The 55,517-nt window shown below is 37.4% G+C and carries 45 protein-coding genes; 32 read left to right on the top strand and 13 right to left on the bottom strand.

Annotation, left to right across the window (positions count from 1 at the left end; translation table 11 throughout):
- Positions 1–1,213 precede the first annotated feature (1,213 nt).
- The 11 genes from CBE70_RS01170 to agaR form a co-directional block, all read right to left on the bottom strand.
- Entirely contained in the window at positions 1,214–2,284 is a 1,071-nt protein-coding gene (locus CBE70_RS01170; RefSeq protein WP_100157871.1) for a glycoside hydrolase family 88/105 protein, read from the bottom strand.
- A 17-nt stretch (positions 2,285–2,301) separates the two neighbouring features.
- Entirely contained in the window at positions 2,302–3,063 is a 762-nt protein-coding gene (gene kduD, locus CBE70_RS01175) for a 2-dehydro-3-deoxy-D-gluconate 5-dehydrogenase KduD (RefSeq protein WP_269800191.1), read from the bottom strand.
- Positions 3,064–3,135: 72 nt separating this feature from the next.
- Positions 3,136–3,966: a 5-dehydro-4-deoxy-D-glucuronate isomerase gene (gene kduI, locus CBE70_RS01180; RefSeq protein ID WP_023581445.1), complete on the bottom strand. Its 831-nt coding sequence runs from the start codon at positions 3,964–3,966 to the stop codon at positions 3,136–3,138.
- 42 nt (positions 3,967–4,008) lie between these two features.
- Positions 4,009–5,178, bottom strand: a complete 1,170-nt coding sequence (nagA, locus tag CBE70_RS01185; RefSeq protein WP_100157873.1) for an N-acetylglucosamine-6-phosphate deacetylase — start codon at positions 5,176–5,178, stop codon at positions 4,009–4,011.
- Positions 5,175–5,609 (bottom strand): PTS galactosamine/N-acetylgalactosamine transporter subunit IIA, encoded by a 435-nt coding sequence (gene agaF / locus CBE70_RS01190; protein ID WP_100157874.1) that lies wholly within the window; start codon positions 5,607–5,609, stop codon positions 5,175–5,177. The genes nagA and agaF overlap by 4 nt, the downstream gene beginning before the upstream one ends.
- A 99-nt stretch (positions 5,610–5,708) precedes the next feature.
- Entirely contained in the window at positions 5,709–6,599 is an 891-nt protein-coding gene (locus tag CBE70_RS01195) for a PTS system mannose/fructose/sorbose family transporter subunit IID (RefSeq protein ID WP_023581442.1), read from the bottom strand.
- Positions 6,589–7,356, bottom strand: coding sequence for a PTS N-acetylgalactosamine transporter subunit IIC (gene agaW, locus CBE70_RS01200; RefSeq protein WP_023581441.1), 768 nt, complete (start codon positions 7,354–7,356; stop codon positions 6,589–6,591). Before agaW ends, CBE70_RS01195 begins: the two co-directional genes overlap by 11 nt.
- A gap of 47 nt (positions 7,357–7,403) precedes the next feature.
- Positions 7,404–7,898, bottom strand: coding sequence for a PTS N-acetylgalactosamine transporter subunit IIB (agaV, locus tag CBE70_RS01205; protein WP_100157875.1), 495 nt, complete (start codon positions 7,896–7,898; stop codon positions 7,404–7,406).
- 24 nt (positions 7,899–7,922) lie between these two features.
- The gene (locus CBE70_RS01210; protein ID WP_100157876.1) at positions 7,923–9,113 is read right to left on the bottom strand and encodes an SIS domain-containing protein; all 1,191 of its coding nucleotides are present in this window, start codon (positions 9,111–9,113) and stop codon (positions 7,923–7,925) included.
- A gap of 12 nt (positions 9,114–9,125) precedes the next feature.
- Entirely contained in the window at positions 9,126–10,406 is a 1,281-nt protein-coding gene (gene kbaZ / locus CBE70_RS01215; RefSeq protein ID WP_100157877.1) for a tagatose-bisphosphate aldolase subunit KbaZ, read from the bottom strand.
- Positions 10,407–10,459: 53 nt separating this feature from the next.
- Complete coding sequence (agaR, locus tag CBE70_RS01220; RefSeq protein WP_036912386.1) at positions 10,460–11,239, bottom strand: transcriptional repressor AgaR; 780 nt, start codon at positions 11,237–11,239, stop codon at positions 10,460–10,462.
- Positions 11,240–11,774: 535 nt separating this feature from the next.
- Here agaR and CBE70_RS01225 point away from each other — a divergent pair.
- The 7 genes from CBE70_RS01225 to CBE70_RS01255 all read left to right on the top strand — a co-directional run bounded on the left by CBE70_RS01225 (position 11,775) and on the right by CBE70_RS01255 (position 19,333).
- Positions 11,775–13,010, top strand: a complete 1,236-nt coding sequence (locus CBE70_RS01225) for an anaerobic sulfatase maturase (RefSeq protein ID WP_100157878.1) — start codon at positions 11,775–11,777, stop codon at positions 13,008–13,010.
- 35 nt (positions 13,011–13,045) lie between these two features.
- Positions 13,046–14,656, top strand: coding sequence for a sulfatase family protein (locus CBE70_RS01230; RefSeq protein ID WP_100157879.1), 1,611 nt, complete (start codon positions 13,046–13,048; stop codon positions 14,654–14,656).
- 55 nt (positions 14,657–14,711) lie between these two features.
- Complete coding sequence (locus tag CBE70_RS01235) at positions 14,712–16,187, top strand: DUF2264 domain-containing protein (protein WP_100157880.1); 1,476 nt, start codon at positions 14,712–14,714, stop codon at positions 16,185–16,187.
- A gap of 114 nt (positions 16,188–16,301) precedes the next feature.
- Positions 16,302–17,156, top strand: coding sequence for a tagatose bisphosphate family class II aldolase (locus CBE70_RS01240; RefSeq protein WP_100157881.1), 855 nt, complete (start codon positions 16,302–16,304; stop codon positions 17,154–17,156).
- Positions 17,153–18,124, top strand: coding sequence for a sugar kinase (locus CBE70_RS01245; RefSeq protein WP_100157882.1), 972 nt, complete (start codon positions 17,153–17,155; stop codon positions 18,122–18,124). Before CBE70_RS01240 ends, CBE70_RS01245 begins: the two co-directional genes overlap by 4 nt.
- Positions 18,105–18,746: a bifunctional 4-hydroxy-2-oxoglutarate aldolase/2-dehydro-3-deoxy-phosphogluconate aldolase gene (locus CBE70_RS01250; RefSeq protein ID WP_100157883.1), complete on the top strand. Its 642-nt coding sequence runs from the start codon at positions 18,105–18,107 to the stop codon at positions 18,744–18,746. The genes CBE70_RS01245 and CBE70_RS01250 overlap by 20 nt, the downstream gene beginning before the upstream one ends.
- 5 nt (positions 18,747–18,751) lie before the next feature.
- Positions 18,752–19,333: a DJ-1/PfpI family protein gene (locus CBE70_RS01255; protein WP_100157884.1), complete on the top strand. Its 582-nt coding sequence runs from the start codon at positions 18,752–18,754 to the stop codon at positions 19,331–19,333.
- A gap of 86 nt (positions 19,334–19,419) precedes the next feature.
- Here the strand turns inward: CBE70_RS01255 and CBE70_RS01260 are convergent, their stop codons facing one another.
- On the bottom strand, positions 19,420–21,126 hold the full coding sequence (locus CBE70_RS01260) for a phospholipase D-like domain-containing protein (RefSeq protein ID WP_100157885.1): 1,707 nt from the start codon (positions 21,124–21,126) through the stop codon (positions 19,420–19,422).
- A gap of 432 nt (positions 21,127–21,558) precedes the next feature.
- On the opposite strand from CBE70_RS01260, the gene CBE70_RS01265 reads away from it, so the two are divergent.
- The 25 genes from CBE70_RS01265 (at position 21,559) to CBE70_RS01385 (ending at position 54,474) form a co-directional block, all read left to right on the top strand.
- A complete protein-coding gene (locus CBE70_RS01265) occupies positions 21,559–22,191 on the top strand; it encodes a LexA family protein (protein WP_023583763.1) in 633 nt (210 codons plus the stop codon).
- A 624-nt stretch (positions 22,192–22,815) separates the two neighbouring features.
- On the top strand, positions 22,816–23,313 hold the full coding sequence (gene tssB / locus CBE70_RS01270) for a type VI secretion system contractile sheath small subunit (protein ID WP_100157886.1): 498 nt from the start codon (positions 22,816–22,818) through the stop codon (positions 23,311–23,313).
- A 23-nt stretch (positions 23,314–23,336) separates the two neighbouring features.
- Positions 23,337–24,884, top strand: a complete 1,548-nt coding sequence (tssC, locus tag CBE70_RS01275) for a type VI secretion system contractile sheath large subunit (protein WP_100157887.1) — start codon at positions 23,337–23,339, stop codon at positions 24,882–24,884.
- A gap of 12 nt (positions 24,885–24,896) precedes the next feature.
- The gene (gene tssK / locus CBE70_RS01280; RefSeq protein ID WP_100157888.1) at positions 24,897–26,234 is read left to right on the top strand and encodes a type VI secretion system baseplate subunit TssK; all 1,338 of its coding nucleotides are present in this window, start codon (positions 24,897–24,899) and stop codon (positions 26,232–26,234) included.
- Positions 26,231–26,899, top strand: a complete 669-nt coding sequence (gene tssL, locus CBE70_RS01285; RefSeq protein WP_100157889.1) for a type VI secretion system protein TssL, short form — start codon at positions 26,231–26,233, stop codon at positions 26,897–26,899. The genes tssK and tssL overlap by 4 nt, the downstream gene beginning before the upstream one ends.
- Positions 26,899–28,617 carry an OmpA family protein gene (locus tag CBE70_RS01290; RefSeq protein WP_232797322.1) on the top strand — a complete coding sequence of 573 codons (1,719 nt, stop codon included), beginning with the start codon at positions 26,899–26,901 and terminating at the stop codon, positions 28,615–28,617. The genes tssL and CBE70_RS01290 overlap by 1 nt, the downstream gene beginning before the upstream one ends.
- Positions 28,618–28,639: 22 nt before the next feature.
- A complete protein-coding gene (locus CBE70_RS01295; protein WP_023583757.1) occupies positions 28,640–29,131 on the top strand; it encodes an Hcp family type VI secretion system effector in 492 nt (163 codons plus the stop codon).
- 307 nt (positions 29,132–29,438) lie between these two features.
- Complete coding sequence (tssH, locus tag CBE70_RS01300; protein ID WP_100157891.1) at positions 29,439–32,114, top strand: type VI secretion system ATPase TssH; 2,676 nt, start codon at positions 29,439–29,441, stop codon at positions 32,112–32,114.
- A 36-nt stretch (positions 32,115–32,150) separates the two neighbouring features.
- Positions 32,151–32,672: a DUF3304 domain-containing protein gene (locus tag CBE70_RS01305; protein WP_023583755.1), complete on the top strand. Its 522-nt coding sequence runs from the start codon at positions 32,151–32,153 to the stop codon at positions 32,670–32,672.
- Positions 32,660–35,191 (top strand): T6SS phospholipase effector Tle1-like catalytic domain-containing protein, encoded by a 2,532-nt coding sequence (locus tag CBE70_RS01310; RefSeq protein ID WP_100157892.1) that lies wholly within the window; start codon positions 32,660–32,662, stop codon positions 35,189–35,191. The genes CBE70_RS01305 and CBE70_RS01310 overlap by 13 nt, the downstream gene beginning before the upstream one ends.
- 74 nt (positions 35,192–35,265) lie before the next feature.
- Positions 35,266–37,665, top strand: coding sequence for a type VI secretion system Vgr family protein (locus CBE70_RS01315; protein ID WP_100157893.1), 2,400 nt, complete (start codon positions 35,266–35,268; stop codon positions 37,663–37,665).
- Complete coding sequence (locus CBE70_RS01320; protein WP_157925985.1) at positions 37,658–38,440, top strand: DUF4123 domain-containing protein; 783 nt, start codon at positions 37,658–37,660, stop codon at positions 38,438–38,440. Before CBE70_RS01315 ends, CBE70_RS01320 begins: the two co-directional genes overlap by 8 nt.
- Positions 38,441–38,488: 48 nt before the next feature.
- The gene (locus CBE70_RS01325) at positions 38,489–38,746 is read left to right on the top strand and encodes a PAAR domain-containing protein (RefSeq protein WP_100157895.1); all 258 of its coding nucleotides are present in this window, start codon (positions 38,489–38,491) and stop codon (positions 38,744–38,746) included.
- A gap of 50 nt (positions 38,747–38,796) precedes the next feature.
- Entirely contained in the window at positions 38,797–39,324 is a 528-nt protein-coding gene (locus CBE70_RS01330) for a DUF3304 domain-containing protein (RefSeq protein WP_100157896.1), read from the top strand.
- Positions 39,309–41,663: a T6SS phospholipase effector Tle1-like catalytic domain-containing protein gene (locus CBE70_RS01335; RefSeq protein ID WP_100157897.1), complete on the top strand. Its 2,355-nt coding sequence runs from the start codon at positions 39,309–39,311 to the stop codon at positions 41,661–41,663. The genes CBE70_RS01330 and CBE70_RS01335 overlap by 16 nt, the downstream gene beginning before the upstream one ends.
- 59 nt (positions 41,664–41,722) lie before the next feature.
- Positions 41,723–42,856 (top strand): hypothetical protein, encoded by a 1,134-nt coding sequence (locus CBE70_RS01340; RefSeq protein WP_100157898.1) that lies wholly within the window; start codon positions 41,723–41,725, stop codon positions 42,854–42,856.
- Entirely contained in the window at positions 42,843–46,199 is a 3,357-nt protein-coding gene (locus CBE70_RS01345) for an ImcF-related family protein (RefSeq protein ID WP_100157899.1), read from the top strand. Before CBE70_RS01340 ends, CBE70_RS01345 begins: the two co-directional genes overlap by 14 nt.
- Before the next feature lie 30 nt (positions 46,200–46,229).
- On the top strand, positions 46,230–47,852 hold the full coding sequence (tssA, locus tag CBE70_RS01350) for a type VI secretion system protein TssA (RefSeq protein WP_100157900.1): 1,623 nt from the start codon (positions 46,230–46,232) through the stop codon (positions 47,850–47,852).
- 32 nt (positions 47,853–47,884) lie between these two features.
- Entirely contained in the window at positions 47,885–49,648 is a 1,764-nt protein-coding gene (tssF, locus tag CBE70_RS01355; RefSeq protein WP_100157901.1) for a type VI secretion system baseplate subunit TssF, read from the top strand.
- The gene (tssG, locus tag CBE70_RS01360; RefSeq protein ID WP_100157902.1) at positions 49,612–50,709 is read left to right on the top strand and encodes a type VI secretion system baseplate subunit TssG; all 1,098 of its coding nucleotides are present in this window, start codon (positions 49,612–49,614) and stop codon (positions 50,707–50,709) included. Before tssF ends, tssG begins: the two co-directional genes overlap by 37 nt.
- Entirely contained in the window at positions 50,684–51,247 is a 564-nt protein-coding gene (gene tssJ, locus CBE70_RS01365) for a type VI secretion system lipoprotein TssJ (RefSeq protein WP_198585674.1), read from the top strand. The genes tssG and tssJ overlap by 26 nt, the downstream gene beginning before the upstream one ends.
- 2 nt (positions 51,248–51,249) lie before the next feature.
- Complete coding sequence (gene tssE / locus CBE70_RS01370; protein ID WP_100157904.1) at positions 51,250–51,678, top strand: type VI secretion system baseplate subunit TssE; 429 nt, start codon at positions 51,250–51,252, stop codon at positions 51,676–51,678.
- Between the two features lie 83 nt (positions 51,679–51,761).
- Positions 51,762–53,147 (top strand): VasL domain-containing protein, encoded by a 1,386-nt coding sequence (locus tag CBE70_RS01375; protein ID WP_100157905.1) that lies wholly within the window; start codon positions 51,762–51,764, stop codon positions 53,145–53,147.
- A 68-nt stretch (positions 53,148–53,215) separates the two neighbouring features.
- Positions 53,216–53,395 (top strand): hypothetical protein, encoded by a 180-nt coding sequence (locus CBE70_RS01380; RefSeq protein ID WP_157925986.1) that lies wholly within the window; start codon positions 53,216–53,218, stop codon positions 53,393–53,395.
- 341 nt (positions 53,396–53,736) lie between these two features.
- On the top strand, positions 53,737–54,474 hold the full coding sequence (locus tag CBE70_RS01385; protein ID WP_198585675.1) for an ankyrin repeat domain-containing protein: 738 nt from the start codon (positions 53,737–53,739) through the stop codon (positions 54,472–54,474).
- A 141-nt stretch (positions 54,475–54,615) separates the two neighbouring features.
- Here the strand turns inward: CBE70_RS01385 and CBE70_RS01390 are convergent, their stop codons facing one another.
- Positions 54,616–54,915 (bottom strand): helix-turn-helix domain-containing protein, encoded by a 300-nt coding sequence (locus CBE70_RS01390; RefSeq protein WP_100157907.1) that lies wholly within the window; start codon positions 54,913–54,915, stop codon positions 54,616–54,618.
- Positions 54,916–55,517 lie beyond the last annotated feature (602 nt).

Genomic DNA, 55,517 nt, shown 5'->3' on the forward strand with positions numbered 1-55,517 from the left:
ATGTTCAGGTTAAGTTTATTAATAATAAACACTAACCTTGTGGGGGAGAGATCCCCCGCAGTTTTCTAATTAAGTAATTACGGTTTAATCTAAGCACCCTAATTTACAATAAGAGGTAACAAATTACTGTTACCTCTTATTTTATTAAAAAACCAACTTAACGAATCAATTATTTAATTTAAATAATCAAGAGTAATCGCTTTATTTATTATTGATAATAAATGTGTTGTACCCAATTAATATTTTGCTATTCTCTGCGCGGGTGCTTGGATCAATCTGGTTCAAGCATTTTGCTAAAGCCAGAAAGAGAAAAGCCCCGATTATGTTATTTAACATTAACCGAGGCCGAATCTTACCCAACAATTTGATTCTGCCTCCATTTTTATCGGAGCGCAATAGGAAATGAAAAAATATTCTTTAATCGGGCTAATAATCGTGACAATGATAATACCGAGTGACGTATTATTAGAGAATAAATTAACCATTTATTCAACCCTAATAAGGAGTATTTAATCTTGTGGGGGAGTTATCCCCACACTTTCCTTATTAAATTTCTGTGTTTTAATCTAAGCACCCTAATTTATAATAAGAGGTAACAGATTACTGTTACCTCTTATTTTATTAAAAAACCAACTTAACGAATCAATTATTTTATTTAAATAACCAAGAGCAATCGCTTTATTTATTATTGATAATAAATGTGTTGTACCCAATTAATATTTTGCTATTCTCTGCGCGGGTGCTTGGATCAATCTGGTTCAAGCATTTTGCTAAAGCCAGAAAGAGAAAAGCCCCGGAAAATATATTGTATATTAACCGAGGCGGACTCAAACCAAACAATTTGATTCTGCCTCCATTTTTATCGGAGCGCAATAGGAAATGAGAAAATATTCTTTTATCGGGCTAATAATCGTAACAATGATAATACCGAGTAACGTATTATTAGAGAATAAACTGATTATTTATCCAATCCTAATAAGGAGTATTTAATCTTGTGGGGGAGTTATCCCCCACAACTTCCTCATTAAGTTATCATGGTTTCATCTAAGCACCCTAATTTATAATAAGAGGTAACAACTTACTGTTACCTCTTATTTTATTAAATAAGCATAAAAAAGCCGACCCCTATTTTGGTCGGCATCCTAGTTAGGAAAATATTGCGCGGAAGGCATGTAAAGCGCAATAAAAACAACAAAGCGTCAATATCAAGGGTCTAGCTATTTAACGAGAGTTTTAACACTTCACTACCTGCTAATAAATAGGCACCGGCACCATAATCCATATTATGTTCAAACTTCACTTCACGAGGGTTAAATGCAGGAAGTTGAACCCAACCTATCATGCCATTGTCATGAATACAGGTTTGTAATGCTGACCATGCTCTATTTAATGCAGGGAAATACACTTCTTTCTCTAATACTCCCTGATTAATTCCCCATGCAAGTCCATAACAGAAAAGTGCTGTTGCTGAACTTTCAGGTGCAGGAAAATTATCAGGATCTAGCAAACTGGTTCGCCAAAAACCATCTTCATGTTGATAATCTAGGATAGATGTCGCTAATTCTTTAAACAGTGCAATATAACGTTCACGTCCATGATAATCATCAGGCATATATTGAAGGATGCGAGGAATAGAAGCTAAAACCCAACCAATACCACGGCTCCAAAATACTTTTTCACCGTTAGCCTCACGCATCTCATTCCCTTGACCATCAGGAATATAGCGATGATCGCGGTAAATTAATCCAGTTTCAGGATCACGTAAATGCTCAATTGCATCCCAATAAGCCGTATGCATGTAATCCAAATAACGTCGTTCACTGGTAATTTCAGCCAAAGCAGCAAAACCAGGAGGCGCCATAAAGAGTGCATCACACCACCACCAGTCTTCACGACCTGGCTTAGGATCATTAAGCATAATTTCAAATGCTTTAATAGTCGGCTCAAGAATTTCAGATTGTTCAAAAAGCGGGCTTACTGCAAGGTAAGCTTGTACACAAACATGATCATCTGCAAAACGACCATTAGGTCCAGTTCTAAATCCTGTATGCAATGTGTAATTTAATACACCATTAAGATACTCTTCGTCTTGCGTTGATTGCCATGCTGTACTTACGCAACTCCATAAAACACCGCGTTCCCAATCTGTATCTTTAATAAAACGTGTTTTACCACTACGGCGACGAACACTACGAACTTGGTTAGCCGATTGATAGCGATAAACTCGTTTCATATTTTGCAGTACAGTATCTCTTTGCAAGGCCTCTGTATTAGCGTATTTCATCCTATTTCTCCATGAAATTAACGAGCTAACCAACCACCATCTACTGCTATTGTGTATCCATTAACATAATCACTGGCTTTAGAGGCTAAGAAAATCGCAGGGCCAGCAACATCTTCTGGTGTTCCCCAACGACCTGCTGGAATTCGCTCTAAGATAGCGGCATTACGCACATCATCAGCACGTAGCGCGGCCGTGTTATCTGTCGCCATATAACCCGGTGCAATCGCATTTACGTTGATGTTGTATTGAGATAGTTCGGTCGCTAATGCGCGTGTTAATCCCATTACGGCAGATTTACTGGCTGTGTAAGAAGGTACGCGAATACCGCCTTGATAAGAGAGCATGGAAGCGATATTAATTATCTTGCCACCTTCACCTTGTTTCACAAATTGGCGTGCTACTTTTTGTGATAAGAAGAATAGGGTTTTTTGGTTAATATCAATCACATCATCCCAATCTTTTTCACTAAATTCCAAAAGATCTTCACGACGAATAATACCCGCATTATTCACCAGAATATCAATGCGCCCCATGACTGAAACAGCTTCATCAACTAAAGCTTCTAGCCCATCTTGTTTCATTAAATTTTGAGTAATGTAATGAAAACGGCGACCTAGTGCTTCAACTTGCTGACGAGTTTCAGGTGCATCTTGAATGCCCACGCCTACAATATCAGCACCTGCTTTGGCTAAACCAATAGCCATGCCTTGACCTAGCCCAGTATTACAACCCGTGACAATAGCAACCTTGCCATTTAAATCGAATAAATTCATAACAATAACCTCTAAGGTGTGGCTTTATAGCCACACCTTTTTATATGTAGGGTAAGAAGAAAATATGACTATTTTGGGTTATTTCAGATCTTTCATTGCCACATGATCCATATCGTGGAAGACTTGATTTTCACCGACCATTCCCCAAATAAAGGTATAAGATGCAGAACCCACACCAGAATGAATTGACCAGCTAGGGCTTATCACGGCTTGCTCATTACGAACAACCAAATGACGAGTTTCCGTTGGTTCTCCCATATAATGGAAAACCACATTGTCATCTTTCATATCAAAATAGAGATACACTTCCATACGACGTTCATGAGTATGGCAAGGCATGGTATTCCATAAGCTACCCGGTTCAAGAACCGTCATTCCCATAGATAATTGGCAGGTTGGCAAAACTGAAGGATGTAAGAATTTATAAATAGTACGAACGTTACAGTTTTCTGCATTACCAATTTTTTCTGGTGATGCTTGCTGTTGCGTTATTTTGCGCGTTGGATAAGTATGATGAGCTGGTGCACAATTCATATAAAAACGCGCAGGTGTTTCTACACAATCACTGGTAAATTCAACACTTTTAGCGCCCATTCCGATATAAATCGCTTCACGAGCACCAATATCAAACACTTCACCATCAACAATCACTTTGCCAGCACCACCAATATTAATGGCACCTAATTCACGGCGTTCTAAAAAGAAATCAACGCCTAATGCTTTACCAGCCATTAACGCTAAAGGCTGTGTTGTAGGAACAATACCGCCAACAATAATGCGATCTATATGGCTATAAGTGAGATTCATTTCCCCTTCACAGAATAGGTTTTCAATCAGGAACTCCTTGCGAAGTCCTTCTGTATCAAGCCTTTTAGCATGTTCACTATGAATTGGCTGACGAATTTCCATTATAAATACCTCATTTTTACTAATGGGTGCATAACTGAAAAGCTATGCATTTTCCCTGGATACAGAGTAAATATGATTTCCTCTGATGAATGTATCGGTGAGATGAAAACACTCATCCACCACAGCAAAGCTAGCTTGTCGTCCCGCTTTGATATAACCCAATTTATCGCCGATACCGAGATACTCTGCGGGGATCGCACTCGCCATTTGTACCGCTTCCCACTCAGGGACATGTGCTAGTTGCACCATATTTCTTAATGCACTATCTAAGCTACAAGTACTCCCAGCCAAAGAGCCATCGACTGTTTTTGCTTGACCTTGGGTGACACTAACTGTTTGAGCGCCCAGCGTGTAATCACCATCAGGTAATCCCCCCGCACGCATGCAATCTGTAATTAAAGCGAGTTGTTGATAACCTTTCATCCGATACGCTAATTGCATCATAACGGGATGAACATGAATGCCATCTGCAATCAACTCAGCCAATACATTGTGATACAACACAGCACCACAACATCCCGGCTCGCGATGATGAAGTCCCGTCATACCGTTATACAAGTGCACGCCACAATCTGCGCCATGTGAAAATGCATCGGAAGTTTGTTCATAAGTTGCCGCTGTATGCGCTACACTAGGTTTAATGCCTCGATTGACCAACCAATCAATCGCCTCTATCGAACCTTGTGCTTCTGGCGCAACAGCGACGCGCAATAATGTGTTACCCGCACTTTCAAGCAGTGTTTCTAGCTCTGATATTGTCGGTGCTTTTAGATATTTCACCGGATGCGAACCTCTATGGCGCTCAGTAAAATAAGGTCCTTCTAAAAAGCTTCCGAGTAATAGCGCGCCAGACGATTGTGGCTTAGATAAAAACTCACGTACTTGCGATAATGCTTGGCGAATATCATCCATAGGCGCGGTTACTGTTGTACCAACCCATGCAACCACACCTGTTTTCACTAAAGCATCAGCAATGGTTTGTAACCCTTGCTGAGTTGCATCCATTACATCAGCGCCTTCACGACCATGAATATGAATATCCACAAAACCAGGTAATAACGATTTCCCTTTTAAGCGAATGATGGGGCAATCTGTTGGTGCTTGCGTGGTGATAGACTCAATATTTTCGCCTTTAACACAGACATAGCTAAGATAGCGAATACCTTCTGGTGTAAAGGTTCTATCTGCCAAGATGGCATATCGCTGACTCATAAGCCGTCTTCTTCTTCGATATCATTGCTATCTATTTGTGCCAATTGCTCACGAATATCTTGAATACTTTCTTGACCAATTTCGCGTAACGTTTGCACTAACTCTGACGCCGAACACCCTTCTCGTTCAAAAGCCGCATTAACAATCATCGGTAGATTTACACCCGCTAACACCTCAACAGCAGGATTTTGCATCATGATTGCCATTGCACGATTACACGGGGTTCCACCGGGTAAATCCGTTAAAAAGAGATATTGCTGACATGACATTGAGTCAATCGCTTCACGCATTTTTTCTTCTAATTCATCAGGGGAAATTGACTCAATAAAATCAATAAACGCGATATCTTCCTGTTCTCCAGCAATCGCTTTTACGGCTGATGCCATACCAGAGGCAAAATTAAGATGTCCTGAAACAATAAGACCTATCATGAGTGACTCCTTGCGGGCAGCAGAAGGCTCTCCTGCCCGTTTATAGCAAGTTAATAATGTATTTCGACTAACAGTAACGACGATTAGGGCATCTTTTTCTTATAAGAATCCTAATACGTGACCGACAACGCCAAAGGCTAAGGTGGAGAAAATCAATACCGGCGGTTTACCCCAAAAACCGGTGCTTTTCACCATTTTGTACATTAAGAAAACTAAGCACAGAGGCAGTAAATTCGGCATGATTTTGTCAAAGAGCGCGGTTTGCAATTCAACCACCTTCCCTCCCAGCTCCAGCGAGGCGGTGGTTTGCACCTTGATAAAGGTCGCACTGAGTGCACCGATAACAAAAATACCCATGATATTGGCAGCTTTAGCCAGTTTTTCAGTGGCATCACTCATATTGACCATTGCCGCCGTACCTGCGCGATAGCCCATGAACATCAGCCCGAAATACACTAAAAAGTGCACAATTTGGTATAAAAAGAAGAAAACAAAAGGTCCAGCAATTGACCCTTCCATTGCAATGGAAGCACCTAATGCTAATGTCAGTGGCATTAAGGTCATATGATCGATAGCATCACCAATGCCCCCAGTCGGTCCCATGCCTGCTACTTTCATCACGTTAACAGTGGAAGGCTTTTCTTTGTTTTCTTCCATTGCAACAGCTGTTCCTAATAGGAAGGTAAACAACTTTGGACTTGCATTAAAAAATTGCAGATGGTTCTTTAATGATGTTGCATAGTCACGTTTATTATTTCCGTGGATTTTTTTCAATGCTGGAATAATTGAGAACGCAAACCCGCCACCTTGCATACGTTCAAAGTTGAAGTTACCTTCCATAAACAAGCCACGGAATGCACACTTCCAGAGATCGCCCTTAGTGATAACTTTTCTGACAGTGGTATCTTGGTATTCATCAATTCCATCAATCAAAGAACCCGTTTCTGGTTTATCCTGCGTTTTCAATGCGGTGCTGTTATCAGATACCATCTTCGAAATCCTCATTCTGCTGACTTGAATTTTTGTTATTACCACTAAAGAAGAAGTAAAGTGCTGCGGCTGACGCGCCTAAAATAGCGACCGCCATAATTGGAAGTTTTAAATAAGTCGTCATCACGAAGCCAATAAAGAACACACCTGCCACTTCTTTTGACCACATGATTTTTAGCAACATGGCAAAACCGATTGCAGGAACCATTTTCGCGCCAATACCTAAGCCTTCTAGCAAGACTTTTGGTGTATTTTCATCAATCCATTGAGCAGCATGTTCACCGAAATAAACTGTAACAAAAGCAACCAAAGCATAGAGTAATGAACGCACCGTAATCGTGATGATCAGCAGCCGTGAAACACCTGCTGCATCGGCTCTTTCCGCGTATCTATCTGCTTTTCCCATGGTGAAAGCGGTCACAGCAAAGAAACCAATCACGAGCATTTGCATTAACACAGCAATAGGCATCCCAATTCCCATAGCAACTTCTGGTGATTGGTTTGTCATTACCGCAAAAGCAACCGCGGCTATTGTTCCTAATGTCACATCAGGTGGTTGAGCGCCAGCATTAGGAACAAGCCCTAACCATGCAAGTTCTAATGTTGCACCTGCAATCAACCCAACTTGCATATCTCCCATAATCAGACCTACAACAGGTCCTGTGATTAATGGTCTGTGAATATTTAATGCAACGTCATACTTATCTATACCGCAAAAGAAGGCCCATAAAGCCACTAAAGAAGCTTCAAAAATCATAAATAATCCTCAAACCTGCTAATGCAGGTTTTTTGTTCAGGAAATTATCAGGCTGATGCGAGCGCTAACACATCAACAGGTGTCTGATCGGGGGTGTTTTGCACTGTGCAAGTCACACCGTTTGCGACAAGGCTTTTAAACGCATCAATATCGGCATCATTGACTGATACGGTTTTCGCAATTTGGCGTTTCCCTTCATGAAAATGCATATTGCCAACATTACAATGAGTAATAGGCACGCCACCTTCCACTAAACGGGCAACATCTTTCGGGTTATTACACAAAACAAAAATTTTCTGACGAGGAGATGCTTTACTAATAACATCAATAGTTTTTTGAATAGAGAAGAAGCGAACAGCATATTCACCACCAGCTGACGCTTTCATTCCTGCTTGCATAAATGCGGCATTAGGGCCTTCTGCTGCATCATCATTAGCCACTAAAATCAGGTTTGCTTCAGTATGTTTACCCCATGTAATGCGGATTTGACCATGGAGTAAACGTTCATCAATGCGGGTCCAGACAATATTCGGTGTGTTCATAATTAGCTCTCTTATTATATTTTATTAATTTAAAGCAGACTGTGTGTCTTCTGTTTTAAGTGAGAACGGATAAATTGTGACGCCTTGTACAACACGGTTGATTTCTCCTGACGGAGACGGGTTATCAGGCGTATTCCCTAGTGCAATGGAACTGTGAAATGCGAATGATTGCGCCAACATCAAGTAAGGGAACAATAGCGCCACATCTGAACAGTTCTCTAACGCAGGAATATAAACAAAACTCTCAGGTGAGAAAGCTTTATCATTTCGTGCGGTGATCGCGATCACTTTGCCTGATGCATTATCGTGAATAACCTCTCGTAATAAGTCAGTCTCATATTGACGTGTATAAGGATCATTAGAGAAAAACATCACCACTAAAGTTTCTTTATTTACGATAGACTTAGGTCCATGTCGAAAGCCTAATGGAGTATCAAAACTAGCAACCACTTTGCCCGCAGTAAGCTCTAACATTTTCAACGCGGCTTCTTGTGCTAAACCTTGTAATCCACCACTTCCTAGATAAATAACCCGTTTAAACTTACCCGCATATTTATCCCTAATAATTTGATTCGCTTTATTAAATTGCGCCTTATATTGACTAAAAAAAGGAGCAATAGAGTCACTAAAGACGTTATCACCTAAAAAGATAGTCACAGCAGCCATCATCATGGATGAAAAGCTAGAGGTCATCGCTAAAGAACGGTCATTTGATTCTTCAGGCATCAACAACGCCAATGCACTGCTGTTATTTTGGCAATACTCATAAAGCTTGCCATTTGCATTACATGTCAGCACTAAGTGATAACACTGGGATAGACACTCAGTTGCAACATCTAACGCCGCCACACTTTCAGGGCTATTACCTGAGCGAGCAAAAGAAATTAATAACGTAGGAATGTCTTCCGCTAAATATTCTTGTGGATCAGCTACTAAATCAGTTGTTGCAATCGCATCTACTCTACGTTTTGTATGGCCACTTAAAATAGGAGCCAATGCTTTTCCAGCAAATGCAGATGTGCCAGCGCCCGTTAAAATAATTCGCGCATGAGGTACTGCGAGCGCTTTATTTAAAAAAGATCCAATATCAGCACGTTTCTCTTTCACTGACAGCCATGTTTTCTTCCAACATTCGGGTTGTTGCTCAATTTCTTTCGCAGTCCAAAATGCATTCAGTTGCTCTAATTGAGCGGTCTGATAACTTAAATATTCCATGGTTTCCCTCAATTAATGGACATAGCAAGCATCGGCATAAACCGATAACACATCACGAATTTTCGCAATAACAAAAGACTCAGGCGATCCGTCAATCATGCCTTCTCTAAATTGGGTAAATTGATAAGGCAGATATTGGCTCAGTAACGGTAATGGAATAGGTTTAACGGATAAGTTATCCATTAGTGTGTCGATAGCGGCATTAATTTCAGCATCAGGCCAGTAATAACGAATGCGATCACTAAAACTATAAACTCGAGCAAAGGCTTGTTGGCGCTCATCACCATGATAGTATTTTTGCCAAAAACCTGGTTCACGACACATCAGTTGCTCCATTTTTTCACGTAATTTAGAGCACTGTTCTTGAGGGAATAATGTTTCTTCAATGGAGCAAAGTGCGTATAAACCTTCACGCATTGCAAAGGTTAATGCAGGCCCTACTTTTAAAATGGCAAAGTGATCATGAACTAGCTGTTTATAAGCGTTTTTAGTTTGATAATCCGTAGAGTGGGCTTCGAAAACAAGATGAGAATAATCATTTACCACTTGGCTTAATGCTTGTGCTTTTTCTTGTTGATAATCAATGATACCCGTATGATCAAATTCAACACCGGGTTGAACAACCAAACCAATAACGCGTTCCCAACAATCACCCACGCCCACATGTTGAAAAGCTTGGCGATGACACTCTAATGTTTTACGTGCAGCATCAGGTGAAGTCACTTCAACAGTATCAAGTTCTTCAGCCGCACCACCTGGAACGGGCACTTCTGTACCAACAACATAAACAATATCACTTATACCAAAGGTCTCTTTTGCGGTATTTTCTGCAATCACAGCGAGGCGAGCTGCACGAGATGCCACAATTTCATCTGTTAAAGGAATTGGATCATCAGCACAAGACATACTGCAATCAAGATGGATTTTCTTAAAACCTGCGGCAACATAATGTGCAATCAACACATCTGCATTTGCCATCGCTTCTTCAGCGTTAAGATGTTGCCAGCGATTAGGCCCTAAATGGTCGCCACCAAGAATAAGTTTCTCGATAGGAAAACCTACATTTTCCGCCTGTTCAATAACATATTGGTAGAAGTCAGCGGGAGTCATTCCCGTATAACCACCAAACTGATCAACCTGATTAGAGGTGGCTTCAATTAGCAGAAAGGAATCATTATCCAGCGCTTGTAATAGAGCTGCTTCTATTACTAAAGGATGGGCAGAACAAACAGAATAAATACCATTCTGTTTGCCTGATTTGTGTTGCTGAACAATCTTTTCTAAAGGATGCATTAAATACTAACTCCATAATCAACACCGGCGGTGTTGCTAATGGAGTTAGCAAATTACGATGCCTTATCGTCGACGATAATCACTTCGATTTTGTGATCTTTCAGTTCCTGAATATATTCTTCAGGAATACCTGAATCGGTCACGAGTATATCAATATCACCAAATTCTCTGATCATATGACAGCTGCGTTTACTGAATTTCGTAGAATCTGCAACCGCAATAATTGTTTCTGAGATATCACACATTAAACGGTTAAGACTAGCTTCCTGTTCATTGTGTGTAGTGATACCAACACGTAAATCGAATCCGTCAACGCCTAAAAAAACCTTATCAAAACGGTAATTTCTAAGACTATTTTCAGCTTGTGAGCCTGAAAAAGACAACGCACTTTTTCGCAATACACCACCGGTCATTAATACTTCCACACCTGAGGTATTTGCTAACTCCATTGCGACATCCAGACCGTTAGTCATGACCACTACATTTTCGCGCGACTTTAAATGTGTCGCGATTTCGCGAGTAGTTGTCCCCGAGTCAAGAATGACGGTGTCTCCATCCTTTATCAGCGTTGCGGCAGCTTTCCCGATTAATGTTTTTATGCCCGCGTTTTGCCCACGTTTTTCGTGGATACTCAGTTCGGCAATAAATCCTGTATTAGGAATTGCTGCCCCATGAGAGCGGACGATATAACCATTTTTCTCAAGAAAACTTAGATCGCTGCGGATAGTGACACTTGAGACTTTAAATAATTCAGCGAGATCTTCGACTCTGGCTTTACCTTGTTGGTTTACCATATCGAGGATTTCCATACGCCTCTCAACTGCCGCTTTCACTTTCGTCTCCTTACGAAACCAAAAGACTTTCTTTCGATTGGTTTCGAATGTAGTTTACTACGCCAATTTTTACCGACAATGCAAAAAAACAAAACTTTTGATCTCTTTCACAAAGTTTCGAATCATCGTCGATTACTTACGATTATTTTCGTGTAGCTTCAATAATAGCCTTGAGGCCGTCAGTTTCCAATAAATAAAATGATATAACGCAACGCTATACTTATGATTACACCATATATAGCTAGATGAAACACAACAATATAGATTTAATTTCGCTGTATTTCACAAAATGCAGATTAAAATTTCACTACATTCATTTATTTTCGAAAAACAAATCAAAATAAATAGCTCAAATAGTCAATAGAATATGAAATAGTATCGAATCGAAAGTATTTTTATCGAAAAAAACTCTATTTACCTTTCGCAAAAATCTTTCATTTACTTTCGATATTTCGTATTTGTGATTTTAATCTCTTTTGTTTTGATAAATTTTACGTAATGTAACAGGATAAAAAAGAAACTCAGGAAATGACTAATGATATTAAATCAACCTGTTTATTTTCATATGATGGCAAAACCCACAAGCTACCACTGTAATATTAAATGTGAATACTGCTTTTATCTGGAAAAAGAAAATATTTTTCAAGATGAGACAAAAGAAACAGGCCATACAGTGATGCCCGATGGTGTACTTCGTCGTTATATTAAAGACTATATTCAGTCACACGGTGGAGATCAGGTTGATTTTTCTTGGCAAGGTGGCGAGCCTACGCTTGCAGGATTAGCCTTCTTTGAGCAAGTCGTTAAATACCAAAAGCAATTTGCTAACGGCAAGACAATTACAAATAGTGTACAAACCAATGCGATTGCCATTAATCGCCAATGGGCGCAATTTTTCGCTGATAATCATTTTCTATTAGGCGTTTCAATTGATGGTATTGAAGCAGTCCACGATAAATATCGTATTTCAGTCAATGGCAGCCCTACTTTTGAACGAGTAAAGCGTGCAATTAATCTACTCAATGAATATGGCGTTGAATTTAACACACTCACTGTCGTTAATGACCAAAACTGGAATAAAGGAAAAGAGACTTATCAAGCCTTAAAAGCGTTAGGTTCAACCTTCTTTCAATTTATCCCTATTGTCGAAGTCGATAGACGCTTTCCTCATACTCACGGGGGACATTATGCTCCGGGTCCCAATGCACAATTAGCTCCATTTTCTGTCCCAGCTGAAGGCTACGGACAATTTATGGCTGAAGTATTTGATGAATGGATACGACAAGGCGATATCGGGAAAATATATATTCGTTTATTTGATAGTTTATTAGGTACGTGGATGGGATATCCTGCATCAACGTGTATTCAATCTAAAACCTGTGGTCAGGCATTGATCATTGAAGCCAACGGTGATGTTTATTCTTGCGATCATTATGTCTATCCCGCCAATAATTTAGGCAATATTCATCAAAATAGTCTTGCTCATTTAGCCACTTCAAAGCAGCAACAGCGTTTTGGTCAAAATAAATACGATAAACAAACTAGCCTTTGCAAACAGTGTGAAGTGCAAAGCTTATGTTATGGCGGTTGCCCTAAACATCGCATTATTGCTATTGAAGGCGAAAAACATCGTCATAACTACCTGTGTCGCTCTTATAAAAAAATATTTCATCATACCGCGATAGGTATGCAACTAATGCAACAAGCCATTTCACGGGGAGGCCTTGCTAGTGATGCGCTTCCTGCGATGAAAAAAAACTACCTAAAATAACCCTTTTTTTATCTTGTTTATTCTGGAGACAATCCGTGATCTTACCTTCTGTTAAAAAAAGCTTACTCGCTGGGCTGATTGCTACGTCGTGTTTAAACATCCCAATATCTGCCAATGCAGGTGGGACTCCTGAAAAACCGAATATTTTACTGATAGTGATGGATGATTTAGGCACAGGACAACTCGATTTTGTACTGGATACCTTAGATGTTGATGCGTTAGCGCAAAGACCTACACCGCCACGTTATGAAGGCGATATCAATAAAATGGTAGAAGCGGCGCGAATTGCCATGCCTAATGTCAGTGAAATGGCAACAAATGGTGCCAAAATGACCAATGCATTTGTTGCTCATCCTGTTTGTGGCCCATCTCGAGCAGGTATCTTTACCGGACGCTCTCCAGCAAGCTTTGGTACTTACAGTAATGATGATGCTATTTTAGGCATTCCACAAGATATCAAACTATTGCCTTCACTTTTCCAAGAAAATGGCTATGCCACCGCCAGTATTGGTAAATGGCATAATGCAAAAGTGATCCGCAAACCGAAAATTAATGAAAGTAAGCAAACGCGTGATTACCACGACAATATGATCTCAACGCCGGAAGCGGGTTATGCTCCTCATGAGCGAGGTTTCGATTATGACTTTAGCTATTACGCATCGGGTGTGGCTTTATGGAACTCACCTGCATTTTGGCGTAATGGTGTCAATGTTCCTGCACCGGGCTATACCACGCATCTTTTAACGGATGAAACATTAAAATTTATTGATGAGCATAAAGATAAACCTTTCTTTATTAATCTTTCTTACAGCGTTCCTCATATTCCGTTAGAACAAGCGTCACCCGCTAAATATATGGAAAAATTTGATACGGGTAATGTCGAAGCAAATAAATATTTTGCGGCATTAAATGCTGCCGATGAAGGTATTGGTCAAATTATTACGAAGTTAAAAGAAAACGGCGAGTTAGAAAATACACTGATCTTTTTCTTATCAGATAATGGTGCTGTTAATGAATCACCAATGCCAATGAATGCGATGGATAGAGGCTTTAAAGGGCAAATGTTTAATGGTGGCGTTAGAGTACCTTTTATTGCTTATCAACCCGGCACTATTCCAGCCGGAACCAAAAGTGATGAGATGATCTCTGCACTTGATATTTTACCGACTGCACTACAAACAGCAGGTATTGCTATCCCTGATAATCTAAACGTTGAAGGGAAAAACATCATGCCTTTACTTAAAGGTGAAACAACAAAATCTCCTCACAACTATCTTTATTGGGCAGGTCCCGGCACTAAACATTACAGTGAAGAAAATCAAGAGTTTTGGCATGGATATCACCAATGGATAACCTATCAACGTAAAACACCGCCTACAAATCCTAATTTAGAAAAACTCTCTAAAGGTGCTTGGGCTGTGCGTGACGGTGAATGGGCACTCTATTTTTATGATGATGGAAAAAATCAGCCTCAACTTTTTAATGATAAAAAAGATCCTGCTGAATCAATCGATCTTGCTAAACAAAATCCACAAAAAGTGGCAGAGCTAAAAAATGCGTATTACCAGTGGATCAAAGATAAGCCTAAGCCTGTTCTTTGGGGACAAGATCACTATCAAATACTGGTGGATTCTGCAAAACCTTAATATTCAACTTCCGTTTTGTTTCGCAAGGATGCGTCTTTTTTTCTGAGATACGAAAATGGCTATTGAAATTGCATCTTCAGCACGTCCAAAACTCCCTTATGAGCACCCAAACGTAGAAATCTACCAACGCTTATTTAAGGAAAATATCATTCGACGATTAGTCAGAAAATCAGCTTATCGTCGCTATGATAAAACGATCACTGACTTTTTTAATGATGAAAACCAGTCGCTTTTCTCTTTATGTGAAATGCTGACACAATATGTCACACAGGCTTTTCATCATTACCAAGTCTGGGGTTACTCTCATGCTTATTATCCCGGAAGCCCAGGGCAACAAACTGCAAGAACGGATGCTCTTGAAGGTGTTAGCAGGGTACTTCCTCTACTTGCAACATGGATAGTTAGCAGCAAAAAAAGTACGTTGATGGGATTAAATCATCAAGCTTTCAACTTACCTTTAATGATCAAACAAAGCTTTATTCATGGCACTGATCCACTTCATAAAGGATATTGGGGAAAACTTGAAGATTACGATCAACGAATTTGTGAAGCCTCTGATTTAGCGCTCACTCTTTGGATAAGCCGTGAATGGGTGTGGGATACATTAACACCCGCCACACAACAACAAATTATTACTTGGTTTGAGCAAGTTAATCACTGTGAAGTTGTTGATAATAACTGGCATTTCTTCCCTCTTACTGTTCAATTTGTTATTAAAGCACTCACAGGAAAAGACACTGTTGCCCATTGGCGCTATGAACGATTAAAAGAGTTTTATGTTGGTGATGGATGGTTTCGTGATGGGGCAAAAGGTAACTATGATTACTATAATGCGTGGGGATTTTACTATTCATTATATTGGCTAACGCAAATTGATCCTCAATTTGATACGACATTTATTACTCAATCACTTAACACCTTTAATCAACATTACCTTTATTTTATGACTCCAAAAGGTATTCCTTTCTTTGGGCGAAGTGCCTGCTACCGCCTTGCGGTTTCTGCTCCATTATTAGCGGGTGTCGATTTACATTGCCCTTCAGTAAAAGTAGGCGAGGCAAAACGCGCCTTTGAAAGCAGCTTACGTTATTTTATTTCTCAAGGTGCATTAAAAAATGGCGCTCCCACTCAAGGCTTATTTACTCACGATCCTCGTTTGGTTGATAACTACAGTGGACCCGCCAGCAGCTTTTGGTCATTACGTGCCGTGATTATCGCGCTTTATTGTGCTGATCGTATCAATTTATGGCAAACACCTTCACTTCCATTACCTATCGAAAAAGATGACTTTCGTTTCGAAATTCCTGCTATTCAAGCGTTTGTGACTGGAGTGAAAGCAACACAAGAGGTAAACGTCATTTTTTGCGAAGATTATACAACTCAGCAAACACCATTAACCCGCCGTTTAGAAAAACAAACCTTAGCACAAAAAGTCGCTGAAACCGTGATAGGACAGTCAAGACGACCGAAAAATAATTTATTACGCAAAGGGATCACCAGTTATAGCTCTAAAATGGCACATTTTTTCTAATTTCCTTTCATTTGCTTTCAGTGCGAAGGCAATAAAAATGTGATTTAGATCTTTTACCTTTCTATTTCTTTCGTTTATTATAATTCGTAATTAAACGAAAGATGAGAGGCAAACATGTATCTGGTTTCTACTCGTAATATGCTCAATAAAGCACAGCGTGAAAATTATGCTGTGCCTGCTTTTAATATTCATAACTTGGAAACCATTCAAGTTGTGATGGAAACAGCCGCTGAGATGGCATCACCTGTGATCTTAGCGGGTACCCCAAGCACGTTTGCTTATGCAGGTAGTGATTATTTGATCTCTATTTGCCAGCAGGCCGCAGAGCAATATCGTATCCCTGTTGCTCTACATTTAGATCACCATGAAGATATTCCTGATATTTGTCATAAAGTCATTTCTGGTGTGCGATCTGCCATGATTGATGCCTCTCATTTTCCTTTTGAAGAAAACATTCGCATCGTGAAAGAGGTTGTTAACTTTTGTCACCATTGGGATTGTACCGTTGAAGCTGAATTAGGTCGTTTAGGTGGTCAAGAAGACGACTTAGTCGTTGATGCTAAAGATGCGCTTTTCACCGATCCTGATTCAGCAGTACAATTTATCAAAGCAACGGGAATTGACTCATTAGCGGTTGCAATCGGTACCGCGCATGGCATGTACAAGCATGAGCCTCATCTCGATTTTGATCGTTTAGCTATTATTCGCCAAAAGACTGACATCCCTTTAGTTCTTCATGGTGCATCGGGTATTCCTGATGCAGATGTACGCCGTTGCATTGATTTAGGTATTTGCAAAGTTAACGTTGCAACCGAACTAAAAATTGCTTTCTCTAACGCTATCAAGCAATACTTTTTAGATAACCCTGATGCAAGCGATCCTCGTCATTACCTTGTGCCAGGCAAAGCCGCAATGAAAGCTGTGGTTGCAGATAAAATTCGTGTCTGTAAAAGTGATGGAAAACTGTGAAAACCAATAAAACTGTCGCCATTATTGGCGAATGTATGATAGAGCTGAGTGGTCAACCTTTCTTACCACAACAACAACGTTTTGGTGGCGATACACTGAATACCGCACTCTATTTATCGCGACTCTCGCCTTCATTACATCCGCTTTATATGACAGGACTCGGCACTGATACTTACAGTGCCTTAATGCAGAAAGCATGGGAAAACGAGGGGATCGACTGCCAATTTGTTATTACTATTCCTGAAAAACTTCCCGGTCTATATGCTATTGAAATTGATGCTCATGGTGAGCGCAGTTTCCACTATTGGCGAAATGATGCTGCCGCACGTTATATTGCGACCGATAAGCGTTTTTCAGACAGTTTCGATGCGCTTCCTGATGATAGCGTCATTTATCTTAGCGGCATCTCTCTTGCTATTTTAACGCATGAAGGAAAAATCGCTTTACTCAACTTATTAGCACAGCTTAAACAACGTGGAATGACACTCATTGTCGATTCTAATTATCGACCACGTTTATGGGATTCAATACCTCATGCACAAGAGTGGTTTGAGAAGCTATATAGCATTAGCGATATTGCTTTAGTCACTGGTGATGATGAGCAAATACTTTGGCAAAAACCAGCATTGACAGAACAAGACATTGTACAACGTCTTCATCAATGGGGTAATCAGAACGTCATTGTCAAATTGGGTGCTAATGGCGCTTACTGGTCTGATGGCAAAAAGACAGGTTATGTTTCTCCCAAACCCATTGATTCTGTTATTGATACTACCGCCGCAGGTGACTCTTTTAATGCTGCTTTTATTGCTGCTTGGCTACAAAATCACAGCTTACCTACGTGCTGTTTATGGGGAAACACCTTAGCTGGACTCGTCATTCAACACCATGGCGCCATTATTCCTCATGAAATTACTGATTCATTCTACACACTAATCAAGGATAACCATGACACAGTCAATTGTTGATACTCTTTCATCACTGAAAGTGATCCCCGTGATCCAAATTAATCGCGCTGAAGATGCAATCTGGCTGGGTGAAATTCTAACCCAAAATCAATTACCTGTTGCTGAAATTACCTTTCGTACACCAGCTGCTGCCAAAGCCATAAAATTAATGCATGAACACTTTCCTGAGCTTATTTTATGTGCAGGAACAGTATTAACTGCACAACAAGCTGATATGGCAAAAGAAGCGGGAGCAAGCTTTGTTATTTCTCCGGGTTATAACCCAAGTACAGTTGATTACTGCCTTAATAACGGCATTGATATTGTACCGGGTATTAACAACCCAAGCCAAATTGAGGTTGCTCTTGAAAAAGGCTTAACCTTACTTAAATTCTTCCCAGCAGAAGCCTCTGGCGGTGTAAAAATGCTAAAAGCATTAGCATCGCCTTATGCTCAAGCCCAATTTATGCCAACTGGCGGCATTAGTTTAAATAACGTGAGTGATTATCTTGCTATTCCACAAGTTGTTGCTTGTGGAGGAAGCTGGATTGCCACAGCAGATACAATTGATAAGCAAGATAAAGGAACCATTGTTAATCATATTCAAAGTATCCACTCATTACTAAAAACACATAAGGGATAAATAAAATGAAACAGGTTGCCGTTTTATTAGCTGATGGATTTGAAGAAGGTGAAGCCGTTATTTTTATTGATATCATGCGCCGTCTTGATATTCATGTTGATGTACTTTCTTGCATGGATAGCTTGGTATTAAATACTTATTTTGAAACTAAAATCAGTGCTGATTTTCTATTAGCTGAAAAGCTGACACACAGCTATGACGCAATAATGATGCCGGGTGGTCCTAAAGGCACAGATCGTTTATGCGCTAACGAACAAGTTATTCAATTTATTAAACGCCATATTACTGAAGATAAATATATTTGTGCACTGTGCTCTTCAGGAGCAAAAGTATTGGCCGCACATCATCTTCTTGAAGGTCGTAATTACAGTACTGGCGATAAATTAGCAGATAAATACGATGACGGTCATTATCTTGATCAAGATGTTGTTGTTGATGGAAAGTTTATCAGTGCAAAAGGATTGGGTGTGAGTTTTGAATTTGCCTTTACGGTGGCTCGCCATTTATTAAGCGACAATACAGAAAAAGTAGACTGGCAAGCTAATCATATTTATTTCAAACACTGGCCATTAGATTACCTAAAATAGCTAAATTAATTATTATTAACGATATAAAGGGGATTAACTCCCCTTTATATTTTCATTTTAATTAACGATAAATCAATATATAGCCGTTATTTTTGTTTAAATGCATGAGGCTCAGAGTAACGCCACAATTTATCCCAATATTCTTTAATAAAGGTGCTAACGGCTTCTTTACCTTCAACAAGATAGTTAAATTCTGACAAATATCCTGGGTACATATTATCTGAACCCACAATATACAATTCATCATCAATAATAGTCACTTTAGCGTGGTTTCCTGGAGCTGGAGCGACTTTAGGATAAATACCACTCGCATTAACCAATGACCAGAATGGATGCCCAATATCACCTTTTTTCGGTGGATCTTCACTCAGCGGTGCTTCTTTTAGTGTGGCGGTATAAGATGATTCATCAGCATCTGGCCATTTATACGTTTTACCTTCCGTTTGTCGTGCTTTTGGTACTTTATCGGTAAAAAAGAATGGCGCTATTTTAATACGACGCAGTGCTGACTGACGGATTTTATCAGGATCAGGAATAACAGCATCTGTCTCAACATCATGTGTCATATAATATTTAAATAATTCAAATGTTCTTTGAGCACCAGAGCCAAATGAATATTGGTCACCATTTGCACCAGCAGCGGCATCTAATGGTGAAACAACAATTTCAACTTCGAGTTCTGGGTTTTTTAATAACGCTTCAATAATCCAATGACAAACAGGGTGATCTTTCCATTTTTTCTTCCATGCACTCACGACATCTTGTTGAGACATACGAATTTTTTTCTTAGCATTTTTTATAAGGTATTCCTTCATTTTCTCGGAACCTTTCTTATAATCAACTCGCATATCAGGTCCTTCCCAATATTTTCCTACTGAGAAAATACGGTCAGTTTTGAAAAAGCCTTCATCTGGTGATTGAGCTAAATTTTGTTCATTTTTCTTTTTTATTTCTCTTAATACACTGCTCTTTGTTAATGGATCGATAATTTTATAACTTGCTTTTTTAGCGACCCATTCATTTTTTTTACTATCAAAATATTCTTTCGTAATTAAATCTTTACCCACATCCCACATTTTATTTAAAAATAATTGGGAGTGAAGTGCTGATTCGCCAATAACCTTAACGGAAACATCATGAACTGGCGGATAACTTTTAAAAAGATCCATATTTAAATTATGCCCACCCACGAAAGCTTCACAACCATCAACAGCAATAATTTTTGTATGGTTCCATGTCATTCGGGTATCTAACTCAGAAATAAAATCTTCTGGTAGCACTTTTTTTTCTAAAGAGACTTTTAAGCCATCAATAATACGGTAAAAGCGACCAATCCAAATATCTGGAATACATTCCCAATATTTCCCACGTTCTTTAATCAATTCAATAAGATCTTTTTTCAATGCCAGATATTCAGGTGTTCCACTAAAATAGTATTTAACGCCGTTTAATAAAACAGTTGGTGTCTGTGCAAATAAAAACCGAATTTGTGTACGTTCTTTACGCCCTTTCTTTTCAGAAAAAGATTTATCAATTGCAGCAAGAATAATTTTTCGCCACTCTTCATCAGGGGCATTAAGAGAAGAAATATCGCAGCGATACAGCATGTTATCTAAGATAGATGTAATGGCTTGTTCAAATTCAGCCTCACGCTCTATCGCTTTTGGCATAATTTCTTTACCAAATGGCATTCCCCATACATGGGGCGTATCAAAAATCTTCACATAGTTATTTTCAGATGTTTCATTGAAGAAACCTTTTAATTCTGTTTTTAATCCATCAATAAGTTTCATAATATTCCTTTATTTTACAAACAGGGTGTCAATATTATTTAAATAAATATTTAAATAATTATCGATTCAATTAATATAGATAGAATGTTTTCATTCCTATAAAAACATCACTTAACAGACACATGATAACTTGACATCACTCTAATTATTTTTATTTAACATTTACAACCTCCTTTTTCTTAAAAAGAATAAACTATAATTTTATATTTTAGGTATCATCAATAATAAAACCATTCTTATTTATAATAGTAACCTAACACTAAATAGCCGTTATTATTAAACTACAAAACTAGTTATATCGACATTTATTAGTCTATAAATGAATCCTTATAAATTATCATTTATTAATTTAGTCTTTTTTGGATAGAATATTTAACAGGTATAACTGTATTAAATAACAGGTTTATCTGTATTCTTTTAATAGGAGGAAACATGAGTCTTGCAAATAGAGTTAAATCCAGAAGAGATGCCTTGAGGCTTACTCAGACTGAAGCTGCAGAAAAAGCAGGCATCAGACAACAATCATGGGCTTCAATAGAAGATGGCTCAACCAAAAAGCCTCGTAATATTATTAGTATTGCAAGAGCTTTAGAGTGTGATGCTGGTTGGTTAATGATGGGTGATAACATTCAACCTATTCATGATATCAACACGAAAAAATTACCACTAATAAGCTACGTTCAAGCAGGAAACTTAGTGCATAGTGTTCCTATTACGGATTGTGATGGTGAATTTGAGTATATTCTGACAGATCAAGCACTCTCACAAAGTGCTTTTGCATTAAAAATAGAAGGAGACTCAATGGAGCCTGATTTTAAATCAGGAGATGTAATCATTGTTGATCCTGAAATAAAACCACATCCTGGTGAATTTATTGTTGCAGCTAATAATGAAAGAGAAGCAACATTTAAGAAATACAGACCAACTCACATTGATGCCAATGGCAATGAGCATTTTGAACTTATACCATTGAATAGTGACTACCCAACACTCAGTAGTGAAAACACACCATTAATGATCATTGGCACAATGATTGAGCATCGTATTTATCGTCGCAAACGATAACTATTATTCCCAAAAAAGAACCCCAATAATTGCTAGCTCTATTATTGGGGTCTATCTCAAAAATAGTTTTATCTGCTTTCCCTCTGATTTAACCCAACTATTTATAAAATGACTCATTAATTAATCAAATAAGAGAATGAAAGGAAGTCAAATAGCTCTTTTTCTACTTAATAATTAATACTTAGAAATACAAGCATTAAAGTTTAAGGTTTAAAAAAGCATTATTGCTTTATTTCTATTCTCCTATCATCTGGCACATCATTTAACAACCACAGAAACGATAACAAGTCGTTATCAATAAGAATAATTACTATGTATATATACTCATCAAATCAACATAATCCACTTAATATAGAAACAATACATTATAAATTTAAATAAGATATAAAATAAATATCATATTATGATACTTATTTGGAATAAATCTCTAATTTACCTCAATGCATTTTCTTTCTATTTCATTCTACTTTTAGAGATATCTCCTAAAAACATTAAGACAAATTGATTTATTTGATTTTGTTTAATATAAAGAGGGCACTTTAAGATAAATTTCTTGGTAGTGAAATTACTTACTATTCCCCACTCTCAAGAGATCCTTTATTCGTTAAATATAAGGATTTTATTATGTCAGATAGTTTTCAAAATGAAGTTCCTAAAGCGCGGGTAAATATAAAACTCGACTTACATACAGGCGGTGCACAAAAAAAAGTTGAGTTGCCTTTAAAACTATTGGCTATTGGTGACTACAGCAACGGAAAAGATAAACGTATTCTTTCAGAAAGAGAAAAGGTCAATATCAATAAAAATAACTTCAATAGTGTTCTCACTGAATTTTCTCCGTCAGTCAATCTTACCGTAAAAAATACATTAGCAAACGATGGTAGCGAGGAGAGCATCAATCTGTCATTTAAAGAGATGGCAGACTTTGAACCGGAACAAGTTGCTCGCCAGATACCTCAACTCCGCGCCATGCTAGCAATGCGTAATCTCTTACGTGACTTGAAATCTAACCTCCTTGATAACATCACTTTTCGTCGTGAACTCGAAAATATCCTGAAAGATCCTGCACTAAGTGATGAGCTACGCGAGGAATTATCTCAACTTGCACCGAAAAAAGACTAATTGGGTTTTATCATTACAGGATTATGCTTATGTCAGTTAATAGCGAAAGTATTTCAAAAAGTACAACAACTGTACTTGATGAGCCCGCGAATAGCGGTGTTTACGCCTCACTCTTTGAAAAAATTAACCTCACACCTGTTTCTCAGGTAAGTGATATTAATATCTTCCAAGACAATAGTGCTCTGGCAGATACCACAGCAAATGAGCGCGTTACTGTTGCCGTTCAAGTCTTTCTTGAGCGCCTAAAATCTTCAGGTCAAAAAGTTGAGCGTTTAGATCGAAATTTACTTGATCACCATATTGCTGATCTAGATAGACAAATTAGCGAACAACTTGATGAAGTCATGCATCACGCTGACTTTCAAAAAATTGAATCCGCATGGCGTGGGTTAAAATTCTTAGTGGATCGCACTGATTTTCGTCAAAACGTAAAAATAGAGTTACTTGATATTGCTAAGGACGATTTACGCCAAGACTTTGAAGATTGTCCAGAAACTATCCAAAGTGGCCTTTATCACCACACCTATATCGAAGAGTATGATACCCCAGGTGGAGAACCTATTGCGGCTATTATCTCTAACTATGAGTTTGATCGTAGCCCTCAAGATATTGCGCTATTACGAAATATCGCAAAGATATCGGCATCAGCCCACATGCCATTTGTTGGCTCGGTTGGCCCTGCATTTTTTGGTAAAGACTCTATGGAAGAAGTGGCTGCTATTAAAGACATCAGCAACTACTTTGACCGTGCTGAATACATCAAATGGAAATCTTTCCGCGATTCTGACGATGCCCGCTATATTGGCTTAACAATGCCTCGCGTTTTAGGTCGCCTTCCTTATGGCCCAGACACTATTCCTGTACGTAGTTTTAATTATATTGAAGAAGTAAAAGGTCCAGACCATGAGAAATATTTGTGGACAAATGCAACCTTTGCTTTTGCTGCCAATATGGTTAAAAGCTTTATTAACAATGGCTGGTGTGTACAAATTCGCGGCCCCCAAGCAGGCGGTGCTGTAAAAGATTTACCTATTCATCTTTATGATTTAGGAACAGGAAGTCAGGTCAAAATTCCATCTGAAGTGATGATCCCTGAAACACGAGAGTTTGAATTTGCCAATCTTGGTTTTATTCCGCTGTCTTACTATAAAAACCGAGATTACTCTTGTTTCTTCTCTGCAAATTCGGCGCAAAAACCCGCTATTTATGAAACGACTGATGCAACAGCTAATAGCCGCATCAATGCGCGCTTACCTTATATTTTCCTCCTTTCGCGAATTGCTCATTATCTGAAATTAATTCAGCGTGAAAATATTGGTACCACAAAAGATCGTCGTTTATTAGAGCTTGAGTTAAATAATTGGGTTCGTAGTTTAGTGACCGAAATGACTGATCCAAGTGATGATTTACAAGCTTCTCACCCGCTTCGTGATGCAAAAGTGGTAGTGGAAGATATTGAAGATAATCCAGGCTTTTTCAGAGTGAAACTGTATGCCGTTCCACACTTCCAAGTGGAAGGAATGGATGTTGATCTCTCGTTAGTATCTCAAATGCCAAAAGCGAAAGCATAAGGTGAAGCACGGATGAAAATATACCGCCCCCTCTGGAGTGATGGGGCCTTTTTGGCTCCTCAGCAATTTCAACAACAAGCAAGATGGGATAGCTATCTCATTAGCACCATCGCCAATATAACGATTGCATCAGCATGGGGCGTCATTTGTGCCGAATTTGATGAAAGCGCCTTAACTATCTCGCGCCTTAGTGCACAAAAACTTATCGTTCGTTTTCCTGACGGCACGCTGATTGATACAACGCTGGCAGACAACTTACCGCCAGTCAATGAGCTGAGCCATTACTCGCAATATCAAACACTTGATATCGTTCTCGCATTACCTCTCTTGCAAGCTAATGGTGGCAACCTTATGCAAGAAGGACGCTCTGATAGACCACAAGCGTTCTATCAAGAGTGGATGAAAGTACAAGATTTAATTGGCCAAGAACAAACGGACATCGCTGTGTTAAGACACAGTATTACTTTGCGTTACGCCCATGAAGAGAATAGTGCATACATGACTTGTCCGGTTGCTCGGTTAATTCGCAATGCCCAAGGTGCATGGGAAATAGATAAACATTTTATTCCCCCGTTATTAAGTTGTAGTGCTAGCTCTGAATTAACAACATTATTCTCAGAATTTATGCATCGCTTAGTGGCAAAACGTCGTCGCCTAATGACTATGCGCCGCGAAAATAATGAGCAAATGGCTGATTTTGCTGTCGCTGATGTCTCACTCTTTTGGCTACTCAATGCGATTAACAGTGCTGAGCCTGTATTAAGTGAATTACTATCATCAATGGGGCGTCACCCTGAGCTTCTTTATCGTGAATTAGTGCGTTTAGCAGGTGCGCTACTGACATTTTCACTCGATCATGAAAATGGCGATATTCCACTTTATCAACACTCATTCCCAGAGCAGGTTTTTCCACCTTTATTTAGCTTACTTAATACTCTGTTAGAAGCGAGTTTACCTTCACGCGTGATTAATATTGCTCTTGATAAAGAAGGGCCGTTCTGGCGTGGTGAATTACATGATCCTCGCCTACGCGAAGATGCTGATTTCTATCTTTCAGTGCGTTCTGCATTACCGGCCCATTTGTTGATCACTCAATTTCCACTACTTTGTAAAGCCGGTAGTAATGACGATGTTGCGAGTGTGGTTAACATCGCACTTAACGGTATTCCATTACAACCTTTAACACATGTTCCTGCTGCTATCCCTCTGCGTTTAGAAAATCACTATTTTGCTCTTGAACTCAATAATCCTGCGGGTCAAGCCATGCTCTCTTCCGGTCACTGTGCTTTTTATGTACCCGGAACATTAGGTGAAATTCAACTCGAACTTTTTGCGGTACTTCGCTCATGATTACGAATACAAGAACAGCTAAAAATAACATGATTGATATGCTTTTTGCTGACACTTGGCTAATGGTATGTCAGCTACGTCAAGGTGCCGAAATTACTGATGGGAAAGCATTCTATCGGCGCGTCTGTGAACATATAGATAAAACGCGCCAACAACTCACAGAAAAAGGCTACTCCCAATCTGCCATCGAAAACATGCTTTATGCACAATGCGCTTTAATTGATGAAAGCGTAATGAATCGCACCGAGCGTGATGACGGTTACTTACAGTGGATACAATCCCCATTACAAGCTAAATATTTCAATACATTAGAAGCGGGTGACAAACTATGGGATAGGTTGCGTAATCTATTAAATGAACCAACCCCCAACCATGATGTACTTATCTGTTTTCACCGAGTGATCACTCTGGGTTTTGTTGGTAAATATCGCCAAACCAATGCGCCTGAACGAGAACAAATTATTGAGTTACTTAATACTCAACTTCCCGCCTATGCACTATCAAGTGATTTACCTTTAGTGATGAAACCCAAGCATCGTATGAATCGTCGTCATATTTATTGGCTAGGTTGGTTCGGGGGAATTGCGGTGCTAGCAATGCTGTGGTGGGGCTTTTCTGTGTCATTAGAAAATTTACTTCAACAATGGGTTATTCAAGGAAAGTAATGCAAAAAAACAGGATAAAACAGTGTATTACATTGTTTTCAGCATGCTTATTATTGTGGTTGCTTTGGGGATTTTGGTCTTTTGGTAAAGAGATCTCCTTTTTTCTGACGGCATTTATTTGTATCGTTACACTGACTTTATGTGTCTGGTTTTTCCGTCAACAGAAAATTACTCCCTACCTTAAAAATGCACTTACAAACCAGTTCCCTCCTGATAACTATCAAGGCGCTGTTATTATTGTTTGTGGTCAATCACAAGCGCTTTTTCATGGAAATCAGACCTATCGAGAAACCGCTAAAGGTTGGTATATTTGCGCCTCTTCTCCTATTGATTTGATCAACATCACTCAACATATCGTTGATATTGCCCCCTTGCAATTACGTCGATTATCACTGTTATATGCCTTATTACCCGAACAACTATTACAACAAGAAGAAGTTACTCAAGAAACGCTTAATTGGCGTCGTGCTATCCATGAAAGTAATAAAAAAACAGGTAAAATTTTACCTTTTTGGGTGACGCTTTATCTTAATTCCCCAGTTAATTATCTCAATTCACATTTTGATGACACAACTCCGTGGATAACCTATTTAAATGATCAGCCAGAGTTGCTTGTTATCTCTGATAATTTGGCTACTCAACCTATTTCAACATGGTTATCACAAAATAGAGAGCAAACCGAAAACCAACTCACTATGGCACTCTGGCTTGATCAATTACTTGCTTGGTTGAAAAGTGAATTTATTCCTCTGCTTACTGTTGCTCAATCAGGTGCTCCAAGTCTTATTCCTGTTGCTTGGGCAATGCAACTTACAACCGTTCCTACCATTTCAGATAACAGCTGGGCTCAATTTATTCACCATAAAACCACGTTATCTCCAGCTATTATCAAAACATCAAATAATAACGACGAATTACCATTACCAGATATTGTGATTGATAAACTCACTCACGATGTCAATTTATTAAAAATAGAAACTACCTTTGGTGTTATTGGCATGATTTGCGGGTTGTTTCTTATTGGTGCTCTCTCAGGTAGCTATCACCATAACAAGCAATTAATCTACGATAATAGTAATGATATCAATCACTTTAAAAATATTACCGATGAGAATTTAGAACCTAAAAAAGTGGCTTATCAACAGTTACTTTCTGATGCAACGTTTCTCTCTCATTGGCAACGAGAAGGTATTCCTGCTCGCTATTCTTTAGCGTTATATCAAGGAAATAACATCTTACCTTATTTGCATGCCTTGCTCAGTTCATGGGCTCCCCCACTACCACCAGCGCCTATCATCGTACAAGAAGTTCCTGAAATGGTGACGTTAGACAGCCTTGCCCTCTTCGCTTCTGGTCAATACGAATTAAAAAATGAGGCCACTAAAGTACTTGTTGATGCGCTTATCAATATAAAAGCTAAGCCGGGTTGGTTAATTGTTATTTCTGGGTACACCGACAACACAGGTAATCCCGATTTAAACCAAAAACTTTCTCTTAAACGAGCTGAAGCCGTGCGTGATTGGATGATCAAAACCAGTGATATCGCACCATCTTGCTTTGCGGTGCAAGGATATGGTCAGCATCAACCTGTTGCAGATAACTCAACACTCGATGGTCGAGCTCGTAATCGTCGAGTTGAAATTCGCCTGATACCTCAAGCCGATGCTTGTCAGGTATTAGCTGATGACCTTACGCCACTGAAGGATGGTGGCAACTAAACTTTAGAAAGGAGATGTAATTATGGCTATTCCTGTATACCTCTGGTTGAAAGATGACGGCAATGCGGATATCAAAGGTTCTGTTAATGTTCAAGATCGTGAGGGCAGTATTGAAGTCGTCGCTCAAGATCACAACTTATACATTCCAACAGATAACAATACTGGCAAATTAACCGGTACACGTATCCATACTCCATTTATTTTCGTAAAAGAAATTGATGCTTCTAGCCCGTATTTATACAAGGCAGTTACTACTGGGCAAACGTTGAAAAAAGCAGAGTTTAAGTGGTATCGCATCGATGATGCAGGCCAAGAAGTTGAATATTTCAACACTACGCTTGAAAACGTCAAGGTAGTCAAAGTGGCTCCTAAGATGCACAACATCAAAGATCCGACTAAAGAAAAACACAATCACCTTGAAGAAGTTGAATTGCGTTACGAAAAAATCACTTGGACTTACAAAGACGGAAATATCATACATTCAGATTCATGGAATGAACGCGCCACTGCGTAACATTGAAATAAACAGGCGGTTAACCGCCTGTTTTTAAAAAATGTCAATCAAAACACCATCGCCTATTTACACCATGAAGAATTCAAAGCACGACAAATAGGTACTCTAGATAGTTCAAGGTGTAGCTAGGCGACAAATGAGTGAGTCGCTAGGAACATACATAAGTATGTGACTAGTGCGAGTGAATGTAGTCAACAACGCTACAGCTTGAAATATGACAAGTATGACCTTATGAGCCTCGGTCTATGGCTAGGGGCGGTAGCATACCTAAATTCCCTCAATAGGGACTTCATTACTGGGAGAAAACATGGAAAATCAATCTGTCATGCTATTGCGTCGATTAAATCCTTATTGTGCAAAAGCACTAGAAGCTGCGGCATCATTATGCCAAACCCGTGCCCATGCAGAAGTGACTATTGAACACTGGTTATTGAAAATTCTAGAGCTTGGAGAAAGTGATATCACTGTATTGGCACGCCGCTATGAATGGGATTTAACTGCACTTTGGCAAGGCTTACTTGATGCAATTGATAAATTACCTCGCTCTGTACGTAGCCGACCTCAATTATCCAAACCATTATTAGAACTAATTAAAAATGCATGGGTAATTGCTTCTCTTGATGAAGATATAGAACAAATCCGCAGTGTGCATTTATTGCAGACTATGACCAAACAGCCAGCATTAGTTCCACTCGATGCACTCTGGCCTTTAATGACATTGGGTGAGACACAACTACAACGATTAAGACCTCTACTTGATGCTCAATCCGATGAAAGACCTGAAATTCAGCAACTTGCTTCTTATAACCATTTACCTGAAGAAGCAGCGTTTACTCAAAATAATGAAGCCAGCACTGCATCTTCAGCAACAGACAGCACCATTATTGGTAATACGCTAAGTGATGCCCTTCTTGCTGTATTAAATAAATTCACGCTTGATATAACAGAAAAAGCGCGCCTTGGTGAAATTGATCCTGTATTTGGTCGAGATGACGAAATTCGTCAAATGGTCGATATACTCTCTCGTCGTCGTAAAAATAATCCTATTCTTGTTGGTGAGCCTGGTGTAGGTAAAACCGCACTTGTTGAGGGACTTGCACTACGTATTGCTGAAAAAAATGTCCCTATCAGTTTACAAACCACCTCATTACGCACTCTCGATTTAGGTCTATTACAAGCAGGTGCTGGTGTTAAAGGGGAATTTGAACAGCGCTTAAAAAATGTTATTGATGCTGTTCAACAATCACCTACACCAATTCTACTTTTTATCGATGAAGCACATACAATTATAGGTGCAGGCAATCAAACTGGTGGGGCTGATGCGGCTAACTTATTAAAACCCGCTTTGGCTCGTGGTGAATTACGTACCATCGCAGCAACCACTTGGTCGGAATACAAACAATATTTTGAACGTGATGCAGCATTAGAGCGCCGTTTTCAAATCGTTAAAGTTGATGAACCGGATGATGAAAAAGCCTTTTTAATGCTTCGAGGATTGAAATCTCGTTATGCCAAATATCATAGCGTACACATTACTGATGATGCCGTAAAAGCGGCTGTCATTTTATCTCGTCGTTATTTAACAGGTCGCCAACTCCCTGATAAAGCTGTCGATTTACTTGATACCGCCAGTGCAAGGATCCGCATGAGTTTAGACACGTTGCCTGAAGAGCTTACCCGCATTAAAGCCAAACGTTATGCACTTGAACTAGAACAAAAAGCGATACTTGATGACATCACTATTGGTAATTTAACTAATCAAACAAAATTATCTGACTTATCCTCTCAAGATGCACAATTATCCCTTCAACTTGAAACCTTAGAACAGCGTTTTGAGCAAGAAAAAGAGATTATCTGTCAGCTAATTGAAAGCAGACAAGATCCTGAAAACACAGCAACATCGGCACAGTTACAGCAACAACTCTCACAGTTACAACAAGAAGCGCCACTTTTAAACTCTGATGTAGATGTTCGCACGGTAGCAACGGTTATCGCTGATTGGACAGGAGTTCCACTTTCAAGTCTTCTTAAAGATGAACAAATTGGCCTGCTAGAGCTAGAAAATAACTTATCAAAATATGTTGTTGGACAAGAGTGCGCTTTACTTGCGTTGGCACAACGTCTACGTGCATCCAGAACAGGATTAGTGTCTGAAAACGGCCCTCAAGGCGTATTTTTATTAGTTGGCCCAAGTGGTGTAGGTAAAACAGAAACCGCACTTGCACTGGCAGAATGTCTGTTTGGCGGTCAAAAATCGTTAATCACGATTAATATGTCTGAATATCAAGAAGCCCATACCGTCAGTCAATTAAAAGGCTCTCCTCCAGGTTATGTCGGATACGGTCAAGGCGGGGTATTAACAGAAGCGGTACGCAAACGCCCATATAGTATTGTGCTACTGGATGAAGTTGAAAAGGCACACCGAGACGTTTTAAACCTATTTTATCAAGTGTTTGATAGAGGTTTTATGCGTGATGGTGAAGGTCGTGAAATTGATTTTCGTAATACGGTTATTTTAATGACTGCGAATTTAGGCAGTGATTACTTAATGCAACAACTGGAAGAGTTACCATTAAGCACAGATAGCGACTTACAAGAAACGCTTCGTCCTATTTTACGTGATCATTTTCAACCGGCATTACTGGCACGTTTCCAAACATTAATTTACCGTCCTCTTGATGCAACAGCATTGCGCATTATTGTTGAGATGAAATTAAAAAATGTCATTAAGCGACTTTATACCCACTATCGATTAACTGGTATTGTTGAAGAAACGCTCTACGATACCATTGTTGATGCTTGTTTATTACCAGACACTGGCGCTCGAAATATCGATAGTCTGCTTAATCAACAAATTCTGCCAATTCTTAGTCAACAGCTTCTTTTACGCCAAGCCAATGCTGAAAAATCACAGTATGTTATTTTGGGCTATAACGAAGAAGATGGAATAACGCTGAGCTTTAGTGATGAATTGTCGCATTGATTAATGCATATTATTAAGGAATAGAGAAATCTAAGTATGCCTATAAAGTTAACCCGTAAAAAACTTGCATGTATTGGGATAGTCATTGCTCTTATTGCGATTTATTTACTCTTTATCCATAAACCCAAAGTGGAATATCTGGCAGGAAATTTACACGGATTTAACCACGTGAAAGGCACCTCCGTAAATTGGTTTAAAGTTAATGGTTATTATGGGCAAGGTGCGGCAGGAACTTGTTGCATTATGGTGCCGAGAAAATGGACGCCTAATCAAACCGTTTTAGTGGAATGGGAAGTCGATCCCGATGCATACCCTACAGATATACCCGGTGTAGCCGATCCTAACTTTAGGGCTTATATGGACAAACACAAAGCCAATTATCGCCATTACAGTAAAGTCGTTGACATTCCCGAGTATGACGAACCTTGCAGTATGGATGTCCATTTTCTCCCTTGTCAGGAAGTAAAAATTACTCTTTCTTGTCATGCGACTAATCACCCTGACTATCCCATTAAAGAGCCTAGCTTTATGGAGGAGCCAGCAGTATGTCAGAAATAAATAAAGTCGATTCGACACTTATTAATATCATAAAATTTTATCAAGATAGCAAACAAGTTATGGGTGGAGAACCCTGTTGGGCTCCACCTATGTTTCCTGATCAAGGTCGATTAACATTGACTGACCAACAAGTGAAACAAAATATAAAAAAAATTGAATACGAAGAAAATCAAAATAAATCGCACCTGGCTCAAAAAGACTCAACGCAATGTTGTAAAACCTTACATGCTAGTTTTTTCTTTGATGGTACAAATAACAATAATAAGAATGATACAGATGATGCAAATCCACCACATCCAACAAATGTGGCAAAGCTTTATCATGCCAGTTCTCCAGATATAAAAGAGGCAATGGATAAAGGATTTTATGCTTACTATTTACCTGGTGTAGGCACTCCTTTCCCTGAAATAAAAACCTATGAGTATTACAGTTCAGGATTAACTTTTGCAACAGGTGGTCTAGCTCGTATAAACTGGGCACTGATTCAAATATACAATACGTTATATCATGCAGTGACAGGTGATAAATTAACCTTATCGAAAATGCGCACATTGCAGTTAAATATGAATTCTTCGGAAAGTTATAACCCAACACGTATTTTATTTGAGCAATTTAGAACGATAAGAAATAAGATTATAAAAAATAAACCCAAGTTCGTGGCTTTAAAGTTATATATCTATGGGTTTTCTCGTGGTTCAGCGGAAGCGAGAACATTTATATATTGGGTAGATAAATTTCTCACTTATATTTATACACAAGCACCACCATTACGACCATTAATGTTTCCCAAAGGAACTATCTATGGTATCCCTGTTTCAGTTGAGTTTTTAGGGCTTTTTGATACTGTTGCAGCCGTTGGGTTAGCTAATGTTATGCCTATGTTTACCGGTCATAATGGCTGGGCTGATGGCACTCAGCAACTCCCAAAATCAGATTTAATTAAAAACTGTTATCATTTTGTGGCTGCTCATGAACAACGCCAATCCTTTGCTGTCGATTCGATACGTACACCTGAAGGAAACTATCTCCCTAATACTATAGAAGTCATTTACCCCGGAATGCACTCTGATATAGGGGGTGGCTACCCGCCTGGAGATCAAGGTAAAGCTCTGGCTGGTCATGAAGAACTTATCTCTCAAATTACTTTACATGATATGTACGCAGCCGCAATAGATGCTGGCGCACCTTTAGCATTAAGCGAAGAGTCTTTTTTATTATTACCCCCTAAACAACAAGACTATTATTTATTTAGAAAAATCAAACCAGCAACAATAGATGAATTTGAAATATCAAATTCTATAATTAATAAATTCAATATCTGGCGAGAACAAACCCTTCCCGAAATAACAATAAATCAAAAAAATAATAATATAAAATCATATATACCTAACCGTTTTATTACGGACGATATTGAAAGCGTTATTGAATGCCAACTTATTTTAATCACCGCTTGGCGTATTGGACGTTATGCATCCCCCCAAGATTCAGCAATGAATCTTACACAACAAGATTTTTTTAAAAATGCACCACAACATGCAGATATAGCAGTACAACCTTATGACTCAGAATTCAGTAAACAAGCAAGTAATGCAATAGCAAAAGAATATTGGGATGTGAATAAAAAAACAGCAGAGATTCGTGAAAAAAGAGAGAAAGAGCAAAAAAAACAAAGTGATATTAATAATTGGCAACCTTCACCTAAGCATATAGGTCCACCTTTATTTGATGCAACCAATTCAAGGGGACAATTTTGGGAAGCATCCTTAGAATTTAAAGCTGATTATGAAGATATATCTCGGCCACCTCCTTTAATTGATACAAAACACCAAAAAGTAAAAAAAGTTTGTGAATCAATGAATTATTATCATTCAGATAATCCTTATTATATACCAGATAAAAAATGCGATTCACTTCCTGAATATAGTTTTCCAGTTAGTGTGGATATTCAAGCAACTATACTACAAGAATTAGGTGGAGAAATTCAAGATTATGCATATTTAATTACATACCAAGATGAACGCAATGAATATTTGAGTCTAAAAGAAAAAAGTAAAAAATTATATTCTACTTTAAAAAGTACTTTAGTTAAAAATGATAAAGACTCTTATATAGGAAAAATAGTTGATCTGTTAGATAACCATATACATGATTCGAGAGCTTGGTTTATGCATTCTGAAAGTGGTATCAGAGAGCCTTTTAGTAGTTATTTCTTATCTCGTATGATTTATTTTGGAGAACATTGGAATAAATCTATGCAATTGATTTCCAATAATGGATTAATTTATGGTATTAAAAATATAGAAAAAATTTATTATTTTTATTATTTACCAACTTATGGATTAAAGATTTTAATAAAAGAAACAGGGAAAGATGCTGAAATAAATGATAACGAACGACCAACTCCTACAAACAATATATTATATCAAATAAAAAAAATTGATAACTTAATTCAGCAAAATAAGATACAAGAAACAAAAAATGCATTAAAAAAACAATTCACTGAAATAAATATCAATTAATACTTTTAACTCAAGGGTAAATACAGAAAGTTTGTTAATAATAAACAAACGGGATGTGTTTATATCATTCCACTATGAATTTAAAAAAAACAACTCAAGCTCTACTTAACGGACAAAATCGCTATCACCTTAATGTACAGAGTTGTGATGTTTTACTTGATGTAGAATATTTCACAGGACGCGAAGCAATAAGTGATACCTACCATTATCAAATTACTTTTACCAGCCAAGCTCAGGATTTACAACCGCAACAACTGTTGCGTCGTAGTGCGACACTTTCTTTTACTCCCACACTCAATAGCATTACAGAATTAGCAACTCAAGAGCCCATCACCAAGCAAGTTCACGGCGTTGTCACACAATTTCGGCGCCTATCTGGATCAAAAGATGAAGCCCGTTATCAATTAGTCATTGAGCCCGTATTTGCCTTATTACGCCATCAGATACGTTCTCATCGCTTTTTCCTCAATCAGTCTGTTCCTGATGTCGTTAGTCAAATTTTACGTGAGCATAATTTTAAAGATTGGGAGTTTGAATTTACACTGAAAAATGAATATCCCAAACGTGAACAAATCAACCAATATAATGAAAGTGACCGCCAATTTATTGAACGACTATTAAGCGAAGTCGGTATTTTTTATTCGTTCTATTTGCAAGATCAAACACAAACCGAAGTTATTCGTTTTGCCGATCGCCAAAGTGCTTATACCTTTGATAAAACACTGCCTTTAAATAGTCCATCAGGCATGAATGATAATCACCAAGAAAGTGTGTGGGGATTATCATTGCATCATCAAGTGGTTGAACAGAATGTCTTAACCAAGGACTACAATCATCGACAAGCACAAGATACCTTGATTTCAGCAGTAACGGATATGACACGTGGTGAAGGGGATGAAATCCATTATGGTGAAGTTTATCATTATCAGGCTCGACATCTTTCTCGCGGTGATAAACTCACCCCTGAAGCAGAAAGCGCCAACTTTTGGGCACGGCTTGATCATGAGCGCTTTTTAACTCGTCAAACGCGCTTAAAAGGCGAAAGTAATGCAGCTTTTCTCTCTCCATTACAAGTGATAACCATCACTGATAACGCAATACCTTCATCATTACCGTCTGTGTTTCAATCACCGATTTTAATCACTCGTCTACGTTTTAGTGGTGGTCGAGAAAAAGCGCTTCAAGTACGATTTAATGCGATTCCTTACAGTGAAACCCTTTGCTGGCGACCTACTGTTAAACCGCGTCCTATTATCACAGGTACACTTACCGCACGTATCACCAGTGCTAAAGATAACGATATTTATGCGCATCAAAATGAAGACGGTTTTTATTGGGTAAAATTTGATGCCGACCGTGACGAAAAACTGATGGGTTATGAGAGCATGCCAGTGCGCTTAGCAAAACCTTATGCGGGTGACACTTATGGAATGCACTTTCCATTAATTCAAGGTACTGAGGTCGCCATTGCTTTTCATGAAGGCGATCCGGACAGACCTTATATCGCCCATGCGCTTCATGATTCGCGTCATCCCGATCATATCACTGACAGAAATAACACACGTAACGTTATTCGTACTCCGGCAAATAATAAACTGCGAATGGAAGATAAGCGTGGGGAAGAACATATCAAAATCAGCACTGAGTATGGCGGTAAATCACAATTAAATTTAGGGCATATTGTTGATGCCAATCGAGATAAACGTGGCGAAGGTTTTGAATTACGCACTGACAGTTGGGGGGCAATAAGAGCAGGTAAAGGATTATTTATTAGTGCAGATAATCAAGCCAAATCAGGTGGTGAAGTGCTGGCAATGGAACCTGCAATATCGTTAGTAAAAGGGGCAATAAGTCAACTCGATGATTGTAGAGAAATTACCCAAGCACACCACAATCTCCAACCAGAAAAAGCAGGGTTAGATAATCTTTTAAAAAATACGGATAAACTAGCATCCCCTTCTATTCTAATGCATGCTCCAGAAGGAATTGGCATTATTACCAATGAAACACTTCTTATGCAAAGTATAGGAACACTCTATGCGCAATCTAAAGGTGAAATGCATTTATCTAGTACAGAGAATATAGCCACCAACGCTTACAAAAAAATCTCTATGCTATCTCAAAAAGAAGGAATACGAATTGTCTCAGGGAAAGGACCTTTTGAATTAGAATCGCATGGCGATATCTTCGAAGCGACAGCGCTTAAAGATATTACCGTACAATCAACTCAAGGCCATCTTCAATTAACCGCTAAAAAGGGTATCACACTCGGTTGTGGTGGTGGGTACATCAAAATAATGCCTGATGGACAAATTGAAATTCATACACCAAGTCGATTAAGTCTAAAAGGGCAACATATTTGGAGTGAGCCGGCAAGTGAAGATTTTCCATTACCAGATCTTCCTCAATCTGTTTGTAAAGAGTGTTTAAAGAAAGCACAAGAAAATGCTATGGGAGTCGCCATTCGTGAATAATACATTGCAAGTCCCCTCAAAAGAAATAACGACACAGTGGATAAATCAATTAAAATTAATCTCAGAAAAAACGCATCTAGATTACATTGATATTATTATTGATCAAGCAGGACTAGAGAACCCTATTGTTCCAGCGTTAATCAAAATGGATAATGAGATTAGATGGTTTTCTCTTTTCACTAATATGCCAGAAGAAGGTTTTTTGGAACAAGCCCCTCTACTTATTCGTATTGAGTGGAATAAAAGCACACACTTAATTTTAATAGAAGAGTTGTTTGAGTTACTTTATTCAGAACCTAGATTATTAATAACATCATCCCCACTTTCATTTAATATGTTATCTACTTTTTTACTTTCTCTTGCAGAAGTAGAATGGGGATTTAAATCTTGTTTACTTCGTTTTTATGATACACGCGTATTTCCAACATTAGTAAATAATATTCTAACCTCAGAACAACAAAAAAGATTTACTGATATTACTTTTATTTGGGGCTGGCTAGATAGAGATAATGATATGAGTTGGTTACTAGGAAGTTATCACCCAGAGATTGAAGATAAAAATTTTCCAATAATGCAATTTAATGATACTCAAATAAATAAAATTGGCTGTATTAGTGATGCTGAAGAACTAAGGTCATATTCTGAATTTAATAACACATCCATAACTCAAGAAGAAAATTTCAATCACTTATATAACCTTGCTATTCAAGCTAATAATAGTGACCACTTAGGCACTGTAGAGGAATATATTCGCAAACACTCTTTTAATAATTAAATTATTCATATTACTATTTTTCAAATTCACACTTAAAAAGAAAATAAAATGAAAAAGATAATTAGAGTTGGAGATACCTTAAATCCTTATGGTGGAAAAGTTATGACCGGAAGCTACTTAGCGTATGGAAAACCTATCGCTTGTATTGGTGATTCTGTTATTTGTAATAAACATGGTGAAAATCAAATTATCGAAGGAGCAAAAAACTCAATCATAAATAAAAAGGCAATTGCATTAGATGGACATCATTGCGCTTGTGGTTGTACTTTAGTAAGTTCCCTTTCTAACATCAATGTTAAATCATAAACTAATTATTTATATTCCATTATTATTTTATAATAAATAAAGTAGGTAATATGATTAAATTAAAAATAATATTATTAATTCTAGCCTATTCCTTTTTCCTTTCCGGTTGTGCCAATGCCGGTTCTTGGGGGACAAAACCGGAAAACTCCATATTGGGAGCTGGGCTTCAAGGCTATAACCACACACAATTTGAAATTTCAGGATTTTCAATTAATGAAGGTTACGGCAGTATTGGCGGCACTGTATGTTGTGTGATGATCCCCGAAAAATGGCGCCCTAATTTAATCGCACATATTCAATGGAAAAAGGTCGATACCACAAAATTCCCACCACCTCCTGATTTTGATCAAGTTGAAGCCTATAAACGCTGGAAACAACAACTCCGCGATAATACCTCGACCCACGAAGCTTGGGTACCTATTCCGCAATATGATAAAGAAGTGTGTGGGGTCGATGTCCATTTTTTACCTTGTGACGAAGTGAAAATCACCACGTCTTGCTATAGCTATGGTGATCCTAAATACCCAATTAATGAGCCTCATAATTTGAAGGAGCCCGCCGTATGTTCGAAGAAATAAAAGCAGAGCCAGTTTGGGTACCTAATCATTTCCCCGATAAAGGTCGGTTAAAATTAACTCAACAACAAATAGAACATAACTATAAAACACGAGAACAAGAGAAACGAAATCATAATTCCAGCCTTGCTAGTGTAAAAAATAACTGCTGTCGTAATTTACATATTAGTTTCTTTTTTGATGGCACCAACAATAACCGCAAAGCGGATATGAAGGCTGAGCCTAAAACCGCCACCAATATTACTCGATTATTTGAAGCCACCAATGAAGATGAAAATAATCCTAATAAAAAAGGAAGAGAGTATTTTAAATACTATATGCCTGGAGTTGGTACCGCCTTTCCTGAAATAGCAGAATATAACTTCACTAATATGGGCTTAATATTTGCAACTGGCGGAGAAAATCGTATTAATTGGGCACTATTAATGTTAGCAAACACATTAAGTGTAGCTTCTGGTAATAAGAGGTTAGAAATATCTGAATTACGTACTCACTTAAAAGATATGGCAACCCCAACATATATTCCTATTAGTGGTAAAGGGCGTCGCCGTGCCGTTATCTACTCTTTAGTTAATAAAAAAGAGATTATTGAAGGATTACAACTTAAACCTAACACATTAACGATTAAACTTTATGTTTATGGTTTCTCTCGTGGTGCGGCGGAAGCAAGAACCTTTGTTAATTGGGTGACGCAATTATTTGATACCCCAGAAGGAGCCGATAAACCTGTTCAAAAATTATGTGGTATTGATGTAAAAGTCGAATTTATCGGTATTTTAGATACCGTCCCCTCTGTGGGTATAGTGCATTTGGCTCCTTTCTTTTCGGGTCATATGGATTGGGCAAATGGCACTCAACAACTCCCTAATGAAAGGCAATTTCCTCGTTTTATTAAATGTTGTCGTCATTTTGTTTCTGCCCATGAACAACGTTTTTGTTTTCCATTAGACACAATAAGACGTCCTTATGTTTGGGATAATAAAGATAATAAACATGGTTATTATCCTAAAATACCTGATATTGAAGAAGTGGTTTACCCCGGTGTTCACTCTGATATTGGCGGGGGGTATTTGGTCGGTGATCAGGGCAAGGCATTTGAAGACCCTTCCATGTTAGTTTCACAAATCGTCTTACATGATCTTTATCTTTCAGCATTTCTTACAGGAGCACCATTAAATATTACTGGTACTTCACCTAAAAATAGTAGTGGGAAAGTAATGTGTAATAACATTACGAGAGAGATCTATGAACTTTTTGAAATCAACCCAATTCTAATTCAACGTTTTAATGCTTGGCGAAAAATTACATTAGGGTTACCACCAGTGGCTACTACTCATTTCTCAGGAAGCTTCAATGCTTGCCGTGCAAATATGTCATTAGAAAAAATCGTCGAAAAGCAGATGGCATGGATGACGGCTTGGCGTATTGATAGATATGCCGATATGAATCTTTTTAATCAAGATTTTTATAAAAATGCAGTCCAGCATGGCACTGAAAAGATAAAGACAGATAGAGAACAATGGAATAAACAAAAAGATGAGAAAGAAGAACAACAAAAAGAAAAAATAAAAAATGGTACAGACACCATATCACCAGGAAATCTTGTAGGACCTCGTATTTATGAACCCATGCTGGGGAAAACACAATTAAGAGAAGGCGCTGAAGAATTTAAAGCGGACTATTATGATGAACGAAGAGAAGTCCGAAATTGGAAACAATTTTCTGTCGATAACTTACTAACGAATATAATGTGCTTATTAAATACTGATGATGAAAAAGCCGAATATTTTTATATGAAAAAAAGTGGTGATGATATTTATAAAAAAGGTGATGGATTTCCTCTATTTAAAAAAAACAATACGCCAGATCCCGAGGAATTATTAACAAGAGATTTATTTGATAACCAATTTCATGATTCTCGTGCTTGGTTTATGCATGATGCATTACAATCTAGAGAACCTTGGGCAAGCTATTTTAGCTATCGAATGATTTATGCGGGCAGTGAAACTAATAAATTTTTATCACCTGTTGCAATTGCCGGAAAAATCATTGGTGTTGCCACATTTATTGGCGGTATGGCGTATGTAGTTAAACAAAAGAATATTAAAAATGTATTAGGTGCTTTTGCCGGCACATTAGGCGTTATGTCAATGGAATATGAAGTGGTAAATGCGGTAACTGGATTAGCATTACCTATTAATCCAGAGGATGTTAAACCGACTAAAAATGCAGGGCCTGTACAATCAATTGCTGTAGCCCAATCAGTTATTGAGCAAACACAAGGTGTTATTAATAGTTTGACTCAAGTTATTGATACAAAAAAAATCTTACAGATTGCTTAAATTATTATTAACAACCCTATTTATTTAAATTCTATCTTTAAAAAATCAGGAGATTTTTCGTGAGATACCCTCCGCGTTACCCTGAGTTTTCACAAGATAAACCAATAAATTGGAAAAAGTTATTAAAATGGATGCTTATCCTTATTGGTTTATCTTTATTTGTTACCAATGTTATTTCATCAAACAGTAAAGTAGAAAATAAATATTTTATTTTAATATCCAGCATTTTCATTCCCATTTTTATTTCATCATTTTTATTTTTAATTTATCTTTTTTTAAAAACATTAAATAATCACAACAATAACTTATTTAAAAAACAATTCGATGATGATAATAAAAAATGGTGGTTATACCATAGTGCTTCAATCCCCATAAAAGACGCAATTATTATCGGCTCTCTTGGTGAGAATCAACATAAATGGCATCAAGTTTTAAAAATTAGACCTGTTTCACCACTTCCTATAATAGAAGATGGTCAAGAGCGCATTCCTTGCTCTGCACTTATCGGAAATAAAAAAAATAGAGAAGAAATGATGGCTAAATTACTGGCAGATCATTTTATAAATGGAGAAGAAAACAACATAGACAATATTAAAATCGATAATATTTATTGGAAAGGGAGTCAATCCAGCCTAAATAAATTTATTGAGCATCTAAAAAGTCACCATATTTTACCACCACTAAAAACTATATTTATTGACTCAGTAAACACATTAGATACCATTATTGATAATTATTATCTTCACTATAAAGCTAAGTATTATAACCTTGTTGGTGGTTCTAATATTTTTGATGACATCAATACAGGTAGATTGGCTGAAACCGGTTTTTTATGGACAATATTTCCAAATAAAGATGCTTACTATTTACATCGTTGTGAAGTATCAAATAATGAAAACACTAATGAGTTAGCATCTCAAATAATGAAATATTCAGGGATAGAAAACTCACCAGAAGTAAATATATCGATTGATACTCAAGCATCTTATTCTTTTTTATCAACACAACTCTATTCAGCCGATAATATCGTACAAGATTACTTTGGTAACAGTAGTTGCTCATCACCATTTTTAGCTATTTCATTTTCTGTTCTACATTGTATGAATAACGACATTAGTAGCTGTGGATGGATTTCAGGATATTATAACAATCAATATATAGCAGGGGTTATTCATAAAGATGAAAATCAATGATAAGCTTTCTTCAACTCGGGATTTATTTATTATTTATACTGTTATTCTTACAATATCCCTTTTTACATTAAGTATACTTTATTATCTTTTTGGTAATGAGATCTTAGAAACAGATTACTCCCCTAAAGAAATTATATTTTTTACTTTTTCCAGTTGGATAGCTTTATTATTAGCTTTTCCATTTTTTATTTATGGATGGAAGAAAGTTATTCCATTACTCAGTAAACCTTTCTTATATAATACAAAAACATTACCAGAAATAAACAAACAAAATAATTCATTTATTGATGATATATTTAAACAATATGGTCATCGTAATTCAAAAAATTTAATACGCATACTCCTTATCGGCACGCCCCTTTCTGTCGAAAAACACACCCCTAACCTAACAACAGATATCTGGCAAGAAAACAATGGCACGTTGCTTATTTATGGTGGCGATATCAATCAAAGTATTGATGAAAGTTTAATTCAAGATTTAAAACAACTGCGCCACCGTCGTCCACTTGATGGGGTTATTTGGGTGTCAGAAAATAGCTTATCGCAACAACCACTGGGTTATTCCTTATTTAACCACTTGAATCCAATCAATACAGACACAGCAAGCCGTTATTTCCACCAGCTATTTCGCCAATTACGCTGGCAAGCCCCCATTTGGCTTTGGAATATCAGTAATAACGGTGAAATAACGACAAATGAAACGCCCACAGTGCTTTATTCAGTGCCTTTAAAAGCCACTTCTGAAATACTTTCTAATAACTTAAAAACGCTTTTGCCTGCATTAGTGGAACAAGGCACACAGGCGGTCTTACACAATCACACACACACCTATTTACTGGCTTTAGCCCGTTTTTTACAGCATGAAGGCAGTGAAAAACTCGCGAATAACTTGGCTCCGCTTTTATCGGGTTATCGCTCATTACCTTTTGCGGGAGTGCTCTTTAGTACACCTATTTACGATAATACGTCTGCAACTTTATCACTAAATAATCAATGGACTTCAGATCCCCATTGGAAAGCACTGCTTACAGCAAATTCACAATTACCCTCTGAATTAAAAGCATCCCCTTTAGGTCTAAATTCAAAACGGATTTTGCAATATACCGTTGCCACTGCCATGACACTGTGGGGAGTTGGCATGGTGGTTTCTTATTTTATGAATCGCCAATTAATTACCCAAAGCCAACAACAAGCACAGCTGGCAACAGACAATCATCAATCTGAATTTGCCCGCTTACAGGCTCAATATGGCTTACAACAAACATTGGGTTTATTGAGTTATCGCGAAAAAACGTCTGTTCCATTTTGGCTACGCTTTGGTCTAAGCTGTAATAACCAATTACTCAGCCACTTATGGCCTGTTTATAGTCAATCCATGTTGCCGTTATTACGTGATTCAACCCAACAGCATCTTGAAAATTATCTTCACGCGTTTATGCAGTTTCCGCCTGAAAGCGCAGAACGCATTGAAGGTGCTCAATCCGCTTATCAAGCATTAAAAGCGTATTTAATGATGAGTGATCCAACGCGCATCGAACCCACTTTTTTTACCGAAAGTGCATTAAGTATTTGGCCTGAATATAACGGATTAAAAGAAGGGGAATGGCAGACATTAGGCACAGAACTATTAACCTTCTATGCTGCTCAATTACCTTATCACAATGAATGGACAATCAAGCCTAATCGTAATTTAGTCGCTGGAAGCCGAACTATTCTTATACGCCAAATTGGTCAACGCAATGGCGAGTCCGCACTTTACCAAAAAATATTACAACAAGCTCAGCATAACTTTGCGGATATAACATTAAATGATATGACGGGGGATACCGATGTCAGTTTCTTACTCAGCACCTCTGAAACCATACCCGGTATTTTTACACGTAAAGCTTGGGAAGAATCGATTGAACCTGCGATCAAAAAAGCCGTTCATGAAAGGCGAGAAGAAATAGATTGGGTATTAAGTGACACACAAAAAGAAACTGATATTGATATCTCACCTGAAAAATTGCAACAAAATCTCACTGAGCGTTATTTTAATGATTTTTCAGGAAGTTGGTTAAGCTTCCTTAATGGTTTGCAGTGGCGAGAAACGCAAAGTCTCTCAGATACCATTGATCAACTCACATTAATGAGCGATGTCAGACAATCTCCCATTATTGCGCTGATGAATACGCTTTCTTATCAAGGTAAAACAGGCCGCCAACAAGAAAAATTAGCAGACTCTTTTGTTAACTCAGCTAAGGATTTATTAAGCAAAGAGCAACAACCTGTAATTAGCCAAAAAGCAGAATTTACCGGCCCTCTAGAGCCTGTTTTTGCCCCGATACTGGCCTTTACTGATCCACAATCTTCAGCACAAAATAGTGATGCATTAAGCTTACAAGCTTATCTCACACGCGTGACAAGAGTTCGCTTAAAACTCCAACAAGTTGTTAATGCCCCTGATCCACAAGCGATGTCTCAAGCCTTAGCTCGAAGTGTTTTTGAAGGAAAAACAGTCGATTTATCAGAAACGCAAGATTACGGTAGCTTAATCGCCGCAAGCTTTGGTCAAGAATGGAACAGCTTTGGAAAAACACTGCTTGTACAACCCCTATCTCAGGCATGGCAACAGTTATTAGCGCCAACTTCACAGGGTATCAACACCCAATGGCGAAATGCGATTGTTAATGATTGGAATAGCGCGTTTGGTGGTCGCTATCCACTCAAAAATACGCAAAGTGACATCTCACTTCCTTTAATGGCGCAATATTTACGCCCTGATAATGGTCGTATCCAACGTTTTCTTGAGACTCACCTTAACGGTGTTTTACATAAAGAAGGGACACACTGGGTACCCGATACCACCAATGCTCAAGGCTTAACCTTTAATCCTGAGTTCTTAAAAGCATTAGATAAACTAAGCTACTTAGGGGATGTGGTTTTTGCGAATGGTGAAGCACGACTTTATTTTGAATTACGTCCAGGTACATCACCCGATATTATGCAAACCCATCTAATGATAGATAAACAGTCGCTTATCTATGATAACCAACAACCGCAATGGCAACGTTTTGTTTGGCCGGCGGATACCGTTACCTCTGGCGCATCACTCAGTTGGATCACAACCAATACAGGCACACGTATTTATGGTGATTATCGCGGTGTTTGGGGCATTATTCGTTTATTGGAGGATGCCAATATTACCCCTTATGCCGGTAGCACCAGCAGTTATTCTGTCCGTTGGAAAACCTTAAATGGTCAGTCACTCAATTACACCTTAAGAACAGAAATGGGTGATGGCCCCATCGCACTTTTGCAACTGCGCAATTTCGTTTTACCGGAAAAGATCTTTTTGGATTAACCTACTATCTCAAAAGGAAATATGCTCACTATGTCCTTATTGGATACCTTAATCTCATCATGCTTTGCTGATGATACAAACAAAGCACAACAACTTGCTCAGCAACAAATCACTTTATGGGATCGTTGGCTATTACCGATTACTCCTAATCAACCTGTGGGTGATGATCCCAGTTATGAAGATGACTTTGAGCGAATGAAAGAAGAAGTTAATAAGCTCTCTGGTGCCGATACAGAGCTAATTTGCTTACTTGCTGAAAAGTTACTGCTCAATTCCTGCAAAGATGTACGCGTTGTCACTTATTATATTTGGGCTCGCTTGCACAAAGAAGGTGAACATGGGCTTGCCGATTCTTTAGGGCTTTTAAGTGGATTGCTTATTCGCTATCGCGATACGTTATTACCTAGCCGAGCCACTAGTCGAAAATCTGCTTTAGAGTGGTTATCAGGTCAGCGCGTTTTAGATAGCTTATCGCTTTATCCTGAAGTTGATCGTCATGAGTTCTCTCGTATTATCGCCTTATTAGCCACCATTGAAACGGAGCTTGAGACATGGAATGAAGCTGAAAAGCCACAACTTACGGGATTACATCAAGCTCTCGAAAAACGCCTTGCTCAATCTGGAGGGGCAAGTTCATTAGTACCACAAAATATCAGCCGAAATGAACCTACTTATAACTCGTCTTCAATGTCTTCTTCTTTGTCACAAAGTACGCCAATAGAGACAATACAATCCGGTCGTGAATTATTAGATCAATCTAAAATGCTTGCTAACTACTTACGAAATCAACCTAGCGGTTGGTTAGCAGGGCATAGATTAATGAAAGTGGTGAGATGGGATACGCTTCATCAACTTCCACCACAAGATCAGCAAGGTTGTACTCGCCTTTCTCCGCCAAGAACCGATGCAAGGGCACAACTTAAGCGCCTCTATTTACAACAAAGTTGGGGTGAACTGGCAGAGCAAGCTGATAAGCTTTTTGCAGAAGGTGTTAACCATTTTTGGTTAGATGTGCAATGGTATCTCTATCAAGCACTCAGTAAGTCACCAGCACCTTGGAATGCATGGTCTGATATTATAAAAAACGATTTAAAACAATTTCTTACCCGTCTTCCTGATTTAGAGAAATTATCATGGGAAGATGGTACGCCATTTGCCGATGAAGTAACATTAAGTTGGATAAAACAACATGTTATGGAAGAAAATTTTGATGCCATGCAAGGACTATCAAATAGTGACTCTCATCAATCTGACGATGAGCCAATATTGGCATTAGAAACCGAAGCTATCACACAAGCGGATAATGAAGGTATAGAAGTTGCGCTAAAATGGCTACAACATCGCCCTGATATCAGCACTTCAAGACAAAAATGGTTATTAACCCTCATTATGGCGCGAGTGGCAGAACAATTTGCTCGCCACGATCTGGCATTAAATTTATTACGTGAGCTCGATAAAAAAGCACTTTCTATGTCATTAACACAATGGGAACCTGATTATATTTTTGAAGTGAAAGCACGACAACTTCATCTTTTCCGAGCAAAAATTCAACGTAACACCTCAGATAAACCCCGTATAGAACAACAGATGGAGCTGTTACTCAGCGAATTAACAGCTATCGATCCCGTTCGCTCTGCAATTTTATATTCCTAATCTTTTACTCAACAAATCAAGGTATCAAATTAATGGATGATTTAACCCTTCGCTATTTTGATGCAGAAATGCGCTATCTTAGAGAAGCCGCCAAAGAGTTTGCACAAGCACATCCTGATAGAGCTGCAATGCTCGATTTAGATAAAGCAGGCACACCCGATCCTTTTGTTGAACGTTTATTTGAAGGCTTTGCTTTCTCAATGGGACAATTAAGACAAAAAATTGATGATGACTTACCTGAGTTAACAGAAGGTCTTGTCAGTTTATTGTGGCCTCATTATTTACAGACAATCCCTTCATTATCCATTGTTGAATTAGCCCCTGATATTCAAAAAATGAAAATGACGGATAAAATACCTGCTCAATTTGAGGTTCTTTCTCGCCCTATCGGCCCTAAAAAAACGATTTGTCACTATAGAACAACTCAAGATTTAACACTTAATCCAATAAAAATTGTTGCTGTAAATTTAACTACCGAACCCGATGGGCGTTCAACTATCCGGTTGAAATTTAAATGTAGTGAAATGATTAATTGGCCTGAAGTGCGCCTTCATACGCTTTCATTTTATTTATCTGGCGATATTCCGACAACCAATGCACTGCATTTAGCATTAACGAAACAAGTTACAAAAACCTATCTAAAACTCCCTCAATCAAAAGATAGAATTGCAATCCCTCTCTATTTTTCACCGGGAGGATTTAAGAATACAGACACTCTCTGGCCTAAAGGAGATACCACATTTAGTGGCTATCAATTATTACTCGAATATTTTTCTTTTCGTGAAAAGTTTATGTTTATTTCACTTAATGGATTAGATGATATTCATTTTCCTGAAGAAACATCTGAGTTTGAATTAGATATTGTTCTCAATACATTGTGGGATAACTCTCTTACATTAAATGAGGAAAATATACGTTTACATTGCGTACCCGTTATCAACCTTTTTAATATAGAAGCCGATCCACTGACTGTTAATGGATTGGAAAGCGAATATTTATTACGACCGCGTCGTGTTCAAGATGGACATACTGAAATCTATAGTGTTGATAGCGTACATGGCTCTCAACGTACAAATGAGGCGGTTTATGTACCCTTTACCAGCTTTCGCCATCGTGGTGGTATGTTACGACATAATGCTCCTGAACGTTATTATCATACCCGAGTGAAACGTGGTGTTACGGGTCTTCATGATACTTGGCTTATATTAGGAGGAGAACAACAACAAATTGATTTAGTAACTCAGACAGAAACCCTGTCATTGCAACTCACAGGCACCAATGGACAATTACCTCGCAAAGCATTGCAAAGCACCTTACTTGATAGAACAGAACAAACCTTACAGATCCCATTAGTTGTATGTAATTTGTGTAAGCCAACACTTCCTCTTTACCCTCCTTCAGAAGATCGTTTCCACTGGCGAGTGCTAAGCCACTTAGGTTCTAGCTTTCTTAACATGATGGATAATGCTGAAGTGCTACGAGGTACCCTCGCACTTTATGATTGGCGAGATGATGATATGAACCACAGAAAACTCGATGCCATTATTCATGTCGAACATCATTTAATTGAACGCTTTGAGAAAGGTTTTTTACAACGAGGTATTGATATCGAAGTCACGATTGATAGCAATGGTTTTAATGGTGAAGGTGATATTCATTTATTTGGTGAAATGCTTAATCGTTTTTTTGCACTTTATGCTGATGTTCATCTTTTTAATCAATTAACACTGATTATTTTACCAACAGGAAAACGAATTCAATGGAAAGAAAGCCACAACCCACAGCTGCCCCGTTAATTCAGATGTTAGGCGATAAATTACCTTATGTGAATTTCTATCGCTTTTGCCAATTACTTGAAAAATCCAGTCCCGAATTACCTGAATTAGGAAGTTCCCCTGATCCGAAAACTGATCCTATTAGATTTCGCCCACATCGTGGCATGGGTTTTCCTGTCACAGAGATCAAAGGAACTGATCCCTTAGATAAATACCGAAAAAGTACAATACCAAGTTTATATACTACATTTTTGGGGCTTTATGGTATCACCTCTCCACTCCCAACATCTTACCTTGACGATATTGCACAATACCGCGATGGCACAGATTCACTCACTGACTTTTTAGATATTTTTAACCATCGTCTTACCACTCAGTTTTATCGGATCTGGCGCAAATATTCTTATCCTGCGACTTTTGGAGAAGGAGGATCAGATAAAACATCGCAATATCTTTATGGCTTAATTGGTTTAGGTATCCCAAGTTGTGCTAATCATGTGCAATCACCTTTATCTCGCTTTTTAGCGCTATTAGGGATCTTACGTTTACCAACACGTACAGCTGAAGGCATTAGCGCATTAGTAAAATTATTAGCACCATCAACAAAAGCCAGCATTACACCTCATGATCCTCGAAGAATTGCACTCAACACTCTCACAATCATGTCGTGCTCACAACCTATAACATTAGAAAATAAACCTGTTTTAGGTCGCTATGCTATTGATGTAAATAGCCAAGTATTAATAAAACTACACACTGAAAATAAGGAAGAAGCAAAAGGTTGGTTACCTGATGGCAGCATTTATCAGGATTTTATGGCATTACTTCGCGTTTATTTGGGATCAAGAGTTAATGCGCGACTACGTTTAACATTACCTAGATATTTATTACCTGATGCAACATTGAGCACATCTAAAAATCAAGGGGTACAGTTAGGTAGAACCGCCGTCATGCGGCCTCATAACCAGATTGAAAAAACGCTATCTACATCTTTTATCACCATTGGACTTGGCCTTTATCAATATCTAACACCCCGCACTCAACATTATAAAAGTGATGAATATGGCAATTATCAATTTTAAATCGCAAACATTTCTTTCTTTCCCTCTCCGATTAGCACTGTTATTTATATTAACGTTTGCAATCGCAGGTTGTGGTTTAACTCAAACCATCAGTGATGGCACAGTCTCTTTAACTAAATCTATTTTTTATAAACAAATCAAAATATTGCATTTGGATTTTACCGCAAGAGAAGCACTTAATACTGATGATAATGGTTCATCACTTTCCGTTATTGTTAGAGTATTTCAACTAAAATCAGCAGATACTTTTAATGATAGCGATTATTTATCACTGTTTAATCAAAATAACGATGTTTTAACATCTTCTTTATTAGCGCAAAAAGATTTACGTATTCGCCCTGGTGAATCTATTTCTCTCGATATGCCAATGGAAAAAGAAACTGAATTTGTCGCTATTGCCACAATGTTTCATACACCTGATGAAGCTAAAAATAGCTGGCGGATTGTTATTCCTAAAAACGAATTCGATCCAGATAAAGCGCGTAAAATTGTGCTTACTGAAAATACACTAACATTACAACCTTTGGATAAAAAATAACGATGCCACAACCCTCTCTCTATGAAATGCTAACGGGTTATTTTTCGGGTGGATTAGCAGTTGATTCTATATCAGAAGAAGATCAGGTTATTCTTTCTGTCATGGATAATATTCATAGAATATTAAATTCACGAGCAGGAACACTAAAACATCTGCCTGATTATGGTTTACCTGATATGAGTAAAATAATTCAAGGACTACCGGGAAGTTCACATAAAGTCATGTCTATATTATCAACAACATTACTAAAATATGAACCTAGAATAAAATCAGTCACACTAAGTATATTACCTGAAAATGAATTTGGAAAATTATGTTATTCTTTAGATATTGAATTACATGAAAGAGGACTTATACGCTATGGTACTGAATTTTCACCTGATGGAAGAATATTTCTTCACCATTTAAAAAAGCAATTTTATTTATCATGATATTATTTTCTTCTACTTATTCTTAATTTTTATTTAGATTTATTTTTATATTTTTTTAGACCTTAAATTAACTTGAGGCAACTATGAATTCTTACTTAGATTCACTTTCAATTGGAGGTGATCCTCGTGTATTTAATCAATTTCTTGCTATTAAAGAAGAACTTGATAAACGTTTTCATCCAGCGCGCCCAGATATTAATTGGCAATATGTCCATGAATTGTGTATTTCTTTATTTAATCAAAATGGTGTCGATCTTCAAACTGCTTCTTGGTTTGTTATATGCCACCAGAATCAAGCTGGACTTGATGGTTTAAATGAAGGACTTTACCTTACTCATAGAATATTGACTCAACATTGGCAAACACTATGGCCAGTGCAAACACATACTCGTATCAATATTCTTTCGTCCTTAAGCCAACAGATAGTTTCTGGTATTCGTGGAACTGCTTTTGTTTATTCTGACTTGTCTATCCTTTATCAAATTGAAGAGTTATTAAAGAGTATCAATCATCATCTTCAAATATTAGAAATTAAGCATCTTGTTCAATTTGATTATCTAGAGAACTTAATTATTGCTCAAGCTAGGCAATTAGAGAATGCAGACACATTAGATAGCAATTTTAATCCTCCCGAGTTATCCTCTACTATCAATAAAGAAAATGAGATCCCTGCTCAAATTATCGATACAACTTTATCTGCATCATCTACGCCCCTTAATACTAATGAAAGCATTACGTCACCAAAAACCTATATATCCTCCTCCATTTCATTACAGCCTCCCGTAAAAAAGATATATCGACAGGAGCTATGGCGAGGTATTTTAATTGGCACATTAACCAGTAGTTTATTTTTTGTTATCCTATTTTATTTTTGGTTAGCTGAATTAAAAAACAATAATCTAATTGATGCTTTTCCTTATATTCCAACCATTAATGCTCACGCAGGCTCTCTTATTGAACAACAAACTGCAAATGGTAAAAATATAACAAAGACACTCAATACTGAGCAGATTAGCGTGATACAACAACGTTTAGATGAACTCACATTACTTTCTCCCACATGGGCTCAAAGTTATGGTCTCGAAGTCATCAGCTATTTGAACGAGCAGTATGAAGATAATCCAGAGCTTTTATCGTTTACACTACTTTGGAAAAATAACCTAAAAATAAATGCCACCACTGATGAACAAATCAATCAATGGTCAAAAGGTATGACTGAACTCGATAAATTAAGCCAAAGATTAGATAACTTTGATGGTAATCCTAAAAATTACATTACAGGCTCTGAATTAAAATCTATCATTTTCAAAGCTCGCCAACATTTCAATCAAGCTAAACCTTTAGAAGAAGAGTTACGCTTACTTGAAAAACAACCAATACAAAATGCAATTTCAGACTATGAGTATCAACAAATAGATAATCATTTTAAACAATTATTAAATCGATATTCGTTATTACGTTCTAAATAAAGAAATACATGTATTTAATAAGGAATTTAATATTTATTAGTATGGTTATTTTATTAAGTGGTTGTATTATGGGTTCACCTTATGGAGGAGCTATCTTTGTTGGCTCTATAGATTTAATTAGAATAACATTAGAATCCAAAGATGAAAAAATTATAAAATCGACAAAATCACCTATTATTAATTTAAATTTAAAAACTCAAAAACATCATAATTACACTATTTTTTATAATGATAGCAATATCCATTAAAAAGTAACGAGTTATTACAGAGCAGCCTTTAAATTAAAATAAAAAAATAAGATAATAATAAAATCACGCGATAAAGCCATAAATAAATGACATTATTAAATCGTCATATAATGAAAAAAAAGAATAATCCTCATTAAATTCAAGAAAAAACAAGTAAAACTACGTATATCTAATAACTAAAGCAACAAATCAATGAATAAGATTTATCTTTATTAAAAATACGTATTAATAAGATATATCTTACTTACATTCTGTTTCAATTACCAACACTAATAAATATTAATTTTTAATAAACTAATTGTAATAAGTTTTGTTAATTATTTAGATTGTAAGGTGTTTAAATGAATATAAAAATGTTTGTTATTTCATTGTCATTAGTTTCTTTTGGCGCACAAGCATTGATTATTAATGAAAATAATCCACCCAAGTATCAATCTTTTAAATCAAATTATTCTGATATGATTGAGTTGGCTAATAAATCACGTTTACCACATCGAGTATTCTATACGTCACCAAGTACAGGTAGAAATGCACTATGGTTTGATGCTGTTAAACAGGGTGATTTAAATGAAGTCAAAAAGATGCTTGCCAATGGTCAAAATATTGAAGCGAAAGACACGGGAAGTTTAGAGCAAACAGCTCTGGGATGGGCTGCGTTTATTGGTGACGAAGAGATGGTTGATTACCTTATCTCTCAAGGCGCGAACCTTTGGGCTACAGATAAAGACGATGTTTATAATGTTTTTAAATCAGCAGTATTAGGAAATAATGTCAATGTGGTAAAAAAAATTCATGACCTAATGAGAAGTGATATTGAACTCAATAACCAAAGAGTAGAGAGCGATGGTGAAACATTTATTATGATTGCAGCCAGTAATAATCGCCTTGATACCGTAGAATACCTTATTTCTGAAGGTGCCGATGTTAACCTAGTGACGACAACGCAAGATAAGTCATTATTTTCTTATAATCACAGTGCGTTAAGCTATGCTTGTCAAAATAATCTTAAAGATATGCAGAGACTATTGATTAAAAACGGTGCTATAAATCATATAACAGGTACAACACTCTGCCATTAAATACACAAAAGCCATCCAATAATAAGATGGCTTTTGTGTTATTAGTTATTGAGTTTTGAAAAATAGAATTTTAATTAAAACAACTAAAAAATGACTCAATATATTTATCAGAACTCAATATCAACAAGTAATATATCCGTGTTATTTTGAAACCACTTTCTTCTTTCTAAATATAACTATTTCACTTGGTTGAGTTATCGACTGCTTATCCTCAAAAACCATAAAGTCTGTTTTCTTAGCCTCTAAGATAAGACTTTGTGGTGTAACACCAAGTACATAAGAAATATTAATCAATTGATCTACTGTTATTTTTAAATGTCCATCCTCTAATTGAGAATAATGTAGCATACTTATACCCAACCGTTCAGACATCTCATTTTCTGTTATTTTCAATTGTTTTCTTATCATTTTTATTCTATTTCCAACTTTGGTGTTAATCATCCTTTTACTCTCCTTCTTTCATTAGATGATTACATCGATAACGCACCGAATTATAGTTTATAAACTATCAAACCATAAACTGAAAATACTTAACTATTTGTTATTGAATAACCGTAACATTACTTATATTCACTAATTCTGTTAATAAGGTTATTCCGATATTTTAAATTTAAAATACTTTACGTTTCTATATGTTATTTTAAAAAAAATCAGATTTAGATTAATACCATGGTATTAAATATCAAAAATGTAATCTATAGATATCAACAAGTTAACTAATTTTTAGTTATGATTTTATAGAAGAAGAGAAAATTATTTCAAATAAAAAAATGGATACAATCAATAATTTTATTGATAATTATATTTATCGTTAATTCACAAACAATAAATTTTATAAAAATATACCTTGGTTATTATTTTTATAACTATAAATTTATGCCTATTTCGTTTCCAATCACATTTATAATGACTATTATATCTTCCCATGAAATATCTATTCATTTAAAATTTTATATAAATAACTTCATTAAAACCTTAAAGAAAAGAAAATATAAAAAATTACAAAAAGAATATTGTTATAATATTAAATAAAAATTTAAATT

Source organism: Proteus columbae (assembly GCF_002777965.1).
In the GTDB taxonomy this organism is placed as follows: domain Bacteria; phylum Pseudomonadota; class Gammaproteobacteria; order Enterobacterales; family Enterobacteriaceae; genus Proteus; species Proteus columbae.

Excerpts from the sequence above, each read along its gene's own strand:
- CBE70_RS01170 (WP_100157871.1), bottom strand. The coding sequence starts at position 2,284 with ATGAAATACGCTAATACAGAGGCCTTGCAAAGAGATACTGTACTGCAA.
- kduI (WP_023581445.1), bottom strand. The coding sequence starts at position 3,966 with ATGGAAATTCGTCAGCCAATTCATAGTGAACATGCTAAAAGGCTTGAT.
- nagA (WP_100157873.1), bottom strand. The coding sequence starts at position 5,178 with ATGAGTCAGCGATATGCCATCTTGGCAGATAGAACCTTTACACCAGAA.
- agaF (WP_100157874.1), bottom strand. The coding sequence starts at position 5,609 with ATGATAGGTCTTATTGTTTCAGGACATCTTAATTTTGCCTCTGGTATG.
- CBE70_RS01195 (WP_023581442.1), bottom strand. The coding sequence starts at position 6,599 with ATGGTATCTGATAACAGCACCGCATTGAAAACGCAGGATAAACCAGAA.
- agaW (WP_023581441.1), bottom strand. The coding sequence starts at position 7,356 with ATGATTTTTGAAGCTTCTTTAGTGGCTTTATGGGCCTTCTTTTGCGGT.
- agaV (WP_100157875.1), bottom strand. The coding sequence starts at position 7,898 with ATGAACACACCGAATATTGTCTGGACCCGCATTGATGAACGTTTACTC.
- CBE70_RS01210 (WP_100157876.1), bottom strand. The coding sequence starts at position 9,113 with ATGGAATATTTAAGTTATCAGACCGCTCAATTAGAGCAACTGAATGCA.
- kbaZ (WP_100157877.1), bottom strand. The coding sequence starts at position 10,406 with ATGCATCCTTTAGAAAAGATTGTTCAGCAACACAAATCAGGCAAACAG.
- CBE70_RS01225 (WP_100157878.1), top strand. The coding sequence starts at position 11,775 with ATGATATTAAATCAACCTGTTTATTTTCATATGATGGCAAAACCCACA.
- CBE70_RS01235 (WP_100157880.1), top strand. The coding sequence starts at position 14,712 with ATGGCTATTGAAATTGCATCTTCAGCACGTCCAAAACTCCCTTATGAG.
- CBE70_RS01240 (WP_100157881.1), top strand. The coding sequence starts at position 16,302 with ATGTATCTGGTTTCTACTCGTAATATGCTCAATAAAGCACAGCGTGAA.
- CBE70_RS01250 (WP_100157883.1), top strand. The coding sequence starts at position 18,105 with ATGACACAGTCAATTGTTGATACTCTTTCATCACTGAAAGTGATCCCC.
- CBE70_RS01255 (WP_100157884.1), top strand. The coding sequence starts at position 18,752 with ATGAAACAGGTTGCCGTTTTATTAGCTGATGGATTTGAAGAAGGTGAA.
- CBE70_RS01260 (WP_100157885.1), bottom strand. The coding sequence starts at position 21,126 with ATGAAACTTATTGATGGATTAAAAACAGAATTAAAAGGTTTCTTCAAT.
- CBE70_RS01265 (WP_023583763.1), top strand. The coding sequence starts at position 21,559 with ATGAGTCTTGCAAATAGAGTTAAATCCAGAAGAGATGCCTTGAGGCTT.
- tssB (WP_100157886.1), top strand. The coding sequence starts at position 22,816 with ATGTCAGATAGTTTTCAAAATGAAGTTCCTAAAGCGCGGGTAAATATA.
- tssC (WP_100157887.1), top strand. The coding sequence starts at position 23,337 with ATGCTTATGTCAGTTAATAGCGAAAGTATTTCAAAAAGTACAACAACT.
- tssK (WP_100157888.1), top strand. The coding sequence starts at position 24,897 with ATGAAAATATACCGCCCCCTCTGGAGTGATGGGGCCTTTTTGGCTCCT.
- tssL (WP_100157889.1), top strand. The coding sequence starts at position 26,231 with ATGATTACGAATACAAGAACAGCTAAAAATAACATGATTGATATGCTT.
- CBE70_RS01290 (WP_232797322.1), top strand. The coding sequence starts at position 26,899 with ATGCAAAAAAACAGGATAAAACAGTGTATTACATTGTTTTCAGCATGC.
- CBE70_RS01295 (WP_023583757.1), top strand. The coding sequence starts at position 28,640 with ATGGCTATTCCTGTATACCTCTGGTTGAAAGATGACGGCAATGCGGAT.
- tssH (WP_100157891.1), top strand. The coding sequence starts at position 29,439 with ATGGAAAATCAATCTGTCATGCTATTGCGTCGATTAAATCCTTATTGT.
- CBE70_RS01305 (WP_023583755.1), top strand. The coding sequence starts at position 32,151 with ATGCCTATAAAGTTAACCCGTAAAAAACTTGCATGTATTGGGATAGTC.
- CBE70_RS01310 (WP_100157892.1), top strand. The coding sequence starts at position 32,660 with ATGTCAGAAATAAATAAAGTCGATTCGACACTTATTAATATCATAAAA.
- CBE70_RS01315 (WP_100157893.1), top strand. The coding sequence starts at position 35,266 with ATGAATTTAAAAAAAACAACTCAAGCTCTACTTAACGGACAAAATCGC.
- CBE70_RS01325 (WP_100157895.1), top strand. The coding sequence starts at position 38,489 with ATGAAAAAGATAATTAGAGTTGGAGATACCTTAAATCCTTATGGTGGA.
- CBE70_RS01330 (WP_100157896.1), top strand. The coding sequence starts at position 38,797 with ATGATTAAATTAAAAATAATATTATTAATTCTAGCCTATTCCTTTTTC.
- CBE70_RS01335 (WP_100157897.1), top strand. The coding sequence starts at position 39,309 with ATGTTCGAAGAAATAAAAGCAGAGCCAGTTTGGGTACCTAATCATTTC.
- CBE70_RS01345 (WP_100157899.1), top strand. The coding sequence starts at position 42,843 with ATGAAAATCAATGATAAGCTTTCTTCAACTCGGGATTTATTTATTATT.
- tssA (WP_100157900.1), top strand. The coding sequence starts at position 46,230 with ATGTCCTTATTGGATACCTTAATCTCATCATGCTTTGCTGATGATACA.
- tssF (WP_100157901.1), top strand. The coding sequence starts at position 47,885 with ATGGATGATTTAACCCTTCGCTATTTTGATGCAGAAATGCGCTATCTT.
- tssG (WP_100157902.1), top strand. The coding sequence starts at position 49,612 with ATGGAAAGAAAGCCACAACCCACAGCTGCCCCGTTAATTCAGATGTTA.
- tssJ (WP_198585674.1), top strand. The coding sequence starts at position 50,684 with ATGAATATGGCAATTATCAATTTTAAATCGCAAACATTTCTTTCTTTC.
- tssE (WP_100157904.1), top strand. The coding sequence starts at position 51,250 with ATGCCACAACCCTCTCTCTATGAAATGCTAACGGGTTATTTTTCGGGT.
- CBE70_RS01375 (WP_100157905.1), top strand. The coding sequence starts at position 51,762 with ATGAATTCTTACTTAGATTCACTTTCAATTGGAGGTGATCCTCGTGTA.
- CBE70_RS01380 (WP_157925986.1), top strand. The coding sequence starts at position 53,216 with ATGGGTTCACCTTATGGAGGAGCTATCTTTGTTGGCTCTATAGATTTA.
- CBE70_RS01385 (WP_198585675.1), top strand. The coding sequence starts at position 53,737 with ATGAATATAAAAATGTTTGTTATTTCATTGTCATTAGTTTCTTTTGGC.
- CBE70_RS01390 (WP_100157907.1), bottom strand. The coding sequence starts at position 54,915 with ATGATTAACACCAAAGTTGGAAATAGAATAAAAATGATAAGAAAACAA.